45 protein-coding genes, 1 tRNA gene and 2 pseudogenes are annotated in these 50,323 nt (G+C 69.9%); 25 read left to right on the plus strand and 23 right to left on the minus strand.

Annotated features, from left to right (window positions below; genetic code table 11):
* Nucleotides 1-230 (minus strand): WXG100 family type VII secretion target (locus ACZ5WE_RS33485; protein ID WP_469157313.1); only part of this gene is annotated, 230 nt, incomplete at its 3' end.
* 187 nt (nt 231-417) lie between these two features.
* Between ACZ5WE_RS33485 and ACZ5WE_RS33490 the strand changes: the two genes are divergently transcribed.
* Nucleotides 418-1,632, plus strand: a complete 1,215-nt coding sequence (locus ACZ5WE_RS33490) for a serine hydrolase domain-containing protein (RefSeq protein ID WP_467689483.1) — start codon at nt 418-420, stop codon at nt 1,630-1,632.
* A gap of 101 nt (nt 1,633-1,733) precedes the next feature.
* Here ACZ5WE_RS33490 and ACZ5WE_RS33495 read toward each other — a convergent pair whose 3' ends face one another.
* A complete protein-coding gene (locus ACZ5WE_RS33495) occupies nt 1,734-2,213 on the minus strand; it encodes an ATP-binding protein (protein ID WP_467689481.1) in 480 nt (159 codons plus the stop codon).
* A gap of 159 nt (nt 2,214-2,372) precedes the next feature.
* Between ACZ5WE_RS33495 and ACZ5WE_RS33500 the strand changes: the two genes are divergently transcribed.
* Genes ACZ5WE_RS33500 through ACZ5WE_RS33510 form a run of 3 tightly spaced genes read left to right on the plus strand, consistent with a single transcriptional unit; the run spans nt 2,373 to nt 3,708 of the window.
* Nucleotides 2,373-3,215 carry a helix-turn-helix domain-containing protein gene (locus ACZ5WE_RS33500; RefSeq protein ID WP_467689479.1) on the plus strand — a complete coding sequence of 281 codons (843 nt, stop codon included), beginning with the start codon at nt 2,373-2,375 and terminating at the stop codon, nt 3,213-3,215.
* Nucleotides 3,212-3,460, plus strand: a complete 249-nt coding sequence (locus ACZ5WE_RS33505) for a DUF397 domain-containing protein (RefSeq protein ID WP_467689478.1) — start codon at nt 3,212-3,214, stop codon at nt 3,458-3,460. Before ACZ5WE_RS33500 ends, ACZ5WE_RS33505 begins: the two co-directional genes overlap by 4 nt.
* A 2-nt stretch (nt 3,461-3,462) precedes the next feature.
* Entirely contained in the window at nt 3,463-3,708 is a 246-nt protein-coding gene (locus ACZ5WE_RS33510) for a DUF397 domain-containing protein (RefSeq protein ID WP_467689476.1), read from the plus strand.
* A 17-nt stretch (nt 3,709-3,725) separates the two neighbouring features.
* On the opposite strand, the gene ACZ5WE_RS33515 is transcribed toward ACZ5WE_RS33510, so the two are convergent.
* The 5 genes from ACZ5WE_RS33515 to ACZ5WE_RS33535 form a co-directional block, all read right to left on the minus strand.
* On the minus strand, nt 3,726-4,577 hold the full coding sequence (locus ACZ5WE_RS33515; RefSeq protein ID WP_467689475.1) for an EamA family transporter: 852 nt from the start codon (nt 4,575-4,577) through the stop codon (nt 3,726-3,728).
* Nucleotides 4,574-5,071 (minus strand): YbaK/EbsC family protein, encoded by a 498-nt coding sequence (locus ACZ5WE_RS33520; protein WP_467689473.1) that lies wholly within the window; start codon nt 5,069-5,071, stop codon nt 4,574-4,576. The genes ACZ5WE_RS33515 and ACZ5WE_RS33520 overlap by 4 nt, the downstream gene beginning before the upstream one ends.
* A gap of 82 nt (nt 5,072-5,153) precedes the next feature.
* On the minus strand, nt 5,154-6,740 hold the full coding sequence (locus ACZ5WE_RS33525) for a penicillin-binding transpeptidase domain-containing protein (protein WP_467689812.1): 1,587 nt from the start codon (nt 6,738-6,740) through the stop codon (nt 5,154-5,156).
* Between the two features lie 316 nt (nt 6,741-7,056).
* Entirely contained in the window at nt 7,057-8,688 is a 1,632-nt protein-coding gene (locus ACZ5WE_RS33530; protein ID WP_467689471.1) for a penicillin-binding transpeptidase domain-containing protein, read from the minus strand.
* Nucleotides 8,689-8,822: 134 nt separating this feature from the next.
* Complete coding sequence (locus ACZ5WE_RS33535; protein ID WP_467689470.1) at nt 8,823-10,571, minus strand: dolichyl-phosphate-mannose--protein mannosyltransferase; 1,749 nt, start codon at nt 10,569-10,571, stop codon at nt 8,823-8,825.
* Nucleotides 10,572-10,634: 63 nt separating this feature from the next.
* On the opposite strand from ACZ5WE_RS33535, the gene rsmI reads away from it, so the two are divergent.
* The 7 genes from rsmI (at nt 10,635) to ACZ5WE_RS33570 (ending at nt 17,938) form a co-directional block, all read left to right on the plus strand.
* Entirely contained in the window at nt 10,635-11,561 is a 927-nt protein-coding gene (gene rsmI / locus ACZ5WE_RS33540; RefSeq protein WP_467689469.1) for a 16S rRNA (cytidine(1402)-2'-O)-methyltransferase, read from the plus strand.
* Between the two features lie 192 nt (nt 11,562-11,753).
* Nucleotides 11,754-12,170, plus strand: a complete 417-nt coding sequence (locus ACZ5WE_RS33545; protein ID WP_467689467.1) for a hypothetical protein — start codon at nt 11,754-11,756, stop codon at nt 12,168-12,170.
* 50 nt (nt 12,171-12,220) lie between these two features.
* Nucleotides 12,221-13,111 (plus strand): TatD family hydrolase, encoded by an 891-nt coding sequence (locus ACZ5WE_RS33550; RefSeq protein WP_467689466.1) that lies wholly within the window; start codon nt 12,221-12,223, stop codon nt 13,109-13,111.
* 142 nt (nt 13,112-13,253) lie between these two features.
* On the plus strand, nt 13,254-14,567 hold the full coding sequence (locus ACZ5WE_RS33555) for a ubiquitin-like domain-containing protein (protein WP_467689465.1): 1,314 nt from the start codon (nt 13,254-13,256) through the stop codon (nt 14,565-14,567).
* Nucleotides 14,568-14,758: 191 nt separating this feature from the next.
* A complete protein-coding gene (gene rsmA / locus ACZ5WE_RS33560; RefSeq protein WP_467689464.1) occupies nt 14,759-15,628 on the plus strand; it encodes a 16S rRNA (adenine(1518)-N(6)/adenine(1519)-N(6))-dimethyltransferase RsmA in 870 nt (289 codons plus the stop codon).
* A complete protein-coding gene (locus ACZ5WE_RS33565) occupies nt 15,625-16,512 on the plus strand; it encodes a 4-(cytidine 5'-diphospho)-2-C-methyl-D-erythritol kinase (RefSeq protein WP_467689462.1) in 888 nt (295 codons plus the stop codon). Before rsmA ends, ACZ5WE_RS33565 begins: the two co-directional genes overlap by 4 nt.
* Nucleotides 16,513-16,588: 76 nt before the next feature.
* Nucleotides 16,589-17,938: an acyltransferase family protein gene (locus tag ACZ5WE_RS33570; RefSeq protein WP_467689461.1), complete on the plus strand. Its 1,350-nt coding sequence runs from the start codon at nt 16,589-16,591 to the stop codon at nt 17,936-17,938.
* Here ACZ5WE_RS33570 and ACZ5WE_RS33575 read toward each other — a convergent pair.
* A complete protein-coding gene (locus ACZ5WE_RS33575; RefSeq protein ID WP_467689810.1) occupies nt 17,916-18,509 on the minus strand; it encodes a Uma2 family endonuclease in 594 nt (197 codons plus the stop codon). The genes ACZ5WE_RS33570 and ACZ5WE_RS33575 overlap by 23 nt on opposite strands.
* Nucleotides 18,510-18,676: 167 nt before the next feature.
* On the opposite strand from ACZ5WE_RS33575, the gene ACZ5WE_RS33580 reads away from it, so the two are divergent.
* The 4 genes from ACZ5WE_RS33580 (at nt 18,677) to ACZ5WE_RS33595 (ending at nt 25,433) form a co-directional block, all read left to right on the plus strand.
* Nucleotides 18,677-20,500, plus strand: coding sequence for an ABC-F family ATP-binding cassette domain-containing protein (locus tag ACZ5WE_RS33580; RefSeq protein ID WP_467689460.1), 1,824 nt, complete (start codon nt 18,677-18,679; stop codon nt 20,498-20,500).
* Nucleotides 20,501-20,646: 146 nt separating this feature from the next.
* Nucleotides 20,647-22,494, plus strand: coding sequence for an outer membrane protein assembly factor BamB family protein (locus ACZ5WE_RS33585; RefSeq protein ID WP_467689459.1), 1,848 nt, complete (start codon nt 20,647-20,649; stop codon nt 22,492-22,494).
* A 73-nt stretch (nt 22,495-22,567) separates the two neighbouring features.
* Nucleotides 22,568-24,445, plus strand: a complete 1,878-nt coding sequence (locus ACZ5WE_RS33590; protein WP_467689457.1) for an outer membrane protein assembly factor BamB family protein — start codon at nt 22,568-22,570, stop codon at nt 24,443-24,445.
* 262 nt (nt 24,446-24,707) lie between these two features.
* The gene (locus ACZ5WE_RS33595; RefSeq protein ID WP_467689456.1) at nt 24,708-25,433 is read left to right on the plus strand and encodes a helix-turn-helix transcriptional regulator; all 726 of its coding nucleotides are present in this window, start codon (nt 24,708-24,710) and stop codon (nt 25,431-25,433) included.
* A 22-nt stretch (nt 25,434-25,455) separates the two neighbouring features.
* Here ACZ5WE_RS33595 and ACZ5WE_RS33600 read toward each other — a convergent pair whose 3' ends face one another.
* A complete protein-coding gene (locus ACZ5WE_RS33600) occupies nt 25,456-25,737 on the minus strand; it encodes a hypothetical protein (RefSeq protein WP_467689455.1) in 282 nt (93 codons plus the stop codon).
* Between the two features lie 24 nt (nt 25,738-25,761).
* Nucleotides 25,762-27,444 (minus strand): sodium:solute symporter family protein, encoded by a 1,683-nt coding sequence (locus tag ACZ5WE_RS33605; protein WP_467689454.1) that lies wholly within the window; start codon nt 27,442-27,444, stop codon nt 25,762-25,764.
* Nucleotides 27,445-27,661: 217 nt separating this feature from the next.
* Between ACZ5WE_RS33605 and galT the strand changes: the two genes are divergently transcribed.
* Genes galT through galK form a run of 3 tightly spaced genes read left to right on the plus strand, consistent with a single transcriptional unit; the run spans nt 27,662 to nt 30,909 of the window.
* Nucleotides 27,662-28,759, plus strand: coding sequence for a galactose-1-phosphate uridylyltransferase (gene galT / locus ACZ5WE_RS33610; protein ID WP_467689452.1), 1,098 nt, complete (start codon nt 27,662-27,664; stop codon nt 28,757-28,759).
* Complete coding sequence (gene galE, locus ACZ5WE_RS33615) at nt 28,756-29,751, plus strand: UDP-glucose 4-epimerase GalE (protein WP_467689451.1); 996 nt, start codon at nt 28,756-28,758, stop codon at nt 29,749-29,751. Before galT ends, galE begins: the two co-directional genes overlap by 4 nt.
* Nucleotides 29,752-29,754: 3 nt before the next feature.
* On the plus strand, nt 29,755-30,909 hold the full coding sequence (gene galK, locus ACZ5WE_RS33620; RefSeq protein ID WP_467689450.1) for a galactokinase: 1,155 nt from the start codon (nt 29,755-29,757) through the stop codon (nt 30,907-30,909).
* A 24-nt stretch (nt 30,910-30,933) separates the two neighbouring features.
* Here galK and ACZ5WE_RS33625 read toward each other — a convergent pair whose 3' ends face one another.
* The gene (locus ACZ5WE_RS33625; RefSeq protein ID WP_467689448.1) at nt 30,934-31,389 is read right to left on the minus strand and encodes a GNAT family N-acetyltransferase; all 456 of its coding nucleotides are present in this window, start codon (nt 31,387-31,389) and stop codon (nt 30,934-30,936) included.
* Between the two features lie 264 nt (nt 31,390-31,653).
* Between ACZ5WE_RS33625 and ACZ5WE_RS33630 the strand changes: the two genes are divergently transcribed.
* Nucleotides 31,654-32,430 carry a LuxR C-terminal-related transcriptional regulator gene (locus ACZ5WE_RS33630; RefSeq protein WP_467689447.1) on the plus strand — a complete coding sequence of 259 codons (777 nt, stop codon included), beginning with the start codon at nt 31,654-31,656 and terminating at the stop codon, nt 32,428-32,430.
* Here the strand turns inward: ACZ5WE_RS33630 and ACZ5WE_RS33635 are convergent.
* Nucleotides 32,389-32,886 (minus strand): MarR family winged helix-turn-helix transcriptional regulator, encoded by a 498-nt coding sequence (locus ACZ5WE_RS33635; protein ID WP_160505514.1) that lies wholly within the window; start codon nt 32,884-32,886, stop codon nt 32,389-32,391. The genes ACZ5WE_RS33630 and ACZ5WE_RS33635 overlap by 42 nt on opposite strands.
* A gap of 168 nt (nt 32,887-33,054) precedes the next feature.
* Between ACZ5WE_RS33635 and ACZ5WE_RS33640 the strand changes: the two genes are divergently transcribed.
* Nucleotides 33,055-33,891: a trans-aconitate 2-methyltransferase gene (locus ACZ5WE_RS33640; RefSeq protein WP_467689445.1), complete on the plus strand. Its 837-nt coding sequence runs from the start codon at nt 33,055-33,057 to the stop codon at nt 33,889-33,891.
* 5 nt (nt 33,892-33,896) lie between these two features.
* Nucleotides 33,897-34,265, plus strand: coding sequence for a VOC family protein (locus ACZ5WE_RS33645; RefSeq protein ID WP_467689443.1), 369 nt, complete (start codon nt 33,897-33,899; stop codon nt 34,263-34,265).
* 84 nt (nt 34,266-34,349) lie between these two features.
* Here ACZ5WE_RS33645 and ACZ5WE_RS33650 read toward each other — a convergent pair whose 3' ends face one another.
* Nucleotides 34,350-35,036 carry a TetR/AcrR family transcriptional regulator gene (locus ACZ5WE_RS33650; RefSeq protein ID WP_467689441.1) on the minus strand — a complete coding sequence of 229 codons (687 nt, stop codon included), beginning with the start codon at nt 35,034-35,036 and terminating at the stop codon, nt 34,350-34,352.
* Nucleotides 35,033-36,046: an acyl-CoA desaturase gene (locus ACZ5WE_RS33655; RefSeq protein ID WP_467689439.1), complete on the minus strand. Its 1,014-nt coding sequence runs from the start codon at nt 36,044-36,046 to the stop codon at nt 35,033-35,035. The genes ACZ5WE_RS33650 and ACZ5WE_RS33655 overlap by 4 nt, the downstream gene beginning before the upstream one ends.
* Nucleotides 36,047-36,335: 289 nt before the next feature.
* Between ACZ5WE_RS33655 and ppc the strand changes: the two genes are divergently transcribed.
* Entirely contained in the window at nt 36,336-39,071 is a 2,736-nt protein-coding gene (gene ppc / locus ACZ5WE_RS33660) for a phosphoenolpyruvate carboxylase (protein WP_467689437.1), read from the plus strand.
* 663 nt (nt 39,072-39,734) lie between these two features.
* Here ppc and ACZ5WE_RS33665 read toward each other — a convergent pair.
* From ACZ5WE_RS33665 to ACZ5WE_RS33695, 7 genes and pseudogenes are all read right to left on the minus strand, one after another.
* Entirely contained in the window at nt 39,735-40,196 is a 462-nt protein-coding gene (locus tag ACZ5WE_RS33665; RefSeq protein WP_467689436.1) for a hypothetical protein, read from the minus strand.
* A gap of 56 nt (nt 40,197-40,252) precedes the next feature.
* Nucleotides 40,253-40,855, minus strand: a complete 603-nt coding sequence (pth, locus tag ACZ5WE_RS33670; RefSeq protein ID WP_467689434.1) for an aminoacyl-tRNA hydrolase — start codon at nt 40,853-40,855, stop codon at nt 40,253-40,255.
* A gap of 76 nt (nt 40,856-40,931) precedes the next feature.
* Nucleotides 40,932-41,525: a 50S ribosomal protein L25/general stress protein Ctc gene (locus tag ACZ5WE_RS33675; protein WP_467689432.1), complete on the minus strand. Its 594-nt coding sequence runs from the start codon at nt 41,523-41,525 to the stop codon at nt 40,932-40,934.
* A 216-nt stretch (nt 41,526-41,741) separates the two neighbouring features.
* The gene (locus ACZ5WE_RS33680; RefSeq protein WP_467689431.1) at nt 41,742-42,719 is read right to left on the minus strand and encodes a ribose-phosphate diphosphokinase; all 978 of its coding nucleotides are present in this window, start codon (nt 42,717-42,719) and stop codon (nt 41,742-41,744) included.
* A 135-nt stretch (nt 42,720-42,854) separates the two neighbouring features.
* A complete protein-coding gene (gene glmU, locus ACZ5WE_RS33685; protein ID WP_467689429.1) occupies nt 42,855-44,312 on the minus strand; it encodes a bifunctional UDP-N-acetylglucosamine diphosphorylase/glucosamine-1-phosphate N-acetyltransferase GlmU in 1,458 nt (485 codons plus the stop codon).
* A gap of 120 nt (nt 44,313-44,432) precedes the next feature.
* Nucleotides 44,433-44,505: transfer RNA gene (locus tag ACZ5WE_RS33690), tRNA-Gln, on the minus strand.
* Nucleotides 44,506-44,587: 82 nt separating this feature from the next.
* Nucleotides 44,588-45,047 (minus strand): annotated as a pseudogene (locus tag ACZ5WE_RS33695) (hypothetical protein); the annotation flags it as partial.
* Between the two features lie 167 nt (nt 45,048-45,214).
* Here ACZ5WE_RS33695 and ACZ5WE_RS33700 point away from each other — a divergent pair.
* Nucleotides 45,215-46,552 (plus strand): sensor histidine kinase, encoded by a 1,338-nt coding sequence (locus ACZ5WE_RS33700; RefSeq protein ID WP_467689427.1) that lies wholly within the window; start codon nt 45,215-45,217, stop codon nt 46,550-46,552.
* A 48-nt stretch (nt 46,553-46,600) separates the two neighbouring features.
* Here ACZ5WE_RS33700 and ACZ5WE_RS33705 read toward each other — a convergent pair whose 3' ends face one another.
* Both ACZ5WE_RS33705 and ACZ5WE_RS33710 read right to left on the minus strand, forming a co-directional pair.
* Complete coding sequence (locus ACZ5WE_RS33705; protein WP_467689426.1) at nt 46,601-47,122, minus strand: SUKH-3 domain-containing protein; 522 nt, start codon at nt 47,120-47,122, stop codon at nt 46,601-46,603.
* A gap of 49 nt (nt 47,123-47,171) precedes the next feature.
* Entirely contained in the window at nt 47,172-47,729 is a 558-nt protein-coding gene (locus ACZ5WE_RS33710) for a YwqJ-related putative deaminase (RefSeq protein WP_467689424.1), read from the minus strand.
* A gap of 315 nt (nt 47,730-48,044) precedes the next feature.
* On the opposite strand from ACZ5WE_RS33710, the gene ACZ5WE_RS33715 reads away from it, so the two are divergent.
* Both ACZ5WE_RS33715 and ACZ5WE_RS33720 read left to right on the plus strand, forming a co-directional pair.
* Nucleotides 48,045-49,031, plus strand: coding sequence for an SMI1/KNR4 family protein (locus tag ACZ5WE_RS33715; RefSeq protein WP_467689422.1), 987 nt, complete (start codon nt 48,045-48,047; stop codon nt 49,029-49,031).
* A 7-nt stretch (nt 49,032-49,038) separates the two neighbouring features.
* Nucleotides 49,039-50,323, plus strand: a pseudogene (locus ACZ5WE_RS33720) (SUKH-4 family immunity protein); the annotation flags it as partial.

Genomic DNA, 50,323 nt, shown 5'->3' on the forward strand with positions numbered 1-50,323 from the left:
TTGCCCGGCGCGTCCTCGAACTCCGCCGTGAAGGATTCCGCGGTCTTGCCCGCCCAGGTGAGGATCGCGTCCTCGCCCGCCATCCCCTTGATGTCACGGAGGACCTTCGACACGTCGTCGGCGAAGTCATGCAGGTTCTTGGCAAGGTTCCGAACCCGGTCCGGATCTCCGGGTGTCGGGTCCTTGTCCAAGTCAAGGACATGCCAATCCGCCGGCCGATTGCCCCCCATGAATTGCCCCCCGCAACCTTTGTGCACCCTGCCTACTGGCCTAAGAGGTTACTGGTTGAGCTCAGAGTGAGGGAAGCGTCGGATGGGCGCCAGGGATGAGGGCGGAGTTCCGTTTCGGTTTTGTTTCGAAGGGCCCTCGGGGTGATCGGTGGGGAATCGGTGGCGGAGTGGGACTGTTCTCCTTGCTATGAGCGACGGGGTGGAGGTCGATGTGGACGCGAGCACAGAGGCGAGGGCGGGGGGTGCCGTACAGGGCGGAGTGGCTGCCGGATTTGAGCCGGTACGCGATGCTTTCATTCGCAACTTTGCTGAGCGAGGGGAAGCGGGCGCCGCCGTCACCGTCTTTCACGACGGTCGCAGGGTCGTGGATCTGTGGGGTGGCACGAAGGACGTCGACGGGGGCGGGGCCTGGGAGCACGGCACCGCCCAGATCGTCCGCTCGGCCACGAAGGGAGTGGCCGCCTCGGTCCTGCTCCTCCTCCACCAGCGCGGCGAGTTGGACCTTGACGCACCCGTGGGCTCCTACTGGCCGGAGTTCAAGACGGAGGGCAAGGAGCGGACACTGGTCCGGGACCTGCTGGCGCACCGAGCGGGCGTGCCCGCCCTCGACCGTCCGCTGACGCCCGCCGAGGCGGCGGACCCCGACGCCGCCGCGGCGGTGGTCGCGGCGCAGGCCCCGTTCTGGGAGCCGGGCAAAGACCACGGTTACCACGCGCAGACGTACAGCTGGCTCACCGGTGAGCTGGTGCGGCGCCTGACGGGCCGCTCCCTCGGGGAATTCGTGGCCGCGGAGATCGCCGGTCCGCTCGGCCTCGACCTGTGGATCGGACTCCCGGAGGAGGAGGCGGGGCGAGTGGGCCGCATCGGGCGCATCTCTCCCCCTGAGCCCCCGGGTGGCCTCAAGACCCGGCCCCGGCGGAACGTCGCCGAGGCGTACGCCGACCCCGACTCCCTCACCCAACGCGCCTTCGGGGCAATCACCCCGACGCCGGACGAGAACGACCCGGCGTACCGGGCGGCTGTCCTCCCCGCGTCCAACGGCATCGCGACGGCCTCGTCACTTGCGCGGTTCTACGCCTCGCTGATCGGTGAAGTGGACGGCGGCGCCCGGCTGTTCACCCGGGAGACGTTGTCCGCCGCCCGCACCGAAGCATCCTCGGGCCCCGACCGCGTCCTCGTAGTCCACACCCGCTTCGGCCTCGGCTACATGTTGCACGGCGGGTCGTCCCCGCTCCTGGGCCACGGCTCCTTCGGCCACCCCGGGCGCGGGGGTGCACTGGGCTTCGCGGATCCGGAGTCGGGGATCGGCTTCGGGTACGTAACCAACGGGATGAACAAGGGAGTTACGGCGGATTCGAGGGCGCAGGCGCTTGTGCGGGCGCTCAAGGGGCTGTCGCTGTGACGTTGCTGGAGCAGGGGGAGGCGTGTTCGGCGGTGTCACATCCGAGTGGGCCTGGCCGTCATCGAGGGAGCAGTGTCCTGTCGGCTGCGGCTGCACTTCGCCTAGTGGTCGGCTTCCGGGTATCGGTCGCGTAGGCGATCTGCCAGGTCCAGCTCGGCGCGGACCGTTTTGCCGATGGGCAGGCGGCCGAGTACCGCCCACCGGTCGGCAAGCGCCTCGACGAGGAGGAGGCCCCGGCCGCTCTCTGCCTGCGGGGGCAGGGTGCCGATTGCGCCGGGGCCCTCCGGGCGACGCTCGCCGCGCGCGTCCGACACGTCGATGCGGAGGGTGCGTGTGTCGAGGCTGAGCCGCAGCTCGAAGTCCCGTCCTGGAACTCGGCCGTGCGTCACGGCGTTGGCGGCGAGTTCGGCCACGAGCAGTGCAGCGGTGTCCGAGGCCTCGGAGTCGTACGGGATGTCCCAGGCGTTGAGCCGGTGCAGGGTGAGGTGGCGGGCGAGGCGGGCGCCTCGCGGCGTGGAGCTGAACCGCTGGCCGAACACACGCACGGTGACCGGCACTTGAGGAGCTGAAGTGGGCTTCATGGCCCCAAAGTGGCCGCCTGCGAGCTCTGCACGCCAGGTCAGCGACTAGCACTCTGCGTCAGAGTACTAGTACGGAGAGTGGACAGGGCTGGCAACTGACCGTAACCATGGGCGGGTTCGGAGTGTGACGCGGGGCGGGCGTACGGGAGGTGTCCTCGTATGACGGACGGTGCGGGCGGGTCGCCGGGCTGCAGTGAGCCGGAGGTGTCGGACAGTCTGCGGACGTTCGGCGAGGTCTTCAAGGCCTTCCGGAGGAGGGCGGGCCTGACCCAGGAGGAGTTCGCCGAGCTGGTGCCGTACTCGGTCCAGACGGTCGCCAAGATCGAGCAGGGCCGCCGCTTTCCTCAGTCGGACTTCGTTGAGCGGGCGGAGGAGGCCCTGGATGCGTTTGGCGCGCTGCGGGGTGCGGCGCGGCATCTTTCGCGGCAGCCGGGGTTGGCCAGTTGGTTTCGGCAGTGGGCTCGGCTGGAGGCGAAGGCGGTGAGTCTGTGCACGTACGAGTGCCGCCTGATCCCGGGGCTATTGCAGACGGAAGCATACGCGCGCACGCTGTTCGTGGACCAACTGCCACCGCTGGGCGACGACCAGATCGAGGATCAGTGGGTGGCCAGGGCGGAACGGCAACGGCTCTTGAGGGAGCGGCCGAACACAGCGTTCAGCTTCATCCTGGAGGAGCACCTATTGCTACGACGGACGGGCGGGGCGGAGGTCACGCGGGAATTGATCGACCATGTTCTGGAGCTGGCGAAGCTGCGGAACGTAGAGGTGCAGGTGATGCCACAAGTTCAAGAGCATCACGCTGGCCTGCACGGTCCCATGCAGCTCCTGGAGACTCCGGAAAACAAGTGGTTCGGCTACCTTGAGGGGCAGGAGACCGGTCAGTTCGTCCCGAGCCCCAACGCAGTCAGCACACTCCAGATGCGGTATGCCAGGATGCGCTCACAGGCCCACTCCTTGGGTGACTCCCGGGCCTTGTTGCAGCGATTGCGAGGAGCGGTATGAGTGCCACTGGGCTGAAGTGGTTCAAGAGCAGTTACAGCAGCAGCGGTTCCGGCGACTGCGTCGAGGTGGCTCTCTCCTGGCGCAAGTCCAGCTACAGCAGCGGCAGTGAGGGCGACTGCGTCGAGGTTGCCGCGTGCCCCGAGACAGTGCACGTGCGGGACTCCAAGGCGCAGGACGGGCCTCAACTCGCCGTCGCCGCCGGAACGTGGCGGAGCTTCCTGTCGTACGCGACGGCAGAGCTGTAGCTATGAACACGTCCGAGCTGGCCTGGTTCAAGAGCAGTTACAGCGGCTCGCAGGGTGATGACTGCGTCGAGGTGGCCCTCTCCTGGCGTAAGTCCAGCTACAGCAGCGGCAGCCAGGGCGACTGCGTAGAGGTCGCCAAACGTCCCGACACAGTGCACGTGCGGGACTCCAAAGTGCAGCACGGACCTCAACTCGCCCTCACCACCGGGACTTGGCGGAGCTTCCTCTCGTACGCGGCGCAGGGCTGAGGCCGCCTCACCCACTCTCACCCCGCGTGCAGCATCAGCCCAATCCCCGCCACCATCAGACCCGCAGCCACCAGCCTCGGCGCCCCGAACTTCTCCTTGAAGAACACCGCACCGATTCCCGCGCCGACGATGATCGAGGACTCCCGGAGTGCCGAGATGGGGGCCAGCTCCGCCTTCGTCTGGGCCCACAGGACCAGGCCGTACGCCGCCACGGAGAGGGCCGCCCCCAGCAGGCCCACCGTCGCGAACGGGCGCAATCTGCCCACCAGTTCGCCGCGCCAGCGGTACGCCGCGTACAGCGGGATGGCCAGGCCCTCCAGGATCATCAGCCAGGCGATGTAGCCCATCGAGGAGCCGGAGGCGCGGACGCCGAGGCCGTCCACCACCGTGTACGCCGCGATCGAGACGCCCGTGGCGAGCGCCGCGCCTATCGCCGCCCAGTCGGGGCGTCGGCCTGATCCTCGTATGCCCCAGAGCGCCAACCCCGTCAGGCCTGCGCACGACACCGCGACGCCTGCCGCCTGCCAGCCGTCGGGCACTTCGCCCGCGAAGACCGCGGCGAGCACCGTCACCACCAGCGGTGCCGTGCCGCGCGCGATCGGGTACGCCTGGCCGAAGTCGCCGAGCTTGAACGACTTCATGAGCAGGGCGTAGTAGCCGACGTGGATGAGTGCGGAGATCGCCAGGTACGGCCATGCCCCGGCCGCCGGTATCGCCGCGAAGGGGGCTATGAGCAGCCCGATCAGCAGCCCGCCACCGGAGATGAGCGTGAAGCCGACCAGCTTGTCCGTGATGTGGTGCGCGATCGCGTTCCAGCTCGCGTGCGTCACGGCGGCCAGCAGTACCGCCGACGCGACAAGCGGCGTCACTTGGCGAGCTCGCGCACGTCCACCAGGGTGCCGTTCGCGTGGTTGATCAGGTCCTTGGGCGTCATGGGGAAGACCGCGTACGGGGTGCCCGCCGCCGCCCACACCACCTCGTGGTCGAGGAGGGAGCGGTCCGCCAGGACCCGGGTCTTCGTCGCGTGGCCGAAGGGCGGTACGCCGCCGATCGCGTAACCCGTGGTCTCCCGGACGACGTCCGCCTTCGCGCGCGTCACCTTCGCCGCGCACAGCTCCCACCGCACGAGCTCCAGGTCGACCCGTGAGGCGCCGTCCATCAGGACCAGGACCGGGACGCCGTCCGCCGCGAAGATCAGTGACTTGCAGATCTGGCTCAGCTCACAGCCGATGGCCGCGGCGGCCTCCTGGGCGGTCCGTGTCGCCTCCGGGAAGCGGCGGACCTCGCTGACCAGGTCAGCGAGGCCCAGTTCGGTCAGGGCCGCGGCGAAACGGGGGTGGGCGGGGGAATCTGTAGCGCTCATGCCCGGCACGCTAGCGGTCCGTGTACCGGGCACGCGACCGTGTATCCGTATAGCGGACGGGCGGGCCCCCGGACATGACCGGCTACTTGTCCGCCAGGAACATCGCCCGCACCAGCGGCCCCGCCGAGTCCCCGCCGTGGCCGCCCTCCTGCACCACCGCTCCCGCCGCCAGATCACCGCGGTACGCCGTGAACCAGCCGTTGGGCTTCTTCTGGCCGTCGACCTCCGCGGAGCCCGTCTTCGCGCCCATGTCGGAGCCGAGGCCCGACATCGGCTTCACGGCCGTTCCCGCCACCGCCGTGTAGTGCATCAGGTCACGCAGGGCCGAAGCCGTCGCGCCCGACATCTTGCGGGGCGCCGTCGCGAGCGTGCGCTTGTCGAGGTCCGGGGAGACCAGATACGGCTGCTTGAACGTGCCCGACTTCACCGTCGACGCCACCGACGCCATGTTCAGCGGGCTCATGCGGACCCCGCCCTGGCCGATCAGAGAGGCGCCCATCTGCGCGTCGCTCTGGACGGGGATCGCGCCGTCGAAGGACGGGACACCGATCGACCAGTTGTCGCGGCCGAGGCCGAAGACCTCCTGCGCCTGCTTGGTCAGGGAGTCGTCCTGAAGCTTCTTGGCCTGGCTGATGAAGGCCGTGTTGCAGGAGCGGGCGAAGCTCGCGCGGAACGTGCCGTCCTTGATCTCGAACTTGTCGTCGTTCTGGAACTTCCAGCCGCCGTACGTCACGTACTTCGGGCAGGGGTGCTTCTTGTCCACTCCCGCGAGCTTCTTCTCCAGGAGCAACGACGACGTGACGACCTTCATCGTCGAACCGGGGGCCAGCGAGCCCTGGAACGCGATGTTGAAGCCGGTCGGGTTCGAGTTGGCCGCCGCCAGGATCTCGCCCGTGCTCGGCTTCACCAGGACGACCGAAGCCTGCTTGCGCTTGGCGGTCTCCTTCTCCGCCGTCGCCTGGAGCGAGGCGTCGAAGGTGGTCTTCAGGGTGCCGGGAGTGCCGGGGGAGAGCGTGAGCAGCGTCTTGTCGGGCGTCGCCTTCGCGTCGTCCTTCGGCGTCGCCGACTTCTCGGCGTCCTTCGCGCTGTCCTTGCGTACGACGCGCAGCTCCACGCCCGCCTTGCCGCCCGCCTTGTCGCCGTACTTCTCGCGCAGGCTGTCCAACACCGTGCCCAGCGAGGGGTACTTCGCCGCTGTCAGTTCGCCGCCGTCCCGGTCCACCGCCTTGATCGGCGGATCCCCGGCCTCACCGGTGACCAGGCGGTCGCCGTCCTTCAGGTCCGGGTGGACGACCGAGGGCTGCCAGCCGACGAGCGTCTTGCCGTCGTGCTTCCTTCGCACCACGGTGAGCTCGGATTCGTACGCGAAGGGCTTGCTCTTTCCCTCGTACGAGACCGTGGACGTGACCGAGAACGGCACCTGCGCGCCCGCCCGCTTGCCCGGCGCCAGCTTCACCTGCGTGAGGTGGGAGTCCTTGGCGTACGCGGTGAGGGCGGTCTTCGCCGCCGAGCTGTCGTCCGTGAGCGCCGCGGCCTTGGCCACGTCGCCCTTCTCCCAGGCGGCGAGGAAGTCCTGCGTGGTGGCACGGACCTCGGCGGCCGTCGGCGGGCCGGCGGCCACCGGCTTCTCGTCGACCGTCGGTCCACCGTCGTCGGACGAGCCGCCCATCAGGCTGTACGCGGCGATGCCCACGCCGCACACCACCACGGCGGCAGCGCCGCCGAGCACACCGGGGTGCACCTTGGCGCTCTTCGCGCCCGGAGCACCCGGGGTGCCTGAGGCCCCCGGAGCACCCGGGATGCCTGAAGCCCCCGGAGCACCCGAAGTGCCCGGTCTGCCCGTGATGTTCTTGATGCCCTTGCGCTCGCTGACGCGCCCTCGCTTGCCCACTGACCCTCCGCAGATCCCAGACCACAGAGCCCCCAAGCCCTGCACCGGAAGGCCCAACACTAGGGGGCTTTCATGAAGCCCCCGACCAATCACCTCAACTGCCTGCGGCAAGCACCGCCGCCACGATAGGGCCGGCCGTATCCCCTCCGTGCCCGCCCTCCTGGGCCACCGCCGCGACCGCCACGTCTCCGCGGTATCCGGTGAACCAGCTGTTGGGCTTCTCCTGGCCGTAGACCTCCGCCGATCCCGTCTTCGCGCCGATGCTGCCGCTGAGCCCGGACATGGCGCGGGCGCCGGTGCCGCTGACCGCCGTGCGGTTCATCATCTGGCGCAGCTGCTGCACCGTGGACGCGGGCAGGCCGCGTGCCTGGGCCAGCTGACGGTCGTCGAGGCCCGGGTCCACGATGACCGGCTGCCGAAAGGCCCCCGTCATCGCGGTCGCCGTGACCGACGCCATGTTGAGCGGGTTCATCTGCACCTTGCCCTGGCCGATGATGGCCTCGGCGCGCTCGCCGCCCGCGGTGGCGGGGACGGTGCCGTCCTGCGTGGGGATGCCGACCTTCCAGTCGAGGCCGAGGCCGAAGCCGTTCTGCGCCTCCTCCGTGAGGGACTCGTCCGTGATGCCGTCCTCGTCGACCAGCTTCACGAACGCGGTGTTGCAGGACCGCGCGAAGCTGTCCGCCAGGGTCGCGCTCTCGTTGGGTGCGAGGCCCGGGAGATTGTCTATGCGCCGGCCCTGCCAGACCGCGGAGTCCGGACAGGGGGCGGGGCCGCTCGCCTTCGTCACGCCCTTGTCGATGAGCATCGCCGCCGAGACGATCTTCATCGTGGATCCGGGGGCCAGCTTGCCCTGGAACGCCGCGTTGAACTCGTCCTGCCGGTGGTTGGCGACCGCGAGGACCTCGCCGGAGCTCGGCTGCACGGCGACCACCGAGGAGTTCGCGTGCTGCGCCACCGCCTTCTCCGCGGCTCGCTGCGCGGGCGCGCTCAGCGTCGTCTTCAGCTTGCCCGCCTTGCCCTTGGCGAGCGTGAGGAGCGTCTCGGTGCCCGCGGCCTCGTCCGCGTGCTGGACGTAGAGCTCGACGCCGGGTGTGCCGCCCGCCTTGTCGCCGTACTTCGCCCGCAGTTGGTCGAGGACCGGGCCGAGCGAGGGGTAGCCCTTCTTGTCCAGGACCTGACCGTGCCGGTCGACGGCCTCGATGGGGGGCGCTGCGGCCTCGCCGGTGGCCAGGGTGTCGTCCCTCTTCAGGTCCGGGTGGACGACCGAGGGGTACCAGTCGACGAGCGCACTGCCGGAGGTCTTGCCGCGGACGACGGTCAGTTCGGAGTCGTACGCGAAGGGCTCGGTCTTCCCCTTGTACGACACCGTGGCCTCGACCGAGAACGGCACGGTCGTGCCGGTGGCCCTGCCCGGCGTGAGCTTCACCTTCGTCAGGTGGGCGTCCTCGCGGTAGCCGGTCAGGACCCGCGAGGCCACTTCCGCGTTGTTCGTGTAGCGAGAGGCCTGCTCGGCGTCGCCCTTGGCCCACGCGGCGAAGAACTTCTCCGTCGTATCGGCGATCTCGCCGCTCGTCGGCGGCCCCGTCTTCACCGTCTCGGGCCCGGACGCCGACGGACCGCCGCCTCCCGTCACGCCGTTCACCAAGTTGTACGCGCCGTACCCCGCGCCCCCGACCATGACGGCGAACACTCCACCGACCAGAGTGATCTTTACCCCTTTGTGCATGCCGCGTCCCCTCCCCAGGAGCCTTCCCGAATGAATTCGGGAAGGTTGCTCGCCGGCAACGATAAGTGGCGAGGGGGACGTACGAGGCTGCCGTTATCCGAAGGTGTCCAAGGTGTGCACTACACGCACGTGGATCAGACCCACGTATCCAGGAGCATCCGGGCCCGCCAGGAATCGATCGGAATGGCCTGGCCGGTGTAAATGGGCCAGAACCAGATGAAGTTCCACAGGATCAGCAGGACCAGGACGCCCGATGCCGCGGCCCCCACGACCCGCCGCCGCTCACTGGACCCGGGCGGACCGAGAATCGCGCCGATCATCATCGCCACGGCCAGACACAGGAACGGCACGAAGACGACCGCGTAGAAGAAGAAGATCGTCCGCTCCTGGTACATGAACCACGGCAGATAACCCGCCGCGATCCCGCACACGATCGCGCCCGCACGCCAGTCCCTGCGGAACACCCACCGCCACAGCACGTAGAGCAGCGCGAAGGCGCCCGCCCACCACAGCATCGGGGTGCCGAGCGCGAGAACCTCGCGGGCGCACTTCTCCGCGGTGCCGGAGGGACAGCCGTCCTTGCCCGGTAGCGGCGACTCGTAGAAGTACGAGACGGGGCGGCCGTCGACGATCCAGCTCCACGGGTTCGACTGGTAGGTGTGCGGCGAGGAGAGCCCCACGTGGAAGTCGTAGACCGCGTGTTCGTAGTGCCACAGGCTGCGCAGCCAGTCGGGCAGGAACGTCCAGGAGCCGCCCTTGCCGTCCGTGGCCGCCCAGTTGCGGTAGTAGCCGCCCGTGCCGTCGGTCGGGGAGAGGATCCAGCCGAGCCAGGACAGGACGTACACACCGATCGCGACCGGCACCGTCGAGACGAACGCCGGGAACACGTCCCGCTTCAGGACCGTGCGGTAGGGACGGTCGGCGCCCGCGACGCGGCGGGCGCCCACGTCCCACAGGACCGTCATCAAGCAGAAGAAGACCATGATGTACAGGCCGTTCCACTTGGTCCCGAAAGCGAGCCCCAGGCAGAGACCGGCCGCCCAGCGCCACGGGCGCCACCCCAGGCGCAGCGTCTCGGCGACGTACGCGTCGGGGCGGACCCGGCCGTCCTCGTCGGCCGGAAGCCCGGCCGCGAGCCGCTCCCGCGCCTTGTCCCGGTCGATGAGGAAGCAGCCGAACGCGGCGAGCACGAAGAACATCAGGACCTGGTCGAGCAGCGCCGTGCGGCTCATCACGAAGTGCAGCCCGTCCACCGCGAGCAGCGCGCCCGCCAGACAGCCCAGGAACGTCGAGCGGAAGAGGCGCCGCCCGATCCGGCACAGCATCAGGACCGACAGGGTGCCGAGCACCGCCGTCATGAAGCGCCAGCCGAAGGGGTCGAAACCGAACATCCACTCGCCGACGCCGATGACGTACTTGCCGACCGGCGGATGCACCACGTACGCGGCGTCCGTGGGGACCGTGATGCCCGATCCCTGCTGCAGGACGGTGTCGTTGACCTTCTCGGGCCAGTTGACCTCGAAGCCCCGGTGGATCAGCGCCCAGGCGTCCTTGGCGTAGTACGTCTCGTCGAATATCACGGCCTTGGGGCTGCCGAGATTCCAGAACCGGGTGAGCCCCGCGACGAGGGTGATCAGCAGCGGGCCGATCCAGCCCGACCACCGGACCAGTTGACCTGCGTAACGCTTCGGCATGCCGATCGACGCCCACAGGCGCGGGCTCGGCTCCGTGTACGCGGGCACGAGCCGGGCCCGGACATCGGCGGTGGGCTCGGTGGGACGCGCCACATAACCGAAGCGGCGCAGCCTGTGCTGCCACGACGGCTGCTGCTCCTCGGCTGCCTGGCCCTGGCGGGTGTCCGGGGAAGACGCGGTACTGGTCACCGCGCCATCGTAGGGAACCCGACTGTGTGAGTCCCGCGCCCCGGCCCCTGCGAGGATGGAACCGTGACAGGAAGCGCAGATTCTCCCAACAACCCGTCCCCCGGAAACCCCTCTCCCGGGACCCTCGTCCTCGCGGGCACGCCCATCGGCGATGTCGCGGACGCTCCGCCGCGGCTCGCGGCCGAGTTGGAGTCCGCCGACGTCGTGGCCGCCGAGGACACCCGGCGGCTGCGCAGGCTCACGCAGGCGCTCGGCGTGCAGGTGGGCGGGCGCGTCGTCTCGTACTTCGAGGGCAACGAGAGCGCGCGCACGCCCGATCTGGTCGAGGCCCTGGTCGGCGGTGCGCGGGTGCTGCTCGTGACGGATGCCGGGATGCCGTCGGTGTCCGACCCCGGGTACCGCCTCGTCGCCGCCGCCGTGGAGAAGGACATCCGGGTCACGGCCGTGCCGGGGCCCTCCGCCGTGCTCACCGCGCTCGCGCTCTCGGGGCTTCCGGTGGACCGCTTCTGCTTCGAGGGCTTCCTGCCGCGCAAGGCGGGCGAGCGGCTCTCGCGGCTGCGCGAGGTGGCCGACGACCGTCGCACTCTCGTCTACTTCGAGGCACCGCACCGTATCGACGACACCCTCGTCGCGATGGCCGAGGCGTTCGGCGACGAGCGCAGGGCCGCGGTCTGCCGCGAGCTGACCAAGACGTACGAAGAGGTCAAGCGCGGTTCGCTGAAGGAACTCGCCGAGTGGGCGGCCGACGGCGTACGCGGTGAGATCACCGTCGTCGTCGAGGGCGCACCGGAGAAAAGCCCCGGTGACCTGGGCCCGGATGAGCTGGTGCGCAGGGTGCGGGTGCGCGAGGAGGCGGGGGAGCGACGCAAGGAGGCGATCGCCGCCGTCGCGGCCGATGCGGGGCTACCCAAGCGCGACGTGTTCGATGCGGTTGTCGCGGCAAAGAATGCGGCTCGGGCCGCCCCATCGGACGGCAAAGGACTATCGTGAAAGGCAAAGTGCGGGCCGTGCAGCGGGCCTGAAGGCTAAGGAAAGGCCAAATCGGCTTCAACTGTCGACAGGTCTGATGCGCTCGCTCCGGGAAAGGCGTCCACTGGTCAAAGGGGACGCACCCGTCCCCACGCTTCCGGTCGGGGGAAGCCCGATCCGGCAGCGCTTGTCCAGCGGACAAGAGGAGCTGGCATGAGTGAGATCGCCGACACGGGTCACCACACCACGGCGTCCACCGCGACAGACACCGTTCACGAGTCCTACGCCTTCGCCTGCATGAGGTGCGGGCACGGCTGGGAACAGTCGTACGACATCGAGCATCACGTGGACGGCAAGGGCAAGGAATTCGTGACGTACGTGGCGGACGGCCGGCACGTGCCGTCGCCCCTGACCCGGCCGACATGCCTGAACTGCGGCGGACATGTCGTACGGATCATGCGGGCCGGGCAGGTCTCGTCGGTGCTCGATCTGATGCAGCGGCACCACACCCCCAAGGCGGTCGTGGCGGAGGAGGCGGGGGCCGAGGAGGCGCGGCCCCGGGAGCCCAAGCAGCACCACTGGCACCTGTCGGCGCTGCTGCATCCCTTCCACCACCGCAAGGCGGGCTGACGCCGACGTCTGGTGAGGTCGGGCTGAGGCCTCCTTCGTAGGATCGGGGCATGCCTTCCACTTCCAAAGACGCCGATGCCAAGAACGCCGCGCCGCCGCTGCCCGAAGCCCTTCGGGTGGCGGTCGCCGACTCCCACACCCACCTCGACATGCAGTCGGGGACGGTGGACGAGGGGCTCGCCAAGGCCGCGGCGGTCGGCGTGACGACGGTCGTGCAGGTGGGCTGTGACGTGGCGGGTTCGCGCTGGGCCGCGGAGACGGCCGCCGCGTACGAGAGCGTGCACGCCACCGTCGCCCTGCATCCCAACGAGGCGCCGCGCATCGTGCACGGCGATCCCGACGGCTGGTCCCGGCAGGGCGCGCGCGAGGCGGGCGGCGACGCCGCGCTGGACACCGCGCTCGCCGAGATCGACAGGATGGCGGCGCTGGCGCAGGTCAAGGGCGTGGGCGAGACCGGGCTCGACTACTTCCGCACCGGGCCCGAGGGCAAGGCCGCCCAGGAGCGGTCCTTCCGCGCCCACATCGAGATCGCCAAGCGGCACGGCAAGGCTCTGGTCATCCACGATCGCGAGGCGCACGAGGATGTGCTGCGGATCCTGAAGGAGGAGGGGGCTCCGGAACGCACCGTCTTCCACTGCTACTCGGGTGACGCGGCGATGGCCCAAGTCTGCGCGGAGCACGGGTACTTCATGTCCTTCGCGGGCAATGTGACGTTCAAGAACGCGCAGGGGCTGCGGGACGCGCTGGCGGTCGCCCCGCTCGAACTCGTCCTCGTGGAGACCGACGCGCCCTTCCTCACGCCCGCTCCCTACCGCGGACGGCCTAACGCGCCGTATCTCATTCCGGTCACATTGCGGGCGATGGCCGAGATGCGGGGGATCGGCGAGGACGCCATGGCCGAGGCGATCTCGGCCAACACGGCACGCGCCTTTGATTACTGACCGATAACGCCCATACCCCCGCGGTTCAGGGCAGCGCCACGACACTGCGTAGTCGCGCTGCTTTGGAGAGTGACGGTTGCTCCGCTAGGTTCTGGTCCGCCTCGCCCGATCCGGACCAGAACGAGAACGCTGGAGCGTCGTCGTGAGTCATGCGCCGCAGTCGCCGCAGTACGCGACGTCTTACGAGACGTCCTATGGGGGCGGCACGACCTATGAGCCGGAGCCCGAGCACGAGCCGGAGCCGGAGTTCTTCCCCCGGCAGGCCACGGTGGTCATCCCCGACGGAGGGCGGGCCGAGGCGCGGCGGGCCGCCCGGCGCAAGAAGACGAAGCCGCGGCCCGGTCCGCGCTCGCAGGCCCCCTCCGAGCGGCCCGAGTCGTTGCGGCGGCTGTTGCCGCAGGCGCTGGTCGTCGCCTTCCTCGCGGGCGGCACCTCCGCCTTCGTCGCCAACGACAAGGCCGTGCGGCTGAGTGTCGACGGCGAGTCGCGGACCCTGCACACCTTCGCGGACGACGTGGGCGAGCTGCTCGAGGACGAGGGCGTGGACTTCGGCACGCACGACATCGTGGCGCCGACCGCGAGCACGGCCCTGGCCAGCGGCGACGAGATCGCCGTCCGCTACGGCCGGCCCGTCAAGCTCACCCTCGACGGGCAGCGGCGCGAGGTGTGGACGACGGCACGCACGGTGGACGGGGCGCTGCGGCAGCTCGGGGTGCGGGCCGATGGCGCCTATCTGTCGGCCTCGCGGAGCAAGCGGATCGAGCGGGACGGCCTCGATCTCGACGTACGGACCGAGCGCACGGTGACGATCATGGCGGACGGGCGTGAGCGGACCGTCCGTACGAACGCGGCGACCGTGCGGGAAGTGGTCGAGGAGTCCGGGATCAGCCTGAACGGCCAGGACACGACCTCCGTTCAGCCCGACAGCTTTCCGCGCGACGGGCAGACGATCACCGTCATGCGGATCTCCGGGCGCAAGGAGGTGCGCGAGGAGCCGATCCCGTTCGACGTGCGGCGGACGCGGGACGCGTCGCTGTTCGCCGGTACGGAGGTCGTCGAGCGGCAGGGGCACCAGGGGACCCGCCGGATCACGTACGCGCTGCGGACGGTCAACGGCGTCAAGCAGAAGCCGCGGCGGCTGCGGTCGGAGGTGGTGCGGGAGCCGCAGACGCAGATCGTGAAGGTCGGCACGAAGCAGCGTCCGAGCTCGGTAGCGGGGGCGGAGGGCCTGAACTGGGGCTCGCTGGCGCACTGCGAGTCGGGCGGCCGCCCGAACGCGGTGGACCCGTCGGGGACGTACGGGGGGCTGTACCAGTTCGATACGCGGACCTGGCAGGGCCTCGGCGGCTCGGGCCGCCCGCAGGACGCTTCCGCGAGCGAGCAGACGTTCCGTGCGAAGAAGCTGTACGTGCAGCGGGGGGCCAGTCCTTGGCCGCATTGTGGGGGGCGGTTGTAACGAGCGCTGCTGACTGCGGCTGTTCGCTGGTCGTTGCGGGGCAATCGGGTGGGTGGCCGGGAGAGCTTGTTCGTCCAGGGTCGGATGCGGGGTGATCGGGCGGGTGGGTGGGGAGGCTTGGTCGGTCAGGTGGCCGCGGGGGCACCGGCAGCTGGTGGGGGCCCAGGGGCCAGGACCCGTAACCTGGGGGGGTGAGCAACACTGAGCCCGGCAGCCTTCTCGGCGCCGCCGACATCCGCGAGCTGGCAGCCGCCCTTGGCGTACGCCCGACCAAGCAGCGCGGCCAGAACTTCGTCATCGACGCCAACACCGTCCGCCGCATCGTCCGCACCGCGGAAGTCGGCCCGAAGGATGTGGTCGTCGAGGTCGGTCCCGGTCTCGGTTCGCTGACCCTCGCGTTGCTCGACACCGCGGACAGCGTGATCGCGGTCGAGATCGATGACGCTCTCGCCGGTGCGCTGCCGGCGACCATCGGAGCCCGCCTCCCCGCGAAGGCCGACTCCTTCGCGCTGGTGCACAGCGACGCCATGCTCGTGCGCGAGCTGCCGGGCCCCGCCCCGACCGCGCTGGTCGCCAACCTTCCGTACAACGTGGCCGTGCCGGTCCTGCTGCACATGCTCGACACCTTCCCCAGCATCGAGCGCACGCTCGTGATGGTGCAGGCAGAGGTCGCCGACCGCCTCGCCGCGGCACCGGGCTCGAAGGTGTACGGCGTGCCCTCCGTGAAGGCGAACTGGTACGCCGACGTGAAGCGCGCCGGCTCCATCGGACGCAACGTCTTCTGGCCCGCGCCGAACGTCGACTCGGGCCTCGTCTCGCTCGTGCGCCGCACCGAACCAGTCAGGACCACCGCTTCGAAGAAGGAAGTCTTCGCCGTCGTCGACGCGGCCTTCGCCCAGCGTCGCAAGACCCTGCGCGCCGCCCTCGCCGGATGGGCGGGCTCGGCGGCAGCGGCCGAGGCGGCCCTCGTCGCCGCCGGAGTCTCGCCACAGGCGCGCGGCGAGGCGCTGACTGTGGAAGAGTTCGCGCGGATCGCCGAGCACAAGGGAGCCGCTTCGTGAGTGTGACCGTCCGCGTTCCCGCGAAGGTCAATGTCCAGCTCGCCGTGGGCGCCGCGCGCGCGGACGGCTTTCACGACCTTGCCAATGTCTTTCTCGCGGTCGGGCTGTACGACGACGTCACCGTGACGCCCTCCGAGGAGCTTCGCGTGACCTGCTCCGGGCCCGATGCCGCGCAAGTCCCCCTGGATCGCACGAACTTGGCGGCCAGGGCCGCCGAGCTCCTTGCCGCGCGCCATGGACGTACGGCCAATGTGCACATCCACATCGCCAAGGACATCCCCGTCGCGGGCGGCATGGCCGGCGGCAGCGCGGACGGCGCGGGCGCGCTCCTGGCCTGCGACGCGCTGTGGGGGACGGATGCCTCGCGCGAGGAACTCCTCGACATCTGCGCCGAGTTGGGCAGCGATGTGCCGTTCAGCCTGGTGGGCGGGGCGGCGCTCGGCACGGGGCGTGGCGAGAAGCTGGAGATCCTGGAGGTCGGCGGCAACTTCCACTGGGTGTTCGCGGTGGCCGACGGCGGGCTCTCCACGCCCGCGGTCTATCGCGAGTTCGACCGGCTGACCCCCGACGCTCCCGACCCGAAGGCGTCCCCGGCGCTCCTCGATGCCCTGCGCGAGGGGGACGTCCGGGCTCTCGCCGGCGCCGTCGCCAACGATCTCCAGCCCGCGGCTCTGTCTCTCTTCCCCTCGCTCGCCGACACCCTCGCCGCGGGCACGGAGGCGGGCGCCCTGGCCGCGCTGGTCTCCGGATCCGGGCCCACGACGGCGTTCCTGGCGGCGGACGCCGAGTCCGCGCGACAGGTCGCCGAAGCGCTTGCGGCCTCCGGCACCTGCCGCACCGCGCGGGTGGCGGACTCTCCGGCGCCGGGCGCCACGCTGCTCTAGGAGCGCGGGTACTCAGGCGCGGATCTGAGTACGTGAGCGCTGACGCCGGGCCCGCGGTGCGCGCGACCGTACGTACATGGGATCAAGCGTTCGCGAACTGGCCGAGAAGACGCCCACCGGGCGTGACCGGTACATCGACCTGCTGCGGGTCGCCTCGCTCGGCACGGTCGTCGTCGGCCACTGGCTGATGGCGGCGGTGACCGTCGGGGACGACGGCCGCACCGAGGTCGGCAACCTCCTCGCGGTCGTGCCCGACCTCCAACTGCTCACCTGGGCGCTGCAGATCATGCCGGTGTTCTTCTTCGTCGGCGGCTTCTCGCACGCGCTCTCGTACCGCTCCCTGAGCCGGAAGGCTCCCGGCGTTTGCGTCTACTCGGCGTTCCTGCGGGCACGGCTGCAACGGCTGCTGCGGCCGACGATGGTGTTCATAGGCGTGTGGGGAGCTGCCGCGCTCCTTGTCCAACTCCTGGGCGAGCGTGGTGCGTTGCTGGATGTGACGCTGCGGCTCGTGGCCCAGCCGCTGTGGTTCATCGGCATCTACCTGGCGATGGTGGCCTTCACGCCGCCGCTGCTGAGGCTGCACGAGCGGTACGGGTGGGGCGCGTTCGGCGCTCTGGTTCTTGCCGCGGGTGCGGTGGACGTGGCGCGCTTCGCCTTCGGCGTCCCGTACGTGGAGTTCCTCAACTTCGCCTTCGTGTGGCTCGCCGTGCATCAGCTCGGTTTCCTGCGGGCGGACGGCAGGCTGCGGGTGCGGGTGCCCGCGGCCATGGCGGTGGCCGGCCTCGCGGGAGCCGCGGCCCTGGTGGCCCTCGGCCCGTATCCCCTCTCGATGGTGGGCATGCCCGGCGAGCGCGTCTCGAACATGGCACCGCCGACCTTCGCCCTGCTCTGCCACGGGGTCTGGCTGGTGGGCGCGGTGGAGCTGCTGCGGGGACCCGCGACGCGGTGGCTCAAGCGCCCGCGGGTGTGGCGGGGCGTGGTGGCGGCGAACGGGGTCTCGATGACGGCGTTCCTGTGGCACCTGACGGCGATGCTCGGGGTGTACGGGGTGCTGATCGCCGCCGACGTGCCGCTGCCGGAGCCCGCCACGGGGGAGTGGTGGGTGCAGGTTCCCTTGCGGATGGGGGCCGCGGTGGTGGTCACCGGGGTGCTGGTCGCGGTGTTCCGGCGCTTCGAGAATCCGGGCACGGCAAGGAAGGTGATGAGTGCGGCGCCGGGTGCCGCCTCGGGTCCGGCAGCGGCCGTGGGCGTCACGCTCTGCCTCTTCGGCGTGCTCGGCCTCTCGATGGTCGGATTCGGGGGACTTCTCGAGGGGCGTACGGCACTGCTGATCGCGGTGCGGGTGACGGCGCCGGTCGCGGTGGGGATGGCGTTGCTCGGGTGGCTCCTTGTGGAGCGGGCGCCTACAGCTCGTCGATGGCGGTGAGGTCGATGTCGACGTCGAACGGGACGCTGATCTTGAGGTGGTCGTGGTGGATTCCGGTCAGGGCGTACGTGCCGGTGACGCCACCGAGTTGATAGACCTGGACCACTGGGTGGCTGTCGTCGCCCGTCATCTCGACGAGCCAGAAGTGAGGGATCCCCGCCGCGGCGTATTTGTGGGGCTTGGTGTCGCGATCGCGGGCCTCGGATTCGGGGGACACGACCTCCACGGCGAGCGTGACGTCAGCGGCTGCGTAGCGCGTCAGGGCCCGGCTGGTGACGGCCTCTGAGCGGACGACGGAGATGTCGGGCTCCGGGCCGTTGCGCTTGTCGAGCACGACGGTCATCTCGCGTCTGACCTTCAGCTCTCGCGGCGATGTGCGGCGCAGCCCGTTGACCAAGAGGTCGATGGCGATGGTGTGGAAATCCCGCTGCGGACTCACGAAGACCAAACTCCCGTCGAGCAACTCTGTGTGCGGCGGGAGATCAGGCAGCGTGAACAGGTCGTCCACGGTGTAGCCGTCCAACGGTGGTACTGGCCAGCGGCACCCGTCGTGCAGGGACTCGGCGGTCATGGTTCCTCCCATGTACGGGATTCTTCGGCCTGTCCCGCAACGGTAGCCGCCGTTTCCGCAGACCGTCATCACAAAGGGTGATCGTCCAGGCACCCAGGAGCGGGCGATGGCCGTCCCGTACGGGCGACTACGCTGGAGGTCGATCGATCCCCTTCCCTGGAGCGTTAATGGCCGTCAACCTGGTCAATGTCGAGGCAGTCAGCAAGGTGTACGGCACCCGTGCCCTGCTCGACGGTGTCTCCCTCGGCGTGTCCGAGGGGGACCGGATCGGCGTCGTGGGGCGCAACGGAGACGGGAAGACGACCCTCATCCGCATGCTCGCCAAGCTGGAGGAGGCGGACTCCGGGCGGGTCACGCACAACGGCGGGCTGCAGCTCGGCGTGCTCACCCAGCACGACTCCCTCGACCCCGAGGCCACCGTGCGGCACGAGGTCATCGGTGACCTCGCCGATCACGAGTGGGCGGGCAGCGCCAAGATCCGGGATGTGCTCACCGGCCTGTTCGGCGGGCTCGACATGCCGGGCTTTCCGCAGGGCCTCGACACCGTCATCGGTCCGCTCTCCGGTGGCGAGCGGCGCCGTATCGCGCTGGCGAAGCTGCTCATCGGCGAGCCCGACCTGATCGTGCTCGACGAGCCGACCAACCACCTGGACGTCGAGGGCATCGCCTGGCTCGCCGAGCACCTGCGCACGCGGCGCTCGGCGCTCGTCTGCGTCACCCACGACCGCTGGTTCCTGGACCAGGTGTGCACGCGCATGTGGGACGTACAGAGTGGATCCGTCTTCGAGTACGAGGGCGGATACTCCGACTACGTCTTCGCCCGCGCCGAGCGTGAGCGCATCGCGGCCACCGAGGAGACCAAGCGCAAGAACCTGATGCGCAAGGAGCTGGCCTGGCTGCGGCGCGGCGCACCCGCCCGCACCAGCAAGCCCCGGTACCGCATCGAGGCCGCCAACGAACTCATCGCCGACGTGCCGCCGCCCCGGGACAGCAGCGAGCTGATGAAGTTCGCGACGACGCGGCTCGGCAAGACCGTCTTCGACCTGGAGGATGTGACCGTCCAGGCCGGGCCCAAGGTGCTGCTCAAGCACCTGACCTGGCAGCTCGGTCCCGGCGACCGCATCGGCCTGGTGGGTGTCAACGGCGCGGGCAAGACCTCGCTGCTGCGGGCGATGGCGCAGGCGCAGCGCTCCGACGGCGACGTACAGCCCGAGGCGGGGCGTGTGGTCGTCGGCAAGACCGTGAAGCTGGCCTACCTCTCGCAGGAGGTCGCCGAACTCTCCCCGACGCTGCGGGTGTTGCAGGCCGTGCAGCAGGTGCGTGAGCGGGTCGACCTCGGCAAGGGCCGGGAGATGACCGCCGGGCAGCTCTGCGAGACGTTCGGCTTCAACAAGGAGAAGCAGTGGACGCCGGTCGGTGATCTGTCCGGCGGTGAGCGGCGGCGGCTCCAGCTGCTTCGGCTCCTGATGGACGAGCCCAACGTCCTCTTCCTCGACGAGCCCACGAACGACCTGGACATCGAGACGCTGACGCAGCTCGAGGACGTCCTCGACAGCTGGCCGGGGTCCATGGTCGTGATCTCCCACGACCGGTTCTTCCTGGAGCGCACCACCGACAAGGTCTTCGCGCTGCTCGGCGACGCCACGATGCGGATGCTGCCGCGTGGCATCGACGAGTACCTGGAGCGGCGCAAGCGGATGGCACAGGCGGGCGTCCCGTCGGCGCCGCTCGCCGCGTCCGCCGCGCCGTCCGCCGCCCCGCAGAAGGCGGCGGTCTCCTCCGCCGACGCCCGCGCGGCGAAGAAGGAACTCCAGAAGATCGAGCGGCAGCTGGACAAGATGTCCACGAAGGAGACGTGGCTGCACGCCCAAATCGCCGATAACGCCACCGACTTCGAAAAGGTGGCGAAACTGGACGCCGAGTTGCGTGAACTCGTCAGCGAGCGCGACGAGTTGGAGATGCGCTGGCTGGAGCTCGCGGAGAGCGCGTAGAGGTCTCGTAACGGACGCATCACGGGCCGGTCCTCCCTTGGGAACAGGGGGCGGACCGGTCAGTTGTGCCAGGCGCTCAGGGTGATAGAAAGGTCGGCCTGAGCACCGCTTGGCGTGCCGAAAAATCAGTGAAGGGGGAAGCGCTGATGACTCAGCCGCCCAACCAGCCGCCGTCCGGCGGTTTCGGAGCACCGCAGGATCCACAGCAGGGAGCCGCTCCGCAGCCACCGGGCCAGCCACCGCAGATGCCCGGTCAGCCACCGGCCCCGCCGTCGGGAGCCCCGCAGACCCCGCCCGCGCCCCAGCCAGGCTATGGCTACCCGCAGACGCCGCCCGCACCCCAGCCGGGTTACGGCTACCCGCAACAGCCGGGACAGCCGGGACCGTACAACCAGCCCGGACCTTACGGCCAGCCCACGCAGCCCGGTCAGCCGGGTCCCTACGGCCAGCCCACGCAGCCGGGCCCCTACGCCCAGCAGCCCCAGTACGGCTACCCGCAGCAGCAGTTCCCCGGCGGCCCCGGCGTGCCCGGCACCCCGCCCGGCGGCGGTGGCGGAAAGAACCCCTTCAAGGGCAAGCCCGGTCTGATCGTGGCGGCCGTGGCGGCCGCGGCGCTCGTCATCGGCGGTGTCGCCTGGGCGGTCGTCGGCGGTGACGACGGCGGCAGTAAGAAGAAGCACACCGCCGGCAAGAGCGACGACCCCAAGGCCAGCGAGTCCGCACCGGTCAACCCGGGCGACGGCGGTGGCGACGGGGAGGGCGAGAAGGAGGACCTCAACGCGGGCCGCCAGCCCGGCGAGTCGAAGGTGCTCTTCTACAAGGAAGCGCCCAAGGTGCCCGGTTCGGGCGCCGACGCCAACGGCATGTGGGTCCAGGGCGACATCGCCGTCAAGGCGGCGTACAAGGAGCTCACCGCCTACAACGTCAAAACGGGCGAGGAGGCCTGGCCGACGGTCACGTTCCCGCAGAAGATCTGTGGCACGACCCCGCAGGTCACGGACGACAACAAGATCGTCGTCGCGTACAAGGACGGGCAGAAGGACGACGCCAAGTGCAGCCAGGTCCGGGTCGTCGACCTGAAGACCGGTGCCAAGGGCTGGACGAAGCCGGTCGAGGAGGAGGGGCTCTTCGACATGTCCCTCAACGTCGACCTCTCCATCACCGGTGACACGCTGATGGTCGGCCGCTCCCAGTCCGGCACGGCGCTGCGGATGAGCGACGGCAAGGAGCTCTTCGTCTCCGAGAAGAAGGACGAGGGCACCTGCTTCCCCAGCGGCTTCACCGGCGGGAAGAAGATGCTCCGCGCCCTGTCGTGCGGTGCCGGTTCCTCCACGGAGCACGACGAGCTCCAGCAGATCGACCCGAAGACCGGCAAGGCCGCGTGGACGAAGAAGTTCCCCAAGGGCTGGCAGATCGGCCGGGTCTACTCCGAGAGCCCGACGATCGTCTACCTCACCAACGAGGACAAGAAGCAGTGGAACATCACCACGCTGAAGCCCAACAGCAGTGACACCCGCTCCGAGGTCGGCGTTGACGAGAAGTTCGCGCCGGAGTGCGGCGGCTCGACGTTCCTCGGCGGCAGTCTGCAGGGCTGCCTGGGCGCGACGACCGACGACAAGAACCTCTACCTTCCGACCGAGGCGACCTCCGGAGCCAACGAGGTCGTGGCGATCAGCCTCGCCACCGGCAAGGAGGCCTGGCGCGTGAAGTCGCCGCTGGAGGAATCGATGCTGCCGATGAAGATGGACGGCGGTTCGCTCATCGCCTATGTCAACCCCTCGTACGACTCCGGCGGCCAGGTCGTCTCGATCCCGCTCTCGGGTTCGCACAAGCCGAAGACGCTCCTGAAGAACCCCGAGGGGACCGCTGAGATCGAGAGCGGCTTCTACTCGAAGGACGTCGACTACGTGGACGGTCGCTTCTACATCTCCACCACGCGGCTCTCGGGCAGCGCGAAGGGCCAGGAGAAGCTGATGCTGGCCTACGGCAAGTGATCTTCTCCGTCGGGCAGGCGCCCGCGCCCTCCTCGTCGCTCAGTTCATCTCTCGTCCCCAAGGAATCGACGTCATGACCCAGCCGCCCCAGCCGCCCAACGAGCCCCCGCAGGGCGGGTTCGGCGCCCCCCAGGACCCGCCGCCCGGCGGTTTCGGCGCACCGCAGGACCCCCCGCCGGTGGGCTTCGGCAAGGCGCCCGAGCCGCAGGACCAGCCTCAGGACCCGTCCTACGGCTACCCGCAGACCCCGCCGCCCGCCCAGCCGCCGACGCCGCCCCCGCCGCCGCAGGGCCAGCCCAACTACGGCTACCCGCAGGCACCGCAGGCTCCCGGCACCCCGCCCCCCGGCCAGCCCCAGGGCTACGGCTACCCGGGCCAGCCGACGCAGCCGTACAACCAGCCGACGCAGCCGTACGGCCAGCAGGCCCCGTACGGCGCCTACCAGCAGCCCGGCACGATGCCGATGGCTCCGCAGGCGGGCGTCCCCGGCGGCTCGGGCGGTTCGAAGCTCAGCGGCCAGATGAAGATCATCATCGGTGCGGTCGTCGCGATCGCCCTGATCGTCGGCGGCGGTGTCTACTACGCCTCGACGCAGAAGGACGACACCGAGGCGAGCTCCGAGGGCTCGACCGGTGGCGGCGAGGGCGGCGACGAGGAGCAGAAGGGCGGCGACGAGCAGGGCCCGAGTGGCCCCGGCAAGGAGAAGGTGCCGGCCAACACCAGCGCCACCGTCTCCATGCAGCTCCCGCAGCCCGAGGTCCCCAAGGACGACGTCTGGAGCATCAAGGGCTCCTGGCTCACCGAGGACGTCTACGCCAAGGCGGGCGTCAACAAGATCGTCGGCTATGACCCGTCCGACGGCAAGGAACTGTGGACGCTGCCGCTGAAGGGGCAGACGTGCGCGAGCTCGCGCGAGGTCACCAAGGACGGCATCGTCGCGGTCGCCTACGAAGAGGGCAAGCGGACCAAGAAGGGCGACCACAAGACCTGTTCACAGATCTCCGCGGTCGACCTGACGGACGGCGAGAAGCTCTGGACGGAGACCATCGACGAGGGCAGCATGGCCGCCCGCGTCCAGGAGGTCACCATCAGCGGCAGCACCGTCGCGGCCGGATCCAGCGCCGGCGGCGCGGCCTTCGACCTCACGTCGGGCGACCACCTGTGGGAGCCCACCCCGGGTAAGGAGTGCCAGGACGAGGGCTACGCGGGCGGCGAGCAGCTCGTCGCCGTCCAGAAGTGCGGTGACTACGGCGACGAGAAGCTGAAGGTCCAGCTCCTCGACGCCAAGACCGGCAAGTCGAAGTGGACGTACCCGGTGACGCCGGGCGTCGACAACGCCAAGATCATCTCGACCCGCCCCGTCGTCTTCGGCCAGGACACCCAGGAGATCACCGCGAGCGGCGTCACGGACGCCTTCTCGCTCGACGACCAGGGCAAGCTCCGCGCCAAGATCTCGCTGCCCGACGGCAAGTACGACCACGACTGCGAGGTCAACGTCATCTACGCCTGCACCTCGCTTGCGGTGGGCAACGACAAGCTCTACGTCCCCACCCGCCAGCACGACGGCGGTGGTGACGGCTACAGCCAGACGAACGAGATCATCGCGTTCTCGCTGGCCACCGGCAAGACCACGGGTGACCGTGCCGACGCGGGCGAGGACGGCGAGATGTTCCCGATCCGCATGGACGGCGGCAACATCCTGGCCTACAAGGACGCGGGCTACGACAAGGGCGCCCAGGTCGTCTCCATCAACGGCAAGACGATGAAGGAGACCAAGCTCCTGGAGACCCCCGCGGCCGAGTCCGTCGGCAGCGCCATCAGCGGAATGGTCCCCAAATCGAACGAACTCCTCTACACCGACGGCAGGTTGTACCTCGGCAAGGAGCTGATCAGCAAGCCGTACTCGAAGGACGAGAAGGAGTACACGGCCCTGGGCTTCGTCGCCCAGTAGGTCTCCTGACCTCCGCGTACGCACCGGACGGCCCCGTTCCCGATGAGGAGCGGGGCCGTTTCGTCTCGCGCGTGCGCCGTTCCGTACGCACGTGCTCCCTCCCACTCGTATGTGGCCGGGATTTCGGCATTCCGGGCCGCTTATCGCCGGTAGGGGGCGCGCAGCGTCGAACAAGCGTGTAGCTTCCGGGGGATGAGTGGGCGTGGGGCCGGGGGGCCCTCGATCCGTGGGGGATCCGTGGGGGAAAGTGGGGGGTTGCTCGATGGGTGTGCGACTCATGGTGGTCGACGACCACCGACTGCTCGCCGAGGCACTAGCCTCGGCCTTGAAGCTGCGTGGACACCGGGTGCTCGCCGCGGCCGCGCCCGCGGCAGGGGCGGCGGAGCTGGTCATCAGCCGGGCCCCCGAGGTCTGCCTGCTCGGCACGGCGACGCCGGCGGAGGCCGGCATGTTCGATCCGGTCGTGAAGATCAAGCGGGAGCGGCCGCAGGTCGCCGTGGTGGTGCTCGGCCCGGTGCCGAGTCCGCGCGGCATCGCCGCGGCCTTCGCCGCGGGTGCTTCGGGATACGTACGCCATGACGAGCGCATCGAAGGCGTCGAGCGCGCCATCATGAAGGCGAGAGCCGGTGAGGCGGCGGTCGCGCCGCAACTGCTCCAGGGCGCGTTCAGCGAGCTGCTCAATCCGGCCGCGCAGCCCGACGACGAGGGGCAGCGGCTGCTGCAGATGCTGACGCCGCGCGAGGTCGAGGTCCTGGTGCGGGTCGCGGACGGCGAGGACACCCGTCTCATCGCCGCGGGAATGGGGATCGCGCCCAGCACGGCGCGCACGCACGTGCAGCGCGTCCTGATGAAGCTGGGCGTCGGATCCCGTCTGGAGGCCGCGGCGCTCGCGGCGCGCACGGGGCTGCTCGACCGCGCGGAACGGCCCGCACCCGCCTTCACGGACGACGCGGAGACGCCGACGGGGCCCGAGTCACCACCGCAGTGAACTCGGGCCCCGTCCGGGGTTGTTACTCGTCCTCAGGGACCTCGGTGGGCGGGGGCGTGGGGCGCAGCCACAGCCAGCCGAGGAAGAAGAGCCCGAGCGCCAGCATGGCCAGGCCCGTCCAGAGGTTGATGTTGATGTCCTCGGCCTTCTTCATGTCGGCGTCGGACGGTGAGATTCCGGCGATCGTCACGATGATCCCGTAGACGACGAACAGACCGCCGATGATCCGCCGGATGTCGAAGAGACGGGCCGCCGTGGCGGACTTGCGCTCCAGTGCGGAGACTTCGTCGTGCAGTTCAGACATGTTCTTCCAGACCTCCGATCGGGGTTAGAGCGAGTACGGCAGGTAGCAGAGCGCGGCGAGCACGACCGCTCCCCAGCCGAGCAGCGCGGGCTTGCGGTACCAGGCGTCGTCGCCCTCGGCCGGTGGCTCGTCGATGCCCGGTGAGGTCGTCCCGTAGACCAGACCGGCCAGTTCGGCCTCCGGCTTGGGGGCGGTGAAGAGCGTGACCGCGACCATCACCACGGCGCCGGCGACGAAGCCGACGATCGCCGAGACGAAGTTGGCGCCCTGGTCGGTCGGGATGTCGATGACGCCCTGCTTGTAGATCCAGAAGTAGTTGACCATCGCGGCGGTCGTGCCCGCGAGCAGGCCCCACACACCGGACTTCATCGAGGCGCGCTTCCAGAACATGCCGATGATGAAGACCACGAACATCGGGACGTTGAAGAAGGAGAACAGCGTCTGGAGGTACCCCATGATGTTCGAGAACGACGAGGCGATGAAGGCCGTTCCGATGGAGGCCAGGACGCCGATCGCGGTGATGAGCCGGCCGAACCTCAGGTAGTAGCCGTCCTCGCGGTCCTTGACCACGTACTTCGCCCAGATGTCGTACGTGAAGACGGTGTTGAAGGACGACACGTTGGCCGCCATGCCCGCCATGAACGCCGCGAGCAGACCGGTCACCGCGATGCCGAGCACGCCGTTGGGCAGCAGCTCCTGCATCAGGTACGGGATCGCGTCGTTGTAGGTGAGGTCCGAGCCCGCGGTGCCGATCTTCGGGACGAGCACGGCCGCGACCAGGCCCGGGATCATCACCAGGAAGACGATGAAGATCTTCGGGAACGCGGCGATCAGCGGGGTGCGCTGGGCGGCGGAGAGGTTCTTCGCGGACAGGGCGCGCTGCACCTCGGCGAAGTTGGTCGTCCAGTAGCCGAAGGAGAGCACGAAGCCGAGGCCGAGGATGATCGTCAGCCAGTTCGCGCCCAGCGGGTTGGCGTCACCGATGCCGGTGCCGCCCCAGGCGGTCATGAAGTTCTCGCCGTGCGACTTCTCGATCGAGCCGCTCAGACCGTCCCAGCCGCCGACCTTCTTCAGGCCGATGACGCAGATCGGGATGAGGGCGGCCAGGATCACGAAGAACTGGAGGACTTCGTTGTAGATCGCCGAGGAGAGTCCGCCGATCGTGATGTACGCCAGGACGAAGAACCCGGCGACCACGATGGCCACCCACTGCGGCCAGCCGAGCAGCGCCTCGACGACGATCGACAGGGCGTAGAGGTTCACGCCCGCGATGAGTATCGCCGCGAAGGCGAAGAGTGCCGAGCTCAGCAGGTGCGCCGACTTGTCGAAGCGCTGGAGCAGGAACTCGGGGACCGAGCGGACCTTGCTGCGGTAGTAGAACGGCATCATCACGAGGCCGAGGAAGACCATCGCGGGGATGGCGCCGATCCAGTACCAGTGGACGACCGCGACACCGTACTGGGCGCCGGTCGCCGCCATGCCCAGGATCTCGGTCGCGCCGAGGTTCGCGGCCACGAAGGCGAGGCCGGTGACCCAGGCGGGCAGGGAGCGCCCGGAGAGGAAGAAGTCGAGGCTGGTCTTCACGGAGCGTCGGGCGGCGAAGCCGATGCCGAGGACCACGGCGAAGTAGATCGCCAGGATCGCGTAGTCAAGGCCGTTGGTGGGCAGCCGAAGCCCCTCGGCCAGGGTCTGTGTGGGGGACTGCATGCGTGAACTCGCTTCGTTGCGCGAACTGATCAGACCGGAACCTACGCCCCTCCCTTCAATAACTGAAGACTTCTGTTGGTGTTCTTTGTTGGATTGTGATCGGGCGCATAGCCGACGCTCAGCTTGCAGGTGGCAGCTGGCAGGCATTGACGATGCTGTTGCCTTGTGATTTGTTATGTGCGGTTATGTTGGGTGGGTGTTGGTGAGGAGCCCGGAAGTGAAGAAGACCTCGACCCGTCTCGCAGACGGTCGTGAGCTCATCTACTACGACTCGCGAGACGACGCCGTGCGCGACGCCGTCGACCAAAGGCCCCTGGACCCCATCTCCACCACATCCCAGATCCGCCGGGACCCGCTCCTGGGCGACGCGGTCGCCATCGCCTCGCACCGCCAGGGCCGCACCTACCACCCGCCGGCCGACGAGTGCCCGCTCTGCCCCTCCGCGGGCGAGCGTCTGAGCGAGGTCCCCGACTCCTCGTACGACGTGGTCGTCTTCGAGAACCGCTTCCCCTCACTGGCCGGGGACGCCGGACGCTGCGAGGTCGTCTGCTTCACCTCCGACCACGACTCGTCCTTCGCCGACCTCACCGAGGACCAGGCCCGCCTCGTCCTCGACGCCTGGACCGACAGGACCGCCGAGCTCTCGCACCTCCCCTCCGTCGAGCAGGTGTTCTGCTTCGAGAACCGCGGCGCCGAGATCGGTGTGACCCTCGGCCACCCGCACGGGCAGATCTACGCCTATCCCTTCGTCACCCCGCGTACGTCCCTGATGCTGCGGTCGCTCGCCGCGCACAAGGAGGCGACGGGTCGCAACCTCTTCGACGACGTCGTGGCCGAGGAGTCGGCGGGCGAGCGCGTGGTCCTGGACGCCGAGCACTGGGTGGCGTTCGTGCCCTACTCCGCGCACTGGCCCTACGAGGTGCACCTCTACCCCAAGCGCCGGGTCCCGGACCTGCTCGGGCTCGACGAAGCGGCGCGCACAGAGTTTCCCCAGGTGTATCTGGAACTCTTGAGGCGCTTCGACCGGATCTTCGGCGGAGGTGAGGGCGAAGGTGAAGGCGGGGCCGAGAGCGAGCCGCTCACGCCGTACATCGCCGCGTGGCACCAGGCGCCCTTCGGCGCGCTGGAGGGCGCCGAAGGACATACCGCGGTCAACCGGGACGACTTCGCACTCCACCTCGAGCTTTTCACCATTCGCCGCACTTCGGGCAAGCTGAAGTTCCTCGCGGGTTCCGAATCCGGCATGAGCGTGTTCATCAACGACGTGCCGCCGGAAGCCGCGGCCCAGCGATTGCGAGAGGCAGCGAGTTCATGAGCGGTAAGTACCTGGTCACCGGCGGGGCGGGCTATGTGGGAAGCGTGGTGGCCCAGCATCTGATCGAGGCCGGGCACGAGGTGACCGTCCTCGACAACCTCTCGACCGGCTTCCGTGCGGGAGTCCCGGCCGACGCGACGTTCATCGAGGGCGACATCCGCGATGCCGCCAAGTGGCTGGACTCCTCCTTCGACGCCGTGCTGCACTTCGCCGCCTTCTCCCAGGTCGGCGAGTCCGTCGTGAAGCCCGAGAAGTACTGGGACAACAACGTCGGCGGTACGATGGCGCTGCTCGCCGCGATGCGCGACGCGGGCGTGCGCAGGCTGGTGTTCTCCTCCACCGCGGCGGCCTACGGCGAACCGGTCAGCAGCCCCATCACGGAGACCGACCCCACCGCACCGACCTCCCCCTACGGCGCTTCGAAGCTCGCCGTCGACCACATGATCACCGGTGAGGCCACCGCCCACGGCCTGGGCGCCGTGTCGCTGCGCTACTTCAACGTGGCGGGCGCCTACGGCCGGTACGGCGAGCGGCACGACCCCGAGTCGCACCTGATTCCCCTCGTCCTCCAGGTCGCACAGGGCCGTCGCGAGGCGATCAACGTCTTCGGCGACGACTACCCGACCCCGGACGGCACCTGCGTCCGCGACTACATCCACGTCGCGGACCTGGCGCAGGCGCACCTCCTCGCCGTCGACGCGGCGACCTCCGGCGAGCACCTGATCTGCAACCTCGGCAACGGCAACGGCTTCTCCGTGCGCGAGGTCATCGAGACCGCCCGCCAGGTCACCGGACATCCGATCCCCGAGGTCATGGCCCCGCGCCGCGGCGGCGACCCGGCGGTCCTCGTCGCGTCCGCGGCCACCGCGCGGGAGCGGCTCGGCTGGAATCCGTCCCGCGCGGACCTCGCGGAAATCGTCGCCGACGCATGGGCGTTCGCCCAGCGTCAACCGGGACAGCAGTCAACCGGGTCAACAGGGGTCAAGGGGTAACTGATGGACGTAGCGCGGCAGTTCGCGAAGCTGTACGGGTATGAGGCGGCGGGCGTCTGGTCGGCCCCGGGCCGGGTCAACCTCATCGGCGAGTACACGGACTTCAACGAGGGCTTCGTGATGCCGCTCGCGCTGCCGCACACCGCGGTGGCGGCGGTGGCACGCCGCGCCGACGGTGTCCTGCGCCTCCACTCGGCGGACATCGACGCTCCGGTCGCCGAACTGCCGGTGGACGAGCTGACACCCCTGTCGAAATACGGCCAGGGCGGCTGGGCCGCCTACCCCGCGGGCGTGGTCTGGGCGCTGCGGGAGGCGGGCCACGCCGTCTCCGGGGGCGCGGACATCCACCTCGCCTCGACCGTGCCGACCGGGGCGGGCCTGTCCTCGTCCGCCGCCCTGGAGGTCGTCACGGCACTCGCCCTGAACGACCTGTACGAACTCGGGCTGGCTGCCCCCGAGTTGGCGGTCCTGGCCCAACGCGCCGAGAACGCCTTCGTCGGCGTGCCGTGCGGCGTGATGGACCAGATGGCCTCGGCGTGCGCCACCGAGGGCCACGCCCTGCACCTGGACTGCCGGGACCTGTCGATACGGCAGGTCCCCTTCGACCTCGCCGCGCACGGCCTGCGGCTGCTCGTCGTCGACACCCGGGTCAAGCACGAGCTGGGCGACGGGGCGTACGCGGAACGGCGGGCCGGCTGCGAGGAGGGCGCGCGGCAACTGGGCGTGTCCCACCTCCGGGACGTCCCGTACGCCGAACTCCCCGCCGCCCTGGCGAAACTGACGGGCGAGCAGATCCGCCGCTACGTACGCCACATCGTCTCGGACGACCACCGGGTGGAGCAGGTCATCGGCCTGCTCGACGCGGGGGAGGTGCGGGCGATCGGCCCCGTCCTGACCGAGGGCCACGCCTCCCTCCGGGACGATCTGCGCATCTCCTGCGAGGAGTTGGACCTGGTGGTGTCCTGTGCCAACGCGGCGGGTGCGATCGGCGCGCGCATGACGGGCGGCGGCTTCGGCGGCTCGGCGATCGTCCTCGTGGAGGAGGCGGACGCGGAGCCGGTGACGAAGTCGATCCTGGAGGCCTTCACTTCGGCGGGCTTCACGTCCCCACGGATCTTCCCGGCGGTCCCGTCGGCGGGCGCACGCCGGGAGAGGTGACCCTCCCCGGCCCCGCCTGCTCGCCTACCCCAGCCGTTTCGTCAGGGTGAACTCCTTGGCTCCTTCGGGGTAGTCGGGGATCACCGACACCACCTCGTAGCCCTGGCCGCGGTAGAACCCCGGCGCCTGGAAGTCCCACGTCTCCACGCGGGAGTTGCGGCAGTCCCGCTCCTCGTGCGCGATGCGTTCCGCTTCGGCGAGCAGTTGGGCGCCGAGGCCCGCGCCCCGGTGCTTCCCGCTGACCCAGAGGTGGTTCACATGGAGCCAGCGCCCCCACGTGTGTCCGGCGAGGCCGCCGACGAGGCCCTCCGCGCGTTCCAGGAGCCAGACGGCCAGCGGTATTTCACGATCCTGCGGGGTGCCCCGCAGCGCGCGGAGCACCGGTGAGGCCCTGGAGTTCGCGTCCTGAAGACCGGCGAGGAGCAGAGCGAACCGTTCTTTGTCGACTCCTGTCTCAATACGAAACATACGGCTCACCATAAACGCGCTGGCCAGTCAGTTCTGTAAATTACCTTCCGCTCCTGCCGTGCGGCCCTACTCTGAGTGGCAGTGCCGGTGGGGGCCGGCACTGATCAGGGGGCGAGACAGTCGGGTACGGCACCCGGCGTGGGGGTGGCAGTCACAGCTCGGCGGCGGCCGTGCGACTGCGGTGACCCCCGTTCCAGGTGTCGTACCCGCACCGTACGTCCTCCGACGATGGGGTATCCCCTGCTCTTCGAGGAGAGCTTGGGGGAGGGGGTTTCAGTGGTTCGTATCCGAGTCCTGGTCGTCGACGACCATCGCATCTTCGCCGAGTCGCTCGCGGCGGCACTGGCGGCGGAGCCCGACGTCGACGTGTCCGCGGCGGGCAGCGGCCCGGCCGCACTGCGCTGCCTGGAGCGGGCGATAGCCGAGGGGCGCAGATACGACGTGCTGCTCGTCGACGCCGACCTGGGCGCGTCAGCGAGCGCCGTGCAGGGCGTGCGGCCCGCACCTTCGGTGCAGGAGGGCAACGCGGACGGTCTGGTGGACGGCATATCCCTGGTGGCCGGGGTCCGTTCGGGCCAGCCGATGGTCCGTACGGTCGTGCTCGCCGAGAGGGACGACCCGCGCAGGGCGGCCCTCGCACTGCAGGCCGGCGCGTCGGGCTGGGTCGCCAAGGACTGCTCGCTCTCCCGGCTCCTGACGGTCATACGGGGCGTGCTGCGGGAAGAGACGCATCTGCCGCCCGCGCTGCTCACCGGCGTCCTGCGCGAGCTGACCGCCGCGCGCAAGCACCGCACGGAATCCGAGCGCCTGGTGGAGTCGCTGACCCCGCGCGAGCGCGAGGTGCTGCGCTGCATGGTGGCGGGCCTGGGCAGGAAGGCCGTGGCCGAGCGCCTCTTCCTCTCCCCGCACACGGTGCGTACGCACATGCAGAACGTGCTGGGGAAGCTGGGCGTCCACTCCACGCTCGCGGCCGTCGCTCTTGCACGCAGGGCAGGGGTGGGGCCGGTCGACCTAGCCGGGGATGTTGTCGAACGGGGCGGTCAACTGGCGTAGCAGCCCGGCCAGTTCGCCGCGCTGTCCGCGGGAGAGCTCGGCGAGGATCGCCCGCTCCTGCTTGAGGAGTCCGGCGAGGGCCTGGTCCGCGCGGTCCTGCCCTTCCTCGGTCAGCCGCACCAGGACGCCACGCCGGTCGCTCGGATCGGGCAGCCGCTCGACGAGGCCCTTCTTCGCGAGCCGGTCGATGCGGTTGGTCATCGTGCCGGACGTCACCAGGGTCTGGGTGAGGAGCTGTCCGGGGGAGAGCTGATAGGGCGCACCCGCGCGCCGCAGTGACGTGAGTACGTCGAACTCCCACGGCTCCAGATTGTGCTCGGAGAACGCGAGCCGACGGGCCCTGTCGAGATGCCGCGCCAGCCTGCTGACACGGCTGAGCACCTCGAGTGGTTCCACGTCGAGGTCAGGGCGCTCCCGGCGCCATGCCGCGACCAGACGGTCGACCTCGTCCTCCATGACGATCAGTGTAGGGGGTCTGTCGACGTGAAGTCTCTTGACGTCAAGAGACTTCGGGGTTGAGGATGGATCTGTACGGCTTTACGACGACCATGGCGTCGGCAATTCCGCACGGCGCCGAAGCGGATTCTGTACGGCGCCGAGGTCCGCCCCCAGAGGAGGCCATTGATGTCCGCCACCCCCAGCTCCTCGCCCACGTGGGACCCCGGACAGTACCTGCGCCACTCCGGGCACCGGGCCCGCCCCTTCGTGGACCTGCTGGCCCGCGTCCCCGAACTCCCCGCCACGGGTGACCGTCCGCCGCGTATCGCGGACCTGGGCTGCGGGCCCGGCAACGTCACGCGTCTGCTGGCCGAACGCTGGCCGACGGCGCACATCACCGGCTACGACAACTCGCCCCAGATGCTGGAGCAGGCGGAGCGCCTGGCGGGTCCCACGGCCGGTGGCGGCCGCCTTGACTTCGCCGCGGCGGACGCCGGGGGCTGGGCGCCGGCCGAGGGGACGTACGACCTGATCCTGTCCAACGCGACCCTCCAGTGGGTGCCGGGCCACCCGGACTCCTTCCCTGCCTGGATCGCGGCGCTGACCCCCGGCGGCTCGTTCGCCTTCCAGGTCCCCGGCAACTTCGACGCCCCGAGCCACGTCCTGATGCGCGAGCTGAGCGAGTCCGAGCGGTGGCGGGAGCGGCTCGGCGGGCGGCTCCGCCACGCGGACGCGGTGCTCACGCCGACGGCCTACCTGGAACGGCTTGCCCCGCTGGGCTGCGAGGTGGACGCGTGGGAGACGACGTATCTGCACCTCCTGGAGGGGGAGGACCCGGTCCTGGACTGGGTGAAGGGGACGGGCCTGCGGCCTGTGCTGACGGCGTTGGCGGACGACGCGGAGGCGAAGGAGGCGTACCTCGCGGAGTACGGGGAGCTGCTGAGGAAGGCGTACCCGGCGGGGCCGGGCGGCACGGCCTTCCCCTTCCGCAGGGTCTTCGCCGTGGCCCGGCGGGAGGGCTGAGCCCCATGCTGACCGGCATCGACCACGTCCAGCTGGCCGCGCCACCGGGGAGCGAGCCGGAGCTTCGGGCCTTCTACTGCGGGGTGCTCGGCATGACGGAGGTCCCCAAGCCGGGGGAGCTGGCGGGGCGGGGCGGATGCTGGTTCCTGGCCGGGGCCGGGGCCGTACAGCTGCACCTCGGTATCGAGAGCGACTTCCGCCCGGCGCGCAAGGCGCACCCGGGACTGCGGGTGCGGGACATCTCCGCGTACGCGGAGAGACTGGCCTCGCGGGGCACCCCCCTCACCTGGGACTACGCGCTGCCCGGCCACCGGCGCTTCTACGCCGAGGACCCGGTGGGCAACCGCCTGGAGTTCCTGGAGCGGGAGGGGTGAATATCCCTACCCCCCGGCTGCGCGGCCGGGGGGCCTGCCCCGGAAGCGGAAGGGTGCCCACCGCAGGGCGCCCGCACCGCCGGGCTAGCTCTTGCGGTGGCCTATCAGGCGTGGCTTCGGTTCCAGGCCGTCCAGGCCGTGCCATGCCAGGTTCACCAGGTGCGCCGCCACCTCCGCCTTCTTCGGCTTGCGGGCGTCCAGCCACCACTGGCCCGTCAGCGCGACCATGCCGACCAGCGCCTGCGCGTACAGGGGAGCCAGTTTCTGGTCGAAGCCCCGCGTCTTGAACTCCTGGCCCAGGATGTCCTCCACCTGCGTCGCGATGTCCGAGATGAGCGAGGCGAAGGTGCCCGTCGACTGCGCCACCGGCGAATCGCGGACCAGGATGCGAAAGCCGTCCGTGTACGTCTCGATGTAGTCGAGGAGGGCGAACGCCGCCTGCTCCAGGAGCTCGCGCGGATGGCCCGCCGTCAACGCCCCCGTCACCCCGTCGAGCAGCGCCCGCATCTCGCGGTCCACCACCACCGCGTACAGACCCTCCTTGCCGCCGAAGTGCTCGTACACGACAGGCTTGGAGACCCCGGCCTTCGCCGCGATCTCCTCCACCGACGTGCCCTCGAAACCCTTGGCGGCGAAGAGCGTGCGGCCGATGTCCAGCAACTGCTCCCGGCGCTCGGCACCCGTCATCCGGGTCCGGCGCGTACGCCGAGGCTGCTTCTCTTTGCTGGAGGGGCTGGAATTGCCGGAGTCGGTCGCCACGTCGTCAATCATGCCGGGCCGACGGTCTTCGGCTTCCGGCGGGAGTCGATACGGGACTCCGACGGCCAGCGCACATCCGTCGCCCACCCCAGCTGCTCGCACCAGCGGATGATCCGCGCCGACGAGTCGACCTGGCCCCGCAGCACACCGTGCCGCGCCGACGTCGGATCGGCGTGGTGGAGGTTGTGCCAGGACTCGCCGCAGGACAGGACCGCGAGCCACCACACGTTGCCCGAGCGGTCGCGCGACTTGAAGGGCCGCTTGCCCACCGCGTGGCAGATCGAGTTGATCGACCACGTGACGTGGTGCAGCAGCGCGACCCGGACCAGCGAGCCCCAGAAGAACGCCGTGAAGGCGCCCCACCACGACATCGTCACCAGGCCACCGACCAGCGGCGGGATCGCAAGGGACACGATCGTCCAGAGAAGGAACTGGCGGGAGATCCTGCGGAGCGCCGGGTCCTTGATCAGGTCCGGTGCGTACTTCTCCTGCGACGTCTGCTCCTCATCGAACATCCAGCCGATGTGCGCCCACCACAACCCCTTCATCAGGGCCGGGAGCGTCTCGCCGAAGCGCCACGGGGAGTGCGGGTCGCCCTCCGCGTCGGAGAACTTGTGATGCTTGCGGTGGTCCGCCACCCAGCGGACCAGCGGGCCCTCCACCGCCATCGACCCCGCCACGGCCAGCGCGATCCGCAGCGGACGCTTCGCCTTGAAGGAGCCATGCGTGAAGTAGCGGTGGAATCCGATCGTGATGCCGTGGCAGCCCAGGTAGTACATGAACACCAGCAGGCCGAGGTCGAGCCAGCTCACCCCCCAGCCCCAGGCCAGCGGCACCGCCGCGACCAGGGCGAGGAACGGGACGGTGATGAACAGCAGCAGCGCCATCTGTTCGAGGGACCGCTTCTGCTCACCGCCCAGCGTCGCGGAAGGGATGGGAGATGACGAATCGGCATCGGTCGTCGATCGCGAAGCGTCTTCGATCACATCAGTGTCGGAACACGCATCGGAAGGTGTGGTCATGGGCACGTCCCCTGTGGGGTCGAGGGTTGAGGGTCACGGCGCGGGTGCGGCGGGCGCACGGTCACGGATTCCGCGTTATCTACGGTCCCGTAACCTACGGCGTCGTAAGTATGGCAGCGCGGAACCCGGCGGCAAGAGCCGCGAGTCCGTGCCGCGATGTGACACCTATCCTTGGGAACAGTCGGACAGCGCGGTCCGCTCTCTCTAGTTCCCCCGGAACGCGGATTCATATCCGCCCGGGGACCCCTCCCAGACCTGACGTGCTTCAACACTGCAAGGAGCCGCACCTGTGAGCAGTGCCGACGACCAGACGAACACCACAGCCAGCACCGAGCTGCGCGCCGACATCCGCCGCCTCGGCGACCTGCTGGGCGAGACCCTCGTACGTCAGGAGGGCTCAGAGCTCCTCGAACTGGTCGAGAAGGTCCGCCGCCTGACCCGTGAGGACGGCGAGGCCGCAGCACGCCTGCTCGGTGGCACCGAACTGGAGACCGCGGCCAAGCTGGTCCGCGCCTTCTCCACGTACTTCCACCTGGCGAACGTGACCGAGCAGGTCCACCGCGGGCGCGAGCTGCGCGCCCGGCGTGCCGCCGAGGGCGGGCTCCTGACCCGTACCGCGGACCGGCTCAAGGACGCGGACCCCGAGCACCTGCGCCAGACCGTGGAGCACCTGAACGTGCGCCCCGTCTTCACCGCGCACCCCACCGAGGCCGCCCGCCGCTCCGTCCTCAACAAGCTGCGCCGCATCGCCGAGCTCCTCGAGACCCCGGTCATCGAGTCCGACCGGCGCCGTCACGACACCCGCCTCGCCGAGAGCATCGACCTGGTGTGGCAGACCGACGAGCTGCGCGTCGTCCGTCCGGAACCCGCGGACGAGGCCCGCAACGCCATCTACTACCTGGACGAGCTGCACGCCGGCGCCGTCGGGGACGTACTGGAAGACCTCACCGCCGAGCTGGAGCGGGTCGGCGTCCAGCTGCCCGAAGGCACCCGCCCGCTGACGTTCGGCACCTGGATCGGCGGCGACCGCGACGGCAACCCGAACGTGACGCCCGCCGTCACCTGGGACGTCCTGATCCTCCAGCACGAGCACGGCATCAACGACGCCCTCGCACTCGTCGACGAGCTGCGCGGCTTCCTCTCCAACTCCATCCGCTACACCGGAGCCACCGAGGAACTGAAGGCCTCCCTCCAGCTCGACCTGGAGCGGCTGCCCGAGATCAGCCCCCGCTACAAGCGGCTGAACGCCGAGGAGCCCTACCGCCTCAAGGCCACCTGCATCCGGCAGAAGCTGGAGAACACCAAGGAGCGCCTGGCCCGCGGCACGGCCCACGAGGACGGGCGCGACTACCTCGGCACCGGCGAGCTCCTGCACGACCTCACCCTCGTCCAGACGTCGCTGCGCGAGCACAAGGGCGCCCTGTTCGCCGACGGCCGGATGAACCGCACGATCCGTACGCTCGCCGCGTTCGGTCTGCAGCTCGCCACCATGGACGTACGAGAGCACGCCGACGCCCACCACCACGCGCTCGGTCAGCTCTTCGACCGCCTGGGCGAGGAGTCCTGGCGGTACGTGGACATGCCGCGCGAGTACCGGCAGAAGCTGCTCGCCAAGGAGCTGCGCTCCCGCAGGCCGCTCGGCCCCTCCCCGGCCCCGCTGGACGCCGCGGGCGAGAAGACCCTCGGCGTCTTCCTCACCATCAAGAAGGCCCTGCAGGTCTTCGGGCCCGAGGTCATCGAGTCGTACATCATCTCCATGTGCCAGGGCGCCGACGACGTCTTCGCCGCGTCCGTCCTCGCCCGCGAGGCCGGGCTCATCGACCTGCACGCAGGCTGGGCGAAGATCGGCATCGTGCCGCTCCTGGAGACGACGGACGAGCTGCGTGCCGCCGACGTCATCCTCGACGAGATGCTCGCCGACCCGTCGTACCGCAGACTGGTCGCGCTCCGGGGTGACGTCCAGGAGGTCATGCTCGGCTACTCGGACTCGTCCAAGTTCGGCGGCATCACCACCTCGCAGTGGGAGATCCACCGGGCACAGCGTCGCCTGCGTGATGTCGCGCACCGCTACGGCGTGCGGCTGCGCCTCTTCCACGGCCGTGGCGGCACCGTCGGCCGCGGCGGCGGCCCCTCGCACGACGCGATCCTCGCGCAGCCGTGGGGCACGCTGGAGGGCGAGATCAAGGTGACCGAGCAGGGCGAGGTCATCTCCGACAAGTACCTCGTGCCGTCGCTGGCCAGGGAGAACCTCGAACTGACCGTGGCCGCGACGCTGCAGGCCTCGGCCCTGCACACCTCTCCCCGCCAGTCGGACGAGGCGCTCGCCCGCTGGGACGCGGCGATGGACGTCGTCTCGGACGCGGCCCACACCGCCTACCGCAAGCTCGTCGAGGACCCGGACCTGCCGACGTACTTCCTCGCGTCGACGCCGGTGGACCAGCTCGCCGACCTCCACCTGGGCTCGCGGCCCTCCCGCCGCCCCGGCTCGGGCGTCTCGCTCGACGGCCTGCGCGCCATCCCGTGGGTCTTCGGCTGGACGCAGTCGCGGCAGATCGTGCCGGGCTGGTTCGGCGTCGGCTCGGGCCTCAAGGCGCTGCGCGAGGCCGGTCTGGACACCGTCCTCGGCGAGATGCAGGAGCACTGGCACTTCTTCCGGAACTTCATCTCGAACGTGGAGATGACCCTGGCGAAGACGGACCTGCGGATCGCCCGCCACTACGTGGACACGCTCGTCCCCGACGAGCTGAAGCACGTCTTCGACGTGATCGAGGCGGAGCACGCGCTGACCGTGCAGGAAGTCCTGCGGATCACCGGCAGCGAGGAACTGCTCGGCTCCCACCCGGAGCTCCAGCAGACGTTCGGCATCCGTGACGCGTACCTGGACCCGATCTCGTACCTCCAGGTCGCGCTGCTCAAGCGCCAGCGCGACGCGGTGGCCGCGGGCGAGGAAGCGGACCCGCTGCTGGGCCGCGCGCTGCTTCTCACCGTCAACGGTGTGGCGGCGGGGCTGCGGAACACGGGCTGATTCTTGCTGGCGGGGGCGCCGGTGCTCGCGGGGCGCGGTTGTTGCCGCCGGGTCCGCTGTGGCTCGCGGGGCGCGTTCGTCGTCGCCGGGTCCGCTGTGGCTCGCGGGGCGCGTTCGTCGTCGCCGGGTCCGCTGGCTCGCAGGGCGGGTTAGGCGCCGCCGGGTCCGCTGTGGCGCCTCTGCCCCGCCGCTGCGCGGCGGATCTTTCCCGCCCACCCACCCGATTGCCCGGCGTCGGGTGGGGGGCTTCCGTCTGCTCGTCGGGTGTGCGTCCGGCTTGTCATCTCGCCGCTCCGCGGCGGATTTTCCCCACCCACCCGCCCGATTGCCCGGCGTCGGGTTGGGGGGGCGGGGTTCCCGTCCGTTGTCTGGCGTCAGGTGGGCATCTGGCTTGCAGTCCCGCCCAGCAGTGGGTTGGGTGGGCGTGGAGTGGTGGCGGCGGCGGTTGGTGGTGAGGGGGCCGATGTCACCCAGCCGTATCGCGCGCCCCTGTGGCTGCGGGGTGATCGGGTGGGTGGGTGGGAGACATCCGCCGCGGAGCGGCGGGCTTTCCGCGTGAGCGGGGACCAGGAGCAGCCTGGAGCGGTGGCGCTGGAAGATCAGCGTTGCGAAGGGGCTGCGGGGTAGCGCCGCGCAGCGGTCGGCCTGGTGGGCCTGAGTGGGTCAGAACGTCAGTGTGGCGAACGATGCCGTCAGGAGGCCGGTGCCCGCCAAAGCCAGGGTCCACGCCACGCGGGACAGCCGCAGGCCCCCGGCCACCACCACCGAGGCCAGCAGCAGGGCGCCGCCCAGCGGCAACCACGCGTGGAGGAACCCGGGGCCACCCGTGCGTACGACCTCGTCGGTGCCCGGCTTCACCGCCACCGGAATCCTCGACCCCTTCTTCTCCGCGATCGAGCGGTCGATCACGACCTCATCGCGCGGCTCGAAGCCCGCGGTCGAGGGGACATACGAACCGAAGCAGTCGTCGGACGAGCACCGCGCCACCCGCATCGTGCCCCGCTCACGCTCATCGGTGAGCATCACGTGCTGCGCCGTGCCCCAGGACGCCCAGACGCCCGCGACAAGCAGCAGCGCCGCGAGCCCGCCCATCGCCGTCCGGCGTAGGAGAAGCAGCGCGTTCATGGCGGCGATCCTTGGCCATGACGATGCGCTCAGTCAACCGTCCCGGGGGACACCGCTCAGGAGTTGTACGAGCTCTGCGCCCGCTCCAACCCCTCGATCACCAGGGCCTGAGCAGCATCCGCCGCCCGGTCCACGAAGTAGCCGAGCTCCTTGCGCTCCGCCGAAGCGAAGTCCTTCAGGACGAAGTCCGCCACCTGCATCCGCCCCGGCGGACGCCCGATCCCGAACCGCACCCGGTGGTAGTCCGGGCCCATCGCCTTCGTCATCGACTTCAGACCGTTGTGGCCGTTGTCGCCGCCGCCCAGCTTCAGCCGCAGCATGCCGTAGTCGATGTCCAGCTCGTCATGGACCGCGACGATGTTCGCCGTCGGGATCTTGTAGAAGTCGCGCAGCGCCGTCACCGGGCCACCCGACACATTCATGTACGACATCGGCTTCGCCAGGACGACCCGGCGGCTGCCCGGGCCCGCGGGACCGATCCGGCCCTCGAGCACCTGCGCCTGCGCACGCCCGCTCCGCTTGAACGAGCCACCGATCCGCTCCGCGAGCAGATCGGCCACCATGAAGCCCACGTTGTGCCGGTTCATGGCGTACCCAGGGCCTGGATTGCCCAGGCCCACGATCAGCCAGGGCGTACCGAGGTCCGTCGTCATCTGCATGTCTCCTTCATAGCCCAACCGCCGCCCCGCGCAGGAGCGCGGAGCGGCGGTCGGCAGAGTCGAACGCAGTCGAGGCTCAGGCCTCGGCGGCGTCACCCTCGCCCTCGGTCTCGGCGGCGGCCTCCTCGGCCTGCGCGGCCAGGACCTGCAGGACGACGGTGTCGTCGTCGACGGCCAGGGTCGTGCCCTTGGGCAGCGTGATGTCCTTGGCGAGAACGGTCGCACCGGCCTCGAGACCGGCGATGGAGACGGTGACCGACTCCGGGATGTGCGTGGCCTCGGCCTCGACGGGCAGCGCGTTCAGCACGTGCTCGAGCAGGTTGCCGCCCGGGGCGAGCTCACCCTCGGTGTGGACGTAGATGTCGACGTTGACCTTCTCGCCCTTGCGGACGAGGAGAAGGTCGACGTGCTCGAGGATGCCGATGCGCACGGCGTCACGCTGGACGGCCTTCGGGATGACCAGCTGGCTCTTGCCGTCGATGTCCAGGTTGATCAGGACGTTAGGGGTCTTCAGTGCCATCAGCGTGCCGTGGTGCGGCAGCGCGATGTGGATCGGGTCGGCACCGTGGCCGTAGACAACGGCGGGCAGCTTGTCGGCGCGACGCAGACGGCGGGCGGCACCCTTGCCGAACTCGCTGCGGACCTCGGCGGTGATCTTCACCTCGGACATGTGCACTCCTCGTAAAAGTGGTGACGGAAGAAATCGGTCACCCGGCCACGACTGGCGGCCTGCTACGAAGAGCGCGTCGATAACGGACAGCCGTACTGCAATGAGTACGGCCTCCCTCGCCGAGCAACTCCGTGAGTCTACCCGGCGGGAAGGCCGCCTCAAAGTCGATCAATCTATGACGTCGATCGATCTACGACGTCGAGCGATGTACGACGATTACGCCTGCTCGTCGAAGAGGCTCGTCACCGAACCGTCCTCGAAGACCTCACGCACCGCGTTCGCGATGGTCGGCGCGATCGAGAGCACGGTGATCTTGTCGAGCTCCAGGTCGCCCGGGTCGGGCAGCGTGTCCGTGAACACGAACTCGCTCACCTTGGAGTTCTTCAGACGGTCCGCGGCCGGACCGGACAGCACGCCGTGCGTCGCCGTCACGATGACGTCCTCCGCACCGTGCGCGAACAGCGCGTCGGCGGCGGCGCAGATCGTGCCACCCGTGTCGATCATGTCGTCGACCAGGACGCAGACGCGGCCCTTCACGTCACCGACCACCTCGTGCACGGTGACCTGGTTGGCGACGTCCTTGTCACGGCGCTTGTGCACGATCGCCAGCGGGGCGCCCAGACGGTCGCACCAGCGGTCGGCGACGCGCACACGGCCGGCGTCGGGGGAGACCACGGTCAGCTTCGAGCGGTCGACCTTCGCACCCACGTAGTCCGCGAGGACCGGCAGCGCGAAGAGGTGGTCGACCGGGCCGTCGAAGAAGCCCTGGATCTGGTCCGTGTGCAGGTCGACCGTGAGGATGCGGTGCGCGCCCGCCGTCTTCATCAGGTCCGCCACCAGACGGGCCGAGATCGGCTCACGGCCGCGGTGCTTCTTGTCCTGGCGCGCGTAGCCGTAGAACGGCACGATCACGGTGATGGAGCGGGCCGACGCGCGCTTCAGCGCGTCGATCATGATCAACTGCTCCATGATCCACTTGTTGATCGGAGCCGTGTGGCTCTGGATCAAGAAGCAGTCCGCACCACGAGCCGACTCCTGATACCGCACATAGATCTCACCGTTGGCGAAATCGAAAGCCTTCGTCGGCACGATGCCGACACCCAGCTTGTGTGCGACCTCCTCGGCCAACTCGGGGTGGGCGCGGCCGGAGAAGAGCATCAACTTCTTCTCGCCGGTCGTCTTGATCCCGGTCACAGCACTAGTCTCCTCAGACGAGTTCTTCCCGCTGCCGTCCTCGCACGCCCCGGAAAATTGCAGTCCGAAGCGCTGAGCCGGCCGAAATGGTGTGCATCTATCACGGTACGCCGTGCACGACGCACCTGTTTCCGGTCAGCTTCCGCTTGCCGAATTCCTGGACTCCCCGGACGCCGCCTCCGCCGCCCTCGCAGCCGCGCTGCCCGGACGCTTGCGCGCCACCCAACCCTCGATATTCCGCTGCTGGCCACGGGCCACGGCCAGCGAACCTGCCGGAACATCCTTCGTGATGACCGAACCCGCCGCCGTATAAGCGCCGTCCCCAACAGTGACAGGAGCCACAAACATGTTGTCCGAACCGGTCTTGCAGTGCGACCCCACCGTCGTGTGGTGCTTCGCCTCACCGTCGTAGTTCACAAAGACGCTCGCAGCACCGATGTTGGTGAAATCGCCGATCGTCGCGTCACCCACGTACGACAGATGCGGCACCTTCGAACCCTCACCGATCTTCGCGTTCTTCATCTCCACGTACGTACCGGCCTTGGCCTTCACGCCGAGCCGGGTGCCCGGCCGCAGATACGCGTACGGACCGACGCTCGCCTGCTCCCCGACCTCCGAGTCGAACGCGACCGTGTTGTCCACCCGGGCGCCCGCACCGACCTTGGTGTTCGTCAGGCGGGTGTTGGGCCCCACCTCGGCGCCCTCCCCGAGATGCGTGGCGCCATGGAGCTGCGTGCCGGGATGCACAAGAGCGTCCCGCTCGTACGTCACCGTCGCGTCGATCCACGTCGACGCCGGGTCCACCACCGTCACACCCGCCAGCATGGCCTCGGTGAGCAGCCGGTCGTTCAAGGTACGGCGGGCCTGCGCCAGTTGCACACGGTTGTTGATCCCCGCGATCTCCTCGTGATCGAGGGCGACAGCAGCGCCCACGCGATGCCCCGCCTCCCGCAGGATCCCCAGAACGTCGGTCAGGTACTCCTCGCCCTGACTGTTGTCCGTACGCACCTTGCCGAGCGCCTTCGCGAGCAGCTGCCCGTCGAACGCGAACACACCGGAGTTGATCTCACGGATCAGACGCTGCTTCTCGGTCGCGTCCTTGTGCTCCACGATCCCGGTCACCGCGCCGCTCTCGCCGTCCCGCACGATCCGGCCGTAACCGGTCGCGTCCGGAACCTCGGCGGTCAGCACGGTGACGGCGTTGCCGTCCCCGGTGTGCGTCTCGGCCAGCTTCCGCAGGGTCGCGCCCGTCAGCAACGGGGTGTCACCACACACGACGATGACGGTCCCGTCCACGGCGCCGCCGAGCTCGTCCAGACCGATACGGACGGCGTGGCCGGTGCCCTTCTGCTCGCTCTGGTAGGCGGTGCGTACGTCGGGGGCGACGGCGGAGAGATGACCGATGACCTGCTCGCGGGCGAACCCGACGACGGTGACGAGCCGCTCCGGGCTCAGCGCGTACGCGGCCTCGAGGACGTGCCCGATGAGGGAACGGCCACAGATCTCATGCAGAACCTTGGGAGTGGCCGACTTCATACGGGTGCCCTCACCCGCTGCGAGGACGACGACGGCTGCCGGGCAGTTGGCGCTCACGGGGATGCCCTTCGGCTTCGGATGTGCGGGGATTGGACATCCGCAGGATACCGGGGCGATGTGGGGCGGAAATGAGGGCGGGTCCTGACCGTGGCGGTCAGGACCCGACAAAAGTTGCAGCTCCCCCATCAGGATTTGAACCTGAACAGACGGTACCAAAAACCGCAGTGCTGCCTGATTACACCATGGGGGAATAAACGCGGCGAACCGGACATTTGGTCAGGTCGCCGAGTAGGCACCCAACACTATGCCGTACCAAGCCCCTTCCATGCGACGGCGAGGAACAGCTCGCGGTCTGACAAGGTGCCCACGTCCTGCTTCGCGGCCTCCTTCACGCGCTGCCGCTCCTTGTCCCGCACCGCCAGCTCGTGCTCCCACCGCTTTCGTGCCGCCAGCTTCGCCTGCTCCGATGGGTCCCGCCGCTCGGGTTTGGGCAGATCCCGTACCCACAGTGAGATCGAACTCTTCGAGCAGCCCAGCTCGACCTGGATCGGGTCATACGTGAGTCCCTGGATCCGCAGCTCCCGCGCCCGCTCCCTCAGGTCGTCCTTCGCGTTCGGGCGTTTCGTCCACTCCGGAGGCGGTTCTCCTTCCAGGAGGCGGTTCAGGATGTCGTCGTTGAAGAGCCTCAACTCGTCGCGGATCTGGCGGCGGCTCAACCCCTCCCGCCGCAACGCGAATCGCCCGCTCCCGCAACCCCTCGAAGTCGGCGTACTTGCTCGTGATTTCCGTCATGCGACGACCCTCGTCCGGAATGCGAACGTCCGGTCGGAAAGGGGAAGCGGTTCAACAGTTCGAGGGATTTCCGGCCGTTTCGTTTCGCATCGAACAGCGCGTGCGTTCGATCACGGAGCCGGAAACTCGCCGGAAAAGGAGAGCTTGTCGCCCGTAGGCTGGAAGGCATGACCACGACGGGGGAGAAGCACAGCGCGGCCGTGACCGGGCCGTGGTGGTGGGAGCGGCGGCGCAGTGCCGTGCTGGATGTGGGGCTCGCGTTGGCCTCGGCCGCGGAGTGCGGGGCCGAGGGGCTCGCGTTCGCGGGGGACACGGGGATTCCCACGGGGGTGGGGGTCGCGTTCGGGGTGCTGGCCGGGGCTTCGCTGGTGTTGCGGCGGCGGTGGCCGATCGCCGTGGTGCTCATTTCGATTGCGATCACGCCTGCTCAGATGGGGATCTTTCTCACCATCGTCGGGCTGTACACGCTTGCGGCGTCCGAGTTGCCTCGGCGGATCATCGGGTCCCTTGCCGGGATGTCCTTGCTCGGGACGCTCATCGTGACTCTCGTGCGGACGCGGCAGGACATGGCGAGCGGGGAGCTGGGGTTCGCGGAGGGGTTCATACCGTTCATCGCGATCACCACGTCGATCGGTGTCACCGCGCCGCCGATCCTGCTCGGGCTGTATGTCGGCGCCCGGCGGCGGCTGATGGAGAGTCTTCGGGAGCGTGCCGACAGCCTGGAGCGCGAGTTGCAGTTGCTCGCGGAGCGGGCCGAGGAGCGGGCGGAGTGGGCGCGTAACGAGGAGCGGACACGGATCGCTCGGGAGATGCATGACGTCGTCGCGCATCGGGTGAGTCTGATGGTCGTGCATGCCGCTGCTTTGCAGGCTGTCGCCAGGAAGGATCCTGAGAAGGCCGTGAAGAACGCCGCTCTTGTCGGGGACATGGGGCGCCAGGCTCTGACGGAGTTGCGCGAGATGCTGGGTGTGCTGCGGACCGGGGAGGCCACGCCGGTGGCGGGTGGCCGGCATGGTTCGGTGTCCGACGCGGTGCCGTTGGCCGCCGTGGGGTTCGCCGCGGCTGCCGCCGCCTCGCGTGCGGTGGACGAGGACGGGCCGTGTCTGGCGGAGCTGGATGAGCTGGTGGGGCAGTCCCGTGCGGCGGGGATGGCGGTGGATCTGTCCGTGGAGGGTGAGTCCCGTGCGTACGCGGCGGATGTCGAGCAGACCGCGTATCGGGTGGTTCAGGAGGCGTTGACGAACGTGCACAAGCACGCGGCGGGCGCCAAGACGTATGTCCGGCTCGCGCACCGCGGTGCGGAGATCGCGATGCAGGTGGAGAACGAGCCGCCGCCGGAGGTGGGCCCCGGGGATGCCCGGCTGCCGAGTGGCGGCAACGGCCTGGTGGGGATGAAGGAGCGGGTCATCGCGCTGGGCGGTGTCTTCGTGTCGGGTCCGACGGACGCGGGTGGTTTCCGGGTGTCGGCGGTGCTGCCGGCGGCTGCCGCTGTCGCGGGGGCCTAGGCCGCGTCGCCGCCGGGTCCGGGTTCCGGCCCGCGTCGCCGGGCGGCTCTAGCCCGCTTTGAGGCGTTCCGGCTGGGTGCCCGATGCCAGGGTGGCGAGGGCTGCGTCGATGTGGGAGCCCAGGTACCAGTCGCCGCTGTGGTCGAGGCTGTAGACGCGGCCTTCGGCGTCGATGGCGAGGAGTGCCTGGGTCTCCGTCTCCTCTCCTATGGGGCAGACCTCGGTGTCGAGGGCGCGGCCGAGGTCGCCGAGGGTGCGGGCCAGGTGGAGGCCGTAGAGGGGGTCCAGGTGCACGGCGGCGGGCGCTATGTGGCGGCCGGGGCCCTGCGGGGTGATGTGCAGTCCGCCGAACTCGGCCCAGGCCTCGACGGCGGCGGGGAAGACGGCGTGCTGGTGTCCCGCGGGTGAGGTGTGGCGGCGCAGGACGTCGGCCCAGATCTCGGCCTGCTTTATGTCCCAGCGTCCGGGGCGCCAGCCGGCTGCGCGCAGGGCGGCGTCGACGGGGACGGGGAAGCGGGGTGACGCCGCTGTGGGGGTGGTGGGGTGGTCGGTGTGCTGTTCCGTGTGCATGTGCGGCTGCCCTCGTTGCGGTTCGCGGTTCGCGGCTCGGTGGTGGGGATCAGGATTCCGGGGTCGGGGGTTCCACGATCCGTACGCCGAAGTGCGCTGTGAGGGCGGTGCAGGAGCGGCAGGGGCGGGCGAAGCCGCCGTGCAGGGGGTCGCCGTCCTCGCGGATGCGGCGGGTGGTGAGCTTGGCGTGCTTGAGGGCTTTGCGGGCCTCGCCGTTGGTCATCGGTTTTCGTGCCGCGCGTTTGGAGCGGCTGGTGTCGGCCGCCGTGAGGTGGCGCGAGATGAGGATCGCTTCGGCGCACCGCCCGGTGAAGCGTTCGCGCTGGCTGCTTGTGAGGGTGTCGAGGAAGTCCTGTACGAGTGGGTGCAGAGCGGGAGGTTCCTCGCCGCGTCCCGCGGTGCAGGTGAGGGTCGCGCCGCGGACGGAGAGTGCGGCGGCGACGGTGGGGAGTATGCCGTCGCGGCGTTGGCGCAGCGTGGGCGCGTACGTGGACGCGCTGCTCCAGCCGACGCGTGGATCTCCCGTGTCGGTGGGGTTCTCGGCGGTCGTCGTGGGCGCCGTGGTGGCCGCCGTGTGGCCGGTCGTGCCGGTCTGTGCCGTGTGCATGGTGGTGCTTCCCTCCCCGCAACTCGCGGCTGTGACCGCGTGTGCCACGCCCCCGCGTTGCGGAGACAGCCTGTCAAATGGGGCGGGTGGTGCGGAAGCTGGGGCACCGCGACACGCCTGGCTTTCGTCGCACGGTGACGGTCCGGTGGCTGCTGGTCATGGAACCGGAGGCCCGGTGACCGGTGTCGTCCTTACGCATAGGCTGTCGACATCCGCAGACTGCGGAACGCAGGACGAAGCACGTAAATCCGTGCAAGTGACATTCACGCACAGCGATCCGCAGAACCATTAACAGTGCCGCAGGGGGCAACCGCCATGACGACAGGTCGGCTGGGGCAGCAGGCCGCACCGCCGAACGCGGCCTACGCCGGGCAGGTCGTGCATTTCCCGGATCCGGTCCGGGCCACGCGCCATCCCAGAGGTGTGCGTGTGGACGAGCACGGCTATCCGGATTTCTCGGCCTACGCGCGTGCGGCCGCCGAGATCGCCGAGCCTCCGGAGGGCTTCGGGGTCGACGAGCTGCGTCTGACGGACTACGTCTCCGCGAACGCGGCGCTCGCCGCGGCGGAACACGACCTGTGGGACACGATTCCGCCGGTGGCGACCCCGCACGGCTGGACCTGGCACCACGTGCCGGGCGGCCGGCGCCTGGAGCTGGTCCCGGTGGAGGTGAAGGCGCTCCTGCGGCACCACGGCGGGATCGCCACGACGCCGGTCGACCAGAACAAGAGGGGCACGCGCCCGCTCCAGGAGACCCGGCCCGCGCATCTCGCGCTGCCGAAGTCGGCGGTCGCGGTGACCGAGCAGGAGGTCCTCGGCGCCGAGGAGGAGCTGGGTTACCGGCTCCCCGGTGCCTACCGTGCCTTCCTGAAGGCGGCGGGCGGCTGCGCGCCGGTCGGTACGGCGCTCGACGCGGAGCTCGGCCTCCTGATCGACCAGCCGTTCTTCACGGTGCGGGACGAGGCCGCGGTCAACGACCTGGTGTACGTGAACAAGTGCCTGCGCGACCATCTCACCAAGGATTATCTGGGAGTCGGGTTTGTGCAGGGCGGCATTCTCGCCGTGAAGGTCAAGGGCGACCGGATCGGTTCGGTGTGGTTTTGCGCGTACGACGACGCACGGGACGTCTCGGAAGCGGCCGGATGGGCGCCGGCCGAGCGGGTGCAGCGGCTGTTGCTGCCGTGCGGTGACGACTTCGACGCGTTCTTGTCCCGGCTCGCGGGTAATCCGCCGGAGTTGGAGACCGTGGCGAACCTGATGGTGGACGGCGGCTTCGCGCGCGCCGTCCCGGTGGGGGAGTGACTTGGCGATGGTGACCTTCGCGCAGGCGCAGGAGCGCGCCGAGGAATGGATCAACGGCGATGTGCCCGGGTACCAGCATCGTGCGGTGCGGGTAAGGGAGTTCGAGCTCGGTTTCGTCGTATGGGCGGAGGACCGTGAGGACGGTCCGGTGTCCGACGGCGGCCGTCAGCGGCTCGTCGTCGCGCGCGACAGCGGCGACGCCACGCTCTGGCCGGGGCTGCCGGTCGGTGAGGTGATCCGCCGGTACGAAGAGGAGTACGGCGTCCCGGATGTGGCGCCGGAGGATGCGGCGCCTGCTCCGCCGGAGCGGGTGGACCTGAATCAGACGTCGTTCCTGTTGAGCCCCCCGGAGTGGCTTCAGGAGGCGGCGGACAAGCTGGGCATTCCGGATCGCAGGTCGGAGTCGGCGGGGACGCCGGCTTCGGACGCACCGGCTGCACCGGCCGCCCCCGCGGCACCTGTCGCGCCTTCGGCTCCTGTGGCTCCCGCTCCTGCGGCCGCGTCCGCCGCTCCCGAAGCGCCCGGTGGCGGTACGCCGTGGCCCGCGGCCGGGTCGTCGAGTGCGCCGGCCGGGGACACCCCGTGGGCCGGTACGGACACCAACGCGGAGTCCGGCGACGACCGTTCGGTGCCGGCGCCCGCGACGGTGTTCGCGCCGCCGCTGGTCGGCGGTGACGATGAGGACTCTCCGCCGCCCGGTGTGGCGCCGGAGGCCAAGACCGCGCTGATGCACGGCGGCAGCGGTCTTCCGTCGACGACGGTGGCGCCCGCGCTCGACGGCCCGAACCTGCCGCCGCCCCCGGGCGCCGGTGCTCCCGACGCGTCCGCGTACGGCTATCCGCAGGGGCCCGGAGCCCCCGGCACGCAGCCCCCGGCCGCTCCGGCGCCGAACCTGCCGCCGCCTGCGGGCGTGAGCGCTCCGGACCCGTCCGCGTACGGCTATCCGCAGGGTTCCGCTCCCGCCGCCGCCCAGCACTCCGTGCCTCCCGGCGCGGGGGACATCGCCGACGCCGCGACCAGCAAGGCGCAGGCGCCGCCGCGCGGTGCGCGCGGCAGCGGTGCGAGTACGCCGCCGCCCCCCGGCGCCCCGGGAACTCCCGGTGTGGCGCCGGGCAGTACGCCGCCGCCGCCGTCCGGTCCCGGTGCTCCGGGCACCCCGGCGGGCGGTTACGTCCCGACGCAGCTCGTGTCCTCGCTCGGCCCCGACGGACCGCAGCCGCCCGCGGCTCCGGCCGCGCCGCAGCCGCCCGGTGCTCCCGGTGCTCCGGGTACGCCTCCCGGTGGTGTGCACC

It is taken from the genome of Streptomyces sp. NPDC033180 (assembly GCF_055577645.1).

Bases quoted from the DNA above. Each gene is read 5' to 3' on its own strand.
- ACZ5WE_RS33490 (WP_467689483.1), top strand. From the start codon at position 418: ATGAGCGACGGGGTGGAGGTCGATGTGGACGCGAGCACAGAGGCGAGG.
- ACZ5WE_RS33495 (WP_467689481.1), bottom strand. From the start codon at position 2,213: ATGAAGCCCACTTCAGCTCCTCAAGTGCCGGTCACCGTGCGTGTGTTC.
- ACZ5WE_RS33500 (WP_467689479.1), top strand. From the start codon at position 2,373: ATGACGGACGGTGCGGGCGGGTCGCCGGGCTGCAGTGAGCCGGAGGTG.
- ACZ5WE_RS33505 (WP_467689478.1), top strand. From the start codon at position 3,212: ATGAGTGCCACTGGGCTGAAGTGGTTCAAGAGCAGTTACAGCAGCAGC.
- ACZ5WE_RS33510 (WP_467689476.1), top strand. From the start codon at position 3,463: ATGAACACGTCCGAGCTGGCCTGGTTCAAGAGCAGTTACAGCGGCTCG.
- ACZ5WE_RS33520 (WP_467689473.1), bottom strand. From the start codon at position 5,071: ATGAGCGCTACAGATTCCCCCGCCCACCCCCGTTTCGCCGCGGCCCTG.
- ACZ5WE_RS33525 (WP_467689812.1), bottom strand. From the start codon at position 6,740: ATGGGCGGCTCGTCCGACGACGGTGGACCGACGGTCGACGAGAAGCCG.
- ACZ5WE_RS33530 (WP_467689471.1), bottom strand. From the start codon at position 8,688: ATGCACAAAGGGGTAAAGATCACTCTGGTCGGTGGAGTGTTCGCCGTC.
- ACZ5WE_RS33545 (WP_467689467.1), top strand. From the start codon at position 11,754: ATGAGTGAGATCGCCGACACGGGTCACCACACCACGGCGTCCACCGCG.
- ACZ5WE_RS33550 (WP_467689466.1), top strand. From the start codon at position 12,221: ATGCCTTCCACTTCCAAAGACGCCGATGCCAAGAACGCCGCGCCGCCG.
- ACZ5WE_RS33570 (WP_467689461.1), top strand. From the start codon at position 16,589: ATGGGATCAAGCGTTCGCGAACTGGCCGAGAAGACGCCCACCGGGCGT.
- ACZ5WE_RS33575 (WP_467689810.1), bottom strand. From the start codon at position 18,509: ATGACCGCCGAGTCCCTGCACGACGGGTGCCGCTGGCCAGTACCACCG.
- ACZ5WE_RS33580 (WP_467689460.1), top strand. From the start codon at position 18,677: ATGGCCGTCAACCTGGTCAATGTCGAGGCAGTCAGCAAGGTGTACGGC.
- ACZ5WE_RS33585 (WP_467689459.1), top strand. From the start codon at position 20,647: ATGACTCAGCCGCCCAACCAGCCGCCGTCCGGCGGTTTCGGAGCACCG.
- ACZ5WE_RS33590 (WP_467689457.1), top strand. From the start codon at position 22,568: ATGACCCAGCCGCCCCAGCCGCCCAACGAGCCCCCGCAGGGCGGGTTC.
- ACZ5WE_RS33595 (WP_467689456.1), top strand. From the start codon at position 24,708: ATGGGTGTGCGACTCATGGTGGTCGACGACCACCGACTGCTCGCCGAG.
- ACZ5WE_RS33600 (WP_467689455.1), bottom strand. From the start codon at position 25,737: ATGTCTGAACTGCACGACGAAGTCTCCGCACTGGAGCGCAAGTCCGCC.
- ACZ5WE_RS33605 (WP_467689454.1), bottom strand. From the start codon at position 27,444: ATGCAGTCCCCCACACAGACCCTGGCCGAGGGGCTTCGGCTGCCCACC.
- galE (WP_467689451.1), top strand. From the start codon at position 28,756: ATGAGCGGTAAGTACCTGGTCACCGGCGGGGCGGGCTATGTGGGAAGC.
- galK (WP_467689450.1), top strand. From the start codon at position 29,755: ATGGACGTAGCGCGGCAGTTCGCGAAGCTGTACGGGTATGAGGCGGCG.
- ACZ5WE_RS33625 (WP_467689448.1), bottom strand. From the start codon at position 31,389: ATGGTGAGCCGTATGTTTCGTATTGAGACAGGAGTCGACAAAGAACGG.
- ACZ5WE_RS33635 (WP_160505514.1), bottom strand. From the start codon at position 32,886: ATGGAGGACGAGGTCGACCGTCTGGTCGCGGCATGGCGCCGGGAGCGC.
- ACZ5WE_RS33640 (WP_467689445.1), top strand. From the start codon at position 33,055: ATGTCCGCCACCCCCAGCTCCTCGCCCACGTGGGACCCCGGACAGTAC.
- ACZ5WE_RS33645 (WP_467689443.1), top strand. From the start codon at position 33,897: ATGCTGACCGGCATCGACCACGTCCAGCTGGCCGCGCCACCGGGGAGC.
- ACZ5WE_RS33650 (WP_467689441.1), bottom strand. From the start codon at position 35,036: ATGATTGACGACGTGGCGACCGACTCCGGCAATTCCAGCCCCTCCAGC.
- ACZ5WE_RS33655 (WP_467689439.1), bottom strand. From the start codon at position 36,046: ATGACCACACCTTCCGATGCGTGTTCCGACACTGATGTGATCGAAGAC.
- ACZ5WE_RS33665 (WP_467689436.1), bottom strand. From the start codon at position 40,196: ATGAACGCGCTGCTTCTCCTACGCCGGACGGCGATGGGCGGGCTCGCG.
- pth (WP_467689434.1), bottom strand. From the start codon at position 40,855: ATGCAGATGACGACGGACCTCGGTACGCCCTGGCTGATCGTGGGCCTG.
- ACZ5WE_RS33675 (WP_467689432.1), bottom strand. From the start codon at position 41,525: ATGTCCGAGGTGAAGATCACCGCCGAGGTCCGCAGCGAGTTCGGCAAG.
- ACZ5WE_RS33700 (WP_467689427.1), top strand. From the start codon at position 45,215: ATGACCACGACGGGGGAGAAGCACAGCGCGGCCGTGACCGGGCCGTGG.
- ACZ5WE_RS33705 (WP_467689426.1), bottom strand. From the start codon at position 47,122: ATGCACACGGAACAGCACACCGACCACCCCACCACCCCCACAGCGGCG.
- ACZ5WE_RS33710 (WP_467689424.1), bottom strand. From the start codon at position 47,729: ATGCACACGGCACAGACCGGCACGACCGGCCACACGGCGGCCACCACG.
- ACZ5WE_RS33715 (WP_467689422.1), top strand. From the start codon at position 48,045: ATGACGACAGGTCGGCTGGGGCAGCAGGCCGCACCGCCGAACGCGGCC.